Annotated in this window: 51 protein-coding genes and 1 tRNA gene (1 of these 52 cut by a window edge); 22 read left to right on the top strand and 30 right to left on the bottom strand. The window is 57.9% G+C overall.

All coding sequences use genetic code 11. From position 1 onward, the window contains the following. Positions 1-40 precede the first annotated feature (40 nt). The 7 genes from P0G09_RS08965 to P0G09_RS08995 all read right to left on the bottom strand — a co-directional run bounded on the left by P0G09_RS08965 (position 41) and on the right by P0G09_RS08995 (position 5,939). The gene (locus P0G09_RS08965) at positions 41-1,024 is read right to left on the bottom strand and encodes an SIS domain-containing protein (RefSeq protein WP_015565013.1); all 984 of its coding nucleotides are present in this window, start codon (positions 1,022-1,024) and stop codon (positions 41-43) included. Between the two features lie 87 nt (positions 1,025-1,111). Then, on the bottom strand, positions 1,112-1,948 hold the full coding sequence (locus tag P0G09_RS08970; RefSeq protein WP_154266010.1) for a PTS system mannose/fructose/sorbose family transporter subunit IID: 837 nt from the start codon (positions 1,946-1,948) through the stop codon (positions 1,112-1,114). A gap of 15 nt (positions 1,949-1,963) precedes the next feature. Further along, positions 1,964-2,773, bottom strand: coding sequence for a PTS sugar transporter subunit IIC (locus tag P0G09_RS08975; RefSeq protein WP_015565015.1), 810 nt, complete (start codon positions 2,771-2,773; stop codon positions 1,964-1,966). A 31-nt stretch (positions 2,774-2,804) separates the two neighbouring features. Beyond that, positions 2,805-3,272 carry a PTS sugar transporter subunit IIB gene (locus tag P0G09_RS08980; protein WP_097773854.1) on the bottom strand — a complete coding sequence of 156 codons (468 nt, stop codon included), beginning with the start codon at positions 3,270-3,272 and terminating at the stop codon, positions 2,805-2,807. Next, positions 3,269-3,697, bottom strand: a complete 429-nt coding sequence (locus tag P0G09_RS08985; protein ID WP_173014745.1) for a PTS fructose transporter subunit IIA — start codon at positions 3,695-3,697, stop codon at positions 3,269-3,271. Before P0G09_RS08985 ends, P0G09_RS08980 begins: the two co-directional genes overlap by 4 nt. Positions 3,698-3,957: 260 nt before the next feature. Further along, a complete protein-coding gene (locus P0G09_RS08990; RefSeq protein ID WP_015565018.1) occupies positions 3,958-4,686 on the bottom strand; it encodes a GntR family transcriptional regulator in 729 nt (242 codons plus the stop codon). Positions 4,687-5,123: 437 nt separating this feature from the next. Further along, entirely contained in the window at positions 5,124-5,939 is an 816-nt protein-coding gene (locus P0G09_RS08995) for a helix-turn-helix transcriptional regulator (RefSeq protein ID WP_117535565.1), read from the bottom strand. A 416-nt stretch (positions 5,940-6,355) separates the two neighbouring features. Between P0G09_RS08995 and P0G09_RS09000 the strand changes: the two genes are divergently transcribed. The 5 genes from P0G09_RS09000 (at position 6,356) to P0G09_RS09020 (ending at position 11,235) form a co-directional block, all read left to right on the top strand. Next, a complete protein-coding gene (locus tag P0G09_RS09000; RefSeq protein ID WP_254281896.1) occupies positions 6,356-6,958 on the top strand; it encodes a CHC2 zinc finger domain-containing protein in 603 nt (200 codons plus the stop codon). A gap of 73 nt (positions 6,959-7,031) precedes the next feature. Further along, entirely contained in the window at positions 7,032-8,348 is a 1,317-nt protein-coding gene (locus P0G09_RS09005) for a phage/plasmid primase, P4 family (protein ID WP_217210682.1), read from the top strand. Between the two features lie 190 nt (positions 8,349-8,538). Next, positions 8,539-9,513 (top strand): MobV family relaxase, encoded by a 975-nt coding sequence (gene mobV / locus P0G09_RS09010; protein WP_217210684.1) that lies wholly within the window; start codon positions 8,539-8,541, stop codon positions 9,511-9,513. Between the two features lie 24 nt (positions 9,514-9,537). Next, positions 9,538-9,831, top strand: a complete 294-nt coding sequence (locus P0G09_RS09015; protein ID WP_217210782.1) for a helix-turn-helix domain-containing protein — start codon at positions 9,538-9,540, stop codon at positions 9,829-9,831. 15 nt (positions 9,832-9,846) lie between these two features. Then, the gene (locus P0G09_RS09020; RefSeq protein ID WP_217210686.1) at positions 9,847-11,235 is read left to right on the top strand and encodes a site-specific integrase; all 1,389 of its coding nucleotides are present in this window, start codon (positions 9,847-9,849) and stop codon (positions 11,233-11,235) included. A gap of 150 nt (positions 11,236-11,385) precedes the next feature. On the opposite strand, the gene P0G09_RS09025 is transcribed toward P0G09_RS09020, so the two are convergent. From P0G09_RS09025 to sdaAB, 3 genes are all read right to left on the bottom strand, one after another. Next, positions 11,386-11,462, bottom strand: a tRNA-Arg gene (locus P0G09_RS09025). Positions 11,463-11,604: 142 nt separating this feature from the next. Continuing rightward, positions 11,605-12,480 carry an L-serine ammonia-lyase, iron-sulfur-dependent, subunit alpha gene (sdaAA, locus tag P0G09_RS09030; protein ID WP_117534311.1) on the bottom strand — a complete coding sequence of 292 codons (876 nt, stop codon included), beginning with the start codon at positions 12,478-12,480 and terminating at the stop codon, positions 11,605-11,607. Between the two features lie 2 nt (positions 12,481-12,482). Then, positions 12,483-13,166, bottom strand: coding sequence for an L-serine ammonia-lyase, iron-sulfur-dependent subunit beta (gene sdaAB, locus P0G09_RS09035; protein ID WP_097773071.1), 684 nt, complete (start codon positions 13,164-13,166; stop codon positions 12,483-12,485). Between the two features lie 155 nt (positions 13,167-13,321). Between sdaAB and tig the strand changes: the two genes are divergently transcribed. After that, complete coding sequence (tig, locus tag P0G09_RS09040; protein WP_275252494.1) at positions 13,322-14,617, top strand: trigger factor; 1,296 nt, start codon at positions 13,322-13,324, stop codon at positions 14,615-14,617. Positions 14,618-14,978: 361 nt separating this feature from the next. Here the strand turns inward: tig and P0G09_RS09045 are convergent, their stop codons facing one another. The 7 genes from P0G09_RS09045 to P0G09_RS09075 form a co-directional block, all read right to left on the bottom strand. Next, complete coding sequence (locus tag P0G09_RS09045) at positions 14,979-15,758, bottom strand: sulfite exporter TauE/SafE family protein (RefSeq protein WP_005929000.1); 780 nt, start codon at positions 15,756-15,758, stop codon at positions 14,979-14,981. Position 15,759: 1 nt separating this feature from the next. After that, positions 15,760-16,203, bottom strand: coding sequence for a MarR family transcriptional regulator (locus P0G09_RS09050; protein WP_342760527.1), 444 nt, complete (start codon positions 16,201-16,203; stop codon positions 15,760-15,762). 180 nt (positions 16,204-16,383) lie between these two features. Then, the gene (gene feoB, locus P0G09_RS09055; RefSeq protein WP_275252495.1) at positions 16,384-18,726 is read right to left on the bottom strand and encodes a ferrous iron transport protein B; all 2,343 of its coding nucleotides are present in this window, start codon (positions 18,724-18,726) and stop codon (positions 16,384-16,386) included. A gap of 216 nt (positions 18,727-18,942) precedes the next feature. After that, positions 18,943-19,968 carry a UDP-glucose 4-epimerase GalE gene (gene galE / locus P0G09_RS09060; RefSeq protein WP_035393228.1) on the bottom strand — a complete coding sequence of 342 codons (1,026 nt, stop codon included), beginning with the start codon at positions 19,966-19,968 and terminating at the stop codon, positions 18,943-18,945. Positions 19,969-20,228: 260 nt separating this feature from the next. Continuing rightward, on the bottom strand, positions 20,229-21,302 hold the full coding sequence (locus P0G09_RS09065) for an aldose epimerase family protein (RefSeq protein WP_097769869.1): 1,074 nt from the start codon (positions 21,300-21,302) through the stop codon (positions 20,229-20,231). Positions 21,303-21,520: 218 nt separating this feature from the next. Next, positions 21,521-22,078, bottom strand: coding sequence for a hypothetical protein (locus tag P0G09_RS09070; RefSeq protein ID WP_275252496.1), 558 nt, complete (start codon positions 22,076-22,078; stop codon positions 21,521-21,523). A gap of 222 nt (positions 22,079-22,300) precedes the next feature. Continuing rightward, the gene (locus P0G09_RS09075; RefSeq protein WP_275252497.1) at positions 22,301-26,227 is read right to left on the bottom strand and encodes an efflux RND transporter permease subunit; all 3,927 of its coding nucleotides are present in this window, start codon (positions 26,225-26,227) and stop codon (positions 22,301-22,303) included. A gap of 527 nt (positions 26,228-26,754) precedes the next feature. On the opposite strand from P0G09_RS09075, the gene P0G09_RS09080 reads away from it, so the two are divergent. The 6 genes from P0G09_RS09080 to P0G09_RS09105 all read left to right on the top strand — a co-directional run bounded on the left by P0G09_RS09080 (position 26,755) and on the right by P0G09_RS09105 (position 31,377). After that, positions 26,755-27,693, top strand: coding sequence for a stage 0 sporulation family protein (locus P0G09_RS09080; RefSeq protein ID WP_035393233.1), 939 nt, complete (start codon positions 26,755-26,757; stop codon positions 27,691-27,693). Positions 27,694-27,983: 290 nt separating this feature from the next. After that, a complete protein-coding gene (locus P0G09_RS09085; protein WP_005929040.1) occupies positions 27,984-28,154 on the top strand; it encodes a 4Fe-4S binding protein in 171 nt (56 codons plus the stop codon). Between the two features lie 134 nt (positions 28,155-28,288). After that, positions 28,289-28,963: a methyltransferase domain-containing protein gene (locus tag P0G09_RS09090; protein ID WP_275252498.1), complete on the top strand. Its 675-nt coding sequence runs from the start codon at positions 28,289-28,291 to the stop codon at positions 28,961-28,963. A gap of 70 nt (positions 28,964-29,033) precedes the next feature. Continuing rightward, entirely contained in the window at positions 29,034-29,873 is an 840-nt protein-coding gene (gene rsmI / locus P0G09_RS09095; RefSeq protein ID WP_156065764.1) for a 16S rRNA (cytidine(1402)-2'-O)-methyltransferase, read from the top strand. Between the two features lie 251 nt (positions 29,874-30,124). Continuing rightward, positions 30,125-30,613, top strand: coding sequence for a YfcE family phosphodiesterase (locus P0G09_RS09100; RefSeq protein ID WP_005929053.1), 489 nt, complete (start codon positions 30,125-30,127; stop codon positions 30,611-30,613). Then, positions 30,610-31,377 (top strand): biotin--[acetyl-CoA-carboxylase] ligase, encoded by a 768-nt coding sequence (locus P0G09_RS09105; RefSeq protein WP_005929057.1) that lies wholly within the window; start codon positions 30,610-30,612, stop codon positions 31,375-31,377. The genes P0G09_RS09100 and P0G09_RS09105 overlap by 4 nt, the downstream gene beginning before the upstream one ends. A 271-nt stretch (positions 31,378-31,648) precedes the next feature. On the opposite strand, the gene P0G09_RS09110 is transcribed toward P0G09_RS09105, so the two are convergent. Next, positions 31,649-32,185 (bottom strand): gamma carbonic anhydrase family protein, encoded by a 537-nt coding sequence (locus P0G09_RS09110; RefSeq protein WP_097773083.1) that lies wholly within the window; start codon positions 32,183-32,185, stop codon positions 31,649-31,651. Positions 32,186-32,290: 105 nt separating this feature from the next. Between P0G09_RS09110 and P0G09_RS09115 the strand changes: the two genes are divergently transcribed. Further along, positions 32,291-33,580, top strand: coding sequence for a D-alanyl-D-alanine carboxypeptidase (locus P0G09_RS09115; RefSeq protein WP_156066843.1), 1,290 nt, complete (start codon positions 32,291-32,293; stop codon positions 33,578-33,580). A 165-nt stretch (positions 33,581-33,745) separates the two neighbouring features. Here P0G09_RS09115 and P0G09_RS09120 read toward each other — a convergent pair whose 3' ends face one another. From P0G09_RS09120 to mgtE, 3 genes are all read right to left on the bottom strand, one after another. Beyond that, positions 33,746-34,711 (bottom strand): hypothetical protein, encoded by a 966-nt coding sequence (locus P0G09_RS09120; RefSeq protein ID WP_275252499.1) that lies wholly within the window; start codon positions 34,709-34,711, stop codon positions 33,746-33,748. After that, positions 34,708-35,346, bottom strand: a complete 639-nt coding sequence (locus tag P0G09_RS09125; RefSeq protein WP_097769884.1) for a rhomboid family intramembrane serine protease — start codon at positions 35,344-35,346, stop codon at positions 34,708-34,710. The genes P0G09_RS09120 and P0G09_RS09125 overlap by 4 nt, the downstream gene beginning before the upstream one ends. A 685-nt stretch (positions 35,347-36,031) precedes the next feature. After that, positions 36,032-37,603, bottom strand: a complete 1,572-nt coding sequence (gene mgtE, locus P0G09_RS09130) for a magnesium transporter (protein WP_275252500.1) — start codon at positions 37,601-37,603, stop codon at positions 36,032-36,034. Positions 37,604-38,215: 612 nt separating this feature from the next. Here mgtE and P0G09_RS09135 point away from each other — a divergent pair. Next, positions 38,216-38,575 (top strand): type II toxin-antitoxin system RelE/ParE family toxin, encoded by a 360-nt coding sequence (locus P0G09_RS09135; protein ID WP_035393236.1) that lies wholly within the window; start codon positions 38,216-38,218, stop codon positions 38,573-38,575. Then, complete coding sequence (locus tag P0G09_RS09140; protein WP_097769886.1) at positions 38,572-38,859, top strand: helix-turn-helix transcriptional regulator; 288 nt, start codon at positions 38,572-38,574, stop codon at positions 38,857-38,859. Before P0G09_RS09135 ends, P0G09_RS09140 begins: the two co-directional genes overlap by 4 nt. A 466-nt stretch (positions 38,860-39,325) precedes the next feature. Here the strand turns inward: P0G09_RS09140 and nifJ are convergent, their stop codons facing one another. After that, entirely contained in the window at positions 39,326-42,871 is a 3,546-nt protein-coding gene (gene nifJ, locus P0G09_RS09145) for a pyruvate:ferredoxin (flavodoxin) oxidoreductase (protein ID WP_156068953.1), read from the bottom strand. A 345-nt stretch (positions 42,872-43,216) separates the two neighbouring features. Here nifJ and P0G09_RS09150 point away from each other — a divergent pair, with 345 nt between their 5' ends. The 3 genes from P0G09_RS09150 to P0G09_RS09160 all read left to right on the top strand — a co-directional run bounded on the left by P0G09_RS09150 (position 43,217) and on the right by P0G09_RS09160 (position 45,347). Beyond that, the gene (locus tag P0G09_RS09150) at positions 43,217-43,768 is read left to right on the top strand and encodes an NUDIX hydrolase (RefSeq protein ID WP_097773087.1); all 552 of its coding nucleotides are present in this window, start codon (positions 43,217-43,219) and stop codon (positions 43,766-43,768) included. Continuing rightward, the gene (locus P0G09_RS09155) at positions 43,765-44,469 is read left to right on the top strand and encodes an RluA family pseudouridine synthase (protein WP_275252501.1); all 705 of its coding nucleotides are present in this window, start codon (positions 43,765-43,767) and stop codon (positions 44,467-44,469) included. The genes P0G09_RS09150 and P0G09_RS09155 overlap by 4 nt, the downstream gene beginning before the upstream one ends. Positions 44,470-44,666: 197 nt before the next feature. Continuing rightward, a complete protein-coding gene (locus tag P0G09_RS09160; RefSeq protein ID WP_275252502.1) occupies positions 44,667-45,347 on the top strand; it encodes a GntR family transcriptional regulator in 681 nt (226 codons plus the stop codon). A gap of 81 nt (positions 45,348-45,428) precedes the next feature. On the opposite strand, the gene P0G09_RS09165 is transcribed toward P0G09_RS09160, so the two are convergent. From P0G09_RS09165 to dnaA, 8 genes are all read right to left on the bottom strand, one after another. Continuing rightward, positions 45,429-46,013, bottom strand: coding sequence for a manganese efflux pump MntP family protein (locus tag P0G09_RS09165; protein ID WP_275252503.1), 585 nt, complete (start codon positions 46,011-46,013; stop codon positions 45,429-45,431). A gap of 431 nt (positions 46,014-46,444) precedes the next feature. Next, a complete protein-coding gene (gene gyrA / locus P0G09_RS09170; RefSeq protein ID WP_005929111.1) occupies positions 46,445-49,009 on the bottom strand; it encodes a DNA gyrase subunit A in 2,565 nt (854 codons plus the stop codon). A gap of 12 nt (positions 49,010-49,021) precedes the next feature. Continuing rightward, entirely contained in the window at positions 49,022-51,016 is a 1,995-nt protein-coding gene (gene gyrB, locus P0G09_RS09175) for a DNA topoisomerase (ATP-hydrolyzing) subunit B (protein WP_098924008.1), read from the bottom strand. A gap of 108 nt (positions 51,017-51,124) precedes the next feature. After that, on the bottom strand, positions 51,125-51,376 hold the full coding sequence (locus P0G09_RS09180) for a DUF370 domain-containing protein (protein ID WP_227611708.1): 252 nt from the start codon (positions 51,374-51,376) through the stop codon (positions 51,125-51,127). 87 nt (positions 51,377-51,463) lie between these two features. Then, positions 51,464-52,585, bottom strand: coding sequence for a DNA replication/repair protein RecF (locus tag P0G09_RS09185; protein WP_275252504.1), 1,122 nt, complete (start codon positions 52,583-52,585; stop codon positions 51,464-51,466). 3 nt (positions 52,586-52,588) lie between these two features. Continuing rightward, positions 52,589-52,804, bottom strand: a complete 216-nt coding sequence (locus tag P0G09_RS09190) for an RNA-binding S4 domain-containing protein (RefSeq protein ID WP_005929126.1) — start codon at positions 52,802-52,804, stop codon at positions 52,589-52,591. Between the two features lie 11 nt (positions 52,805-52,815). Continuing rightward, entirely contained in the window at positions 52,816-53,922 is a 1,107-nt protein-coding gene (gene dnaN, locus P0G09_RS09195) for a DNA polymerase III subunit beta (RefSeq protein ID WP_097773091.1), read from the bottom strand. A 400-nt stretch (positions 53,923-54,322) separates the two neighbouring features. Beyond that, positions 54,323-55,645 carry a chromosomal replication initiator protein DnaA gene (dnaA, locus tag P0G09_RS09200; RefSeq protein WP_005929139.1) on the bottom strand — a complete coding sequence of 441 codons (1,323 nt, stop codon included), beginning with the start codon at positions 55,643-55,645 and terminating at the stop codon, positions 54,323-54,325. A 386-nt stretch (positions 55,646-56,031) separates the two neighbouring features. On the opposite strand from dnaA, the gene rpmH reads away from it, so the two are divergent. The 4 genes from rpmH to P0G09_RS09220 form a co-directional block, all read left to right on the top strand. Next, positions 56,032-56,166, top strand: coding sequence for a 50S ribosomal protein L34 (gene rpmH, locus P0G09_RS09205; protein ID WP_005929142.1), 135 nt, complete (start codon positions 56,032-56,034; stop codon positions 56,164-56,166). Positions 56,167-56,413: 247 nt separating this feature from the next. Next, a complete protein-coding gene (gene rnpA, locus P0G09_RS09210) occupies positions 56,414-56,812 on the top strand; it encodes a ribonuclease P protein component (RefSeq protein ID WP_035393239.1) in 399 nt (132 codons plus the stop codon). Further along, entirely contained in the window at positions 56,809-57,108 is a 300-nt protein-coding gene (gene yidD, locus P0G09_RS09215; protein ID WP_005929149.1) for a membrane protein insertion efficiency factor YidD, read from the top strand. The genes rnpA and yidD overlap by 4 nt, the downstream gene beginning before the upstream one ends. A gap of 263 nt (positions 57,109-57,371) precedes the next feature. Next, on the top strand, positions 57,372-57,671 hold the start of the coding sequence (locus P0G09_RS09220; RefSeq protein WP_117505974.1) for a YidC/Oxa1 family membrane protein insertase. 783 nt of this gene lie beyond the right edge of the window; 300 of the gene's 1,083 nt are visible here — the first part of the coding sequence; its start codon is at positions 57,372-57,374; its stop codon lies beyond the right edge, outside the window.

Below are 57,671 nucleotides of genomic sequence, written 5' to 3' on the forward strand. Positions count from 1 at the left end.
CCCTCCCCCAAGCATGGGTCTATTGATCCCGGTCGATCGCTTAGTACTCCAGCTTCCACATATAGCGGCGCAGGGTCAGCGGATGCTGACGGACGTAGGACAGCTCCTCAGCATAGACGCGGAACACGGCGGTGTGCATCAGCGGGTTGAAGTAGGTGATGACGCTGCTGTCCACAGCATTGCCCAGACCGTAATCCTTTGCATCCACAACGGTGGTCAGAGCATCGAAGCGGTGCAGGAAGGTCAGTGCGCGGGCATCCACGGGACGGGTCTTGCCGTCGTTCATCAGCAGGATGAAGGGCACGTCCTTGTCCACGATCTCGAAGGGGCCGTGGAAGAACTCGCCGCTGTGGAAGGAGCCGGAGTTGACCCACTGCATCTCCATCATCAGGCAGATGGAGGTGGAGTAAGCGACCTCCATGGAAGCGCCGCTGGACATGACGTAGACGACGGGAGCGTCCTTGTACTTCTCAGCGAACTCCTTGGCAGACTTGCGGGCAGAGTTGGCAGCGTTCTCGGCAGCCTCGAACACGTTGGTCAGGCCCTCGATCATCTTGTCGTACTTGTCGAAACCTTCCACCTGCTGCAGGATCTCCACAGCCAGTGCCAGAACGTAGCCCATCTTTTCCAGCTTGGCGGCGTAGTTTGCCTCAAAGCCGTGAACGATGGTGTAGTCAGCTTCCTTGGTCAGGGCAGAACCGGCAGCGTGGGTAACGCTGACAACGGTTGCACCAGCGGCCTTTGCCACGCTGTTGGCCTTGACGGTCTCAGGGGTGCTGCCGCCCAGAGAAGCGGTGATGACCACAGTGGTGTCGCCCAGCCAATCGGGGGTATCGTAGTTGAACTCGTTGGCGGTGTAGTGTGCCACACGCAGCTTCTTGCTGCAGTTTGCCAGGAAGTACTTTGCGGGGTACAGCTCTGCCTTGGAAGCGCCGCAGCCAACAAAGGCCACGTTCTCCACGTTGTGCTTTGCCACGATGTCTGCCACGATGGACTTGACGTTTGCCAGATCAATGTTATACATAATGCAATCCTCCAAATTATTTTTCTTTTTGTTCTGATGAATCACAAATTACAGGCGTACGGATATCTATGTAAGCCGGAAACCCGGTTACACCAACAGACCAAGGGCGTTGATGGCAACACCGCCCACGATGCAGATGACCAGCAGCCAGCCGGTCTTGACCTTTTTGCGGATCAGGGTGTACATCAGCATCACGATGCCAAGGTTCAGAAGGTTCGGCAGAATGCTGTTCAGCACATCCTGCAGCACCAGACCGGTGCTTGCGAAGGTGATGGGAGTAGTCAGACCCACCATGCTTGCCACCATGGCACCGATGACCATCAGGCCTACGATGCCGCAGACGTACATCAGCTTGTCCATCATGCCGCCGTTGAGCTTGGTCAGGTACTTGCTGCCCATGGTATAGCCCAGCTTACCGGCAAACCATGTGACCAGCACAGCGGGGACAATGGAGAGGATCATGGCCAGAATGGGGCCCAGAACGTTACCCTGCTGTGCCAGAGAGATGCCCAGACCAAAAGCGATCAGACGGACAGTGCCCTGGAAGAAGGAGTCGCCCACGCCGGACAGGGGGCCCATCAGCGAGGTCTTGACGGCGTTGATGGTCTCCGGGTTGAAGTTTTCACGGTCGGCGGCGTACTGCTCCTCCATGGAAGCGGCCAGACCCAGCGTAAAGGCACTGGTCTGCGGGGTGCAGTTGTAGAACGCCATCTCGCGCTCGTAGGCTTCCTTTTTGTGCGCCAGCTGCTCGGGGTCGTTCTCGTCGGGGTACAGCTCGTCCAGCGTGGGAGCGATGCCGTACAAAAAGCCCATGTTCATCTGACGTTCGTAGTTCCAGGAGGCCTGAATGTTCAGGGAGCGCCACATGAACTGGAAGTATTTCTTGAAGTCGCTGCGCTTTGCAGTCTTGGTTGCGTTGCTCATTTCAGCTTCCTCCTATCAAAGATCGTCGTCATCTTCCAGCGGGTCGTAGTCCGGGTTGGCAGCAGCTGCACCGGCAGCGGCTGCGGCAGGTGCGCCCTTGCCATACTTCAGACCGGTCAGGATCACAGCCAGAATTGCGGCGAAGATCGCCACAGCGGTGATATCCAGACCCAGATAACCCACAAAGAAGAAGCCCAGCAGGAAGTAGACGGTCAGGTCGCGGTTGAGCATGGTGGACAGCAGCAGGGCAATACCGTAAGCGGTAAGGAACTTACTGCCGAGGTTCAGGCCATCGGTCAGCCATGCGGGGATGAAAGCCACGATCTTCTGCACCAGATCCGTGCCGAAGTAGACGGACAGGAAGATGGGGATAAAGTACATCAGGCTGTACAGCAGCGTGCCCCAGACGATGTGCATGCTCCATGCCTTGCGGAACTTGCCTTCTGCAATGGCGTGGTCGGCAACGTGGGTCAGGTTGGACAGGATGGTGCGCATCAGCACGCCCAGCATCTGGCCCAGAACAGCGATGGGAATGGCCAGCGCCAGTGCGGTCTCGGCAGAAGCATCGGTCAGGATGGCAAAAGCTGCGCAGATGATGGCAGCCATGTTCATGTCCGGGGGTGCTGCTGCGCCGATGTTCACGATGCCAAGGCTCATCAACTCGATGGATGCGCCAAGGGTCAGGCCGGTCTGCAGATCACCCAGCAGCGCACCGACGATGGTGCAGGTGATGAGCGGACGCTCGAAGTTCATGCGGCCCAGAATGCGCGAGTCCAGAATACAGAACACGCCAACCAGACCCAGAAGCAGTGCGGTAACAAACATGGGTCAATTCCTCCTTCTTATCTCCTTACGATCAGATGTGATCGATGGGTACTACCTTAAAGGTGGGGGTCTGCTGGCTGTAGATCTTAATGCCCATATCCAGCAGCTTCTGGGTGTCTGCCTGCTCCTCCGGGGTCAGGAATACCGACTGGTCAAAGGCCTTGGAGCCGGGCTTGTTTGCCACAGCGCCGTAGTTGATCTCTTTGATCTTGGGGTATGCCTGGCAGAACTTGAGCAGGGCAGCGGTGTTGCCGAAGATCATCATGATCTTCTCGTCCAGCTGCTCCACCTTGGGCATCTTGGCGATGGCTTTGTCCACCGTGAAGATGTTCACCCGGACACCGGCAGGCTTGCTCAGCAGCAGGGCGGACTTTTTCATCTCGTCGTTGGCGGCGTCATCGTCCACCACGATGATGCGCTGTGCGCCCACATGGCCGGTCCACGAGAATACCACCTGACCGTGCAGCAGGCGGTAGTCCAGACGTACTAATTTGATCATAGGTCATCCTCCTCATCTTGGGCTGCTTTTTTCAGCAGCAGGTTGCAATCAATGATCTGCGCCTTGGCATCTGCAATGCACTCGGCCAGTTCGTCCTGTGTCAGGGCTTCGTCGTTGGAAGCAAGGGTCAGCACCAGAGAAGCGTTCATGCCGCAGATCAGGTGCACCGCCGGATACTCCGGCAGCAGAGTCAGCATCTCGTTGTTCACGCTGCCGCCCATCACATCGGTCACGATGTACACAGCATCCTCTGCTGCAAAGCCATCCAGCAACCGACGTGCCGCCACCGTGATAGGCTCGGTCTCATCCCGCAGGGTAGCAAGGGCATAAAGGTTCGGCAACTCACCAAGGATCATCTGCACGGTGTCCTTCATTCCGGCGGACAGCCCTCCGTGCGAAGCAAGAATGATTCGGTTCATACGCATCCACGACCTTTCCTGTGTTTCCTTCATCTCTTCGGCGTCTGTATCATCTTATTCGTTATAGACGTCATAATCGTCATTTACATAGTACCACATTTTGCACAGACGTCAAGAGGTTTTTCTAAAAAAATCTTTACTTTGGTAAAGTGCACAAAGCATCTCCCCTATATTTTAGCAGTTTCACCAACAATTCTCCTTGGAACGACAAAAAGAGCGTCTTTTCCGGGTGGAAAAGACGCTCTTGGGGGGACAGAATGCTGCCCTCAAAACTCAAACATATACCGGCTTCCAATGTAATACTGCCGCCCGATGCACAGCGGGTGGTCATATTGGTCATGGAAGTAGGCGTTCAGATACAGCAGCGGCTCGCCCAGCGAAAGGTTGAGCAGCTGTGCCTGTTCTGCCGAAGCCCGTACCGCCTCGATACGCTGGCAGGAGGTCGTTGCAGGGCGCAGCCCGGAGATGCGCTCAATGGTGTCAAACATGGAAACATCATTGAGATTCTCGCTCATCAGGCTCTTATAAGGCTCGTAAGGCAGGAACAGATTTTCCAGAAACACCGGCTGACCATCGGCAGTGCGCAGACGCTGGATATAGATGAGCAAGGCTTCCGGGCCTACATGGAAGAAGGCTTCCTCATCCTTACGCACCGGCACGATCTGACGGTTCAGCAGCCGGGCGCCCGGCACCATGCCGTACTCCTTGCAGGTCTCCGTAAAGCTGGCAGTTCCTCTGCCGCTGGCAAACTTACGATGGATGCGGGGCTTGCTGACAAAGGTGCCCCGCCCCTGCATTTTGACCAGATACCCTTCGGCGCACAGCTCTTCCACGGCACGGCGCACCGTGATGCGGCTGACCGAGTACTCTGCACTCAGTTCCGGCTCCGGGGGAATCTTCTCGTTGGTTTTGTACTTGCCGCTCTCGATCGCGGCACGAATGTCATCCTTTACCTGCTGGTAAAGCGGGACGACAGCACTATCATTGATTGCCATGAAATACCTCACCCTCAAATTGAGTATATCGTTATAAACATTATATTCATCTTATGGCTATGATAGTGCATATTCCGCGAATTGTCAAGTAAAACTTGCAGTCAATTTTTTGTGCGAGGTGACGGATGCGCCCCGTGCTGCACAGGGCACCCCATTTTCCAGTGCCCTGCCGGGAAGAATCCAAAGAGCGGCGGAACGCTCGTTGGCACACGACTTTGCTTGCAAAGTCTAGTGTGTTACACCTTGGTTCCGGCTGATGCGGAAAAGGGACTGCGAGAGGCTCCGGCAAGCACCTGTTCTATGGCAGAAGGATGCGCGGATGGGCATGGCAGCTAATGGTTTCTGCCCACCCAGCGCAGGCTTTCAGAGGAACCAATGGTGTACGTTCTCCCGTCCTGCCGCAGCAGCGTTTCTCCTATAAGCCGCAAGGCAAATGATCAACGTCTGTGCTTTCCCCGGTTGCCTGCAAGTGTCCCCGGTTTTAGCATTGCCGTTTTATAAAGAATCTTCTTTATCAGCTTTCTTTCATCTTCTGTCAGCTTATCGTAGTTGATGCCGATTGCCTTCAATGCCGTTCGGATCTTCTTTTCATCCGCAGACCCTTCAAGTTTCTGTGCATCCTCCAGTTCCTTCATCAAGTTATCGACCATTGCACCATCCGAAGTGGTCTTGTCCTTGCGGTGTTCCGTCTTGATGTTCTTCAGGATGGCCACCAACTCATCGTACAAGACCCGGCCAAAGTACTCATCTTCATCGATCTGCCCCAGCTTCAAGGTGCTCATGTACAGATCGTTTTCATCTGCTGCATACTTCTTTTTCAGCATTTGCCGGGTCGCTTCCAGACCAGCATTGAGGTTTTGAATGTTTGCGCTGACATATCCATCCACATAGATTTCCAGATCGGTCATGAACCGCTGGAAATTCTCATGCACGATCAGCTCACACAGCAGCCGATGATTGAATTTTCCATTCCTTAATACGTCCACTGCGCCATCGCTCAGATGCAAGTCCGAAAGGACTGCATCTGGGCGTTTTTTGTTTTCCGTCACCCCCAGCAGGTAGTCCGTGGTCACGCCATAGAACTCAGCCAGCGTTGTCACCGCATAAATGCTGAGGTCGGTCACATCGTCGCTCTCATATTTCGACAGTGCCGATTTGGACAGACCCGTCTGCTCTGCCAGCGTTTCCAGCTTCAGATTCCGCTCCACACGCAGGTCTTTGAGCCGTTCTCCCAGTGTCAGCTTGATGTTCATGGTCGCACCTCCGATGTTTTTTGCACAGTATACCACTTCCAGCGGTTCCTGTCCATAAGCGTGGAATTTTGCAGTTTCTGCACCTGTTTTCCGACATTATGGATATACGGCACAGCGGCCATCGTGGTGCTATCCTATAGACAGAAAGAAAACATATTAACTCCCCAGCAGCGAACATATTAAGGGCTTCCCGCGAAAGCCCTCTGAAATATCTTTCATAACAGAACCTTGAGAACAGAATGACCGTCCGAACTGCCCAGACCGCCAAGACCTCCCATCGGGGGAGCGAGCGCCCTGCATGGGGCCGACACAGAGTCCAAAAAGATTTCCTGTCGGGAGGCAGCAAGGGAGACCGGCTTTGAACGTGGCAGGGATCAAATTGATTCGTACCAAAACCTTTGACCAAAGGAGAAATTTTGAGTTTATATCAAAAGATCAAGTCCGCCATCACCGTTCGGCAGGTGGGAGAGATGTACGGCATGGAGCCCGACCGCCATGGCATGGTGTGCTGTCCCTTCCATTCCGACAGCGACCCCAGCATGAAGCTGAACGACACCTATTATTACTGCTTTGGCTGCGGAGCCAACGGCGATGCCATCGACCTCACCGCCAAGCTGTTCGACCTGAACCCACGGCAAGCCGCCGAGAAGCTGATACACGACTTCGGGCTTGACCCGGACAAGCCGCCCGCCAATGCCATCGCCCTGCCGCCGCCCAAGCGTGGCCTGACAGACGAGCAGTGGGCAGACATCGCCTACTGTCTGCGGGTGCTGACTGATTATCTCGACCTGCTGCACGACTGGCAGGAGCGCTACAAGCCTGCCACCCCGGAAGAACCGCATGACCCACGGTTTGAAGAAGCCCTCCACACGACCGAGACCATCGAACACCTGACGGACTGCGTTGCATTTGGGACGCCCCAGCAGAAGGCCGCTGCCGCCGCACAGCTGCTGTCCGGGTCGTACCTGTTGATGCTGGAGGAGCGCACCGACCGCCTTGCTCTGGCAAAGTGCGCCTAATAGTTTATTCACCCGAAGTGGTGGGTCTCACCGTGAGACCCACCACTTCACTTTTCTAAAGGAGAATTACCCTATGAAGAAAAACATTTCCCGCAACCCCTTATGGCCGGACTGGTACAACGGCAAGAAGATCGATGAAGTCCAGTTTGGCCGTGCCTTTCTGGAACAGTGGCCGCTGAAATGCGTCAACGGTACACTGTACACGCTGGACGGCCCGGTAGAGGACGAAAGCGAGATCAAGCAGCGCATCTTGGAGAACATCGAGGAATATGTCACCTCCGGCCTGTCCAAAAAGGTCACCAACATTCTGGAAACCATCAAGCTGCTGGCCTTTTCCGACCCGTTTCCCATCGAACAGGACTGCATCCACTTCCAGAACGGCGTGTACCATCTGCCGGACGGCTCTTTTCAGGAGAGCCGCCTGTTCTGCCAGAACCGCCTACCTGTGAAGTACGACCCCAAAGCACCCAGCCCGGAACGCTGGCTGACCTTCCTGCATGAACTGCTGGACGATGCCGACATCCCCACCTTGCAGGAGTATCTGGGCTACTGCCTGATCCCCAGCACCAAGGGGCAGAAGATGATGCTCATTGTCGGCAAGGGCGGCGAGGGCAAGTCCCGCATCGGGCTGGTGCTGAAACGGCTCATGGGAGATGCCGCCAGCAATGGCAGCGTCCAGAAAGTCGAGAACAACCGTTTTGCCCGCGCCGATCTGGAACGCCGCCTGCTGATGATCGACGATGACATGGACATGAACGCCCTGCCCAAGACGAATTATATCAAGACCATCGTGACCGCCGAAGCCAAGCTGGACTTGGAGCGCAAGGGTGTCCAGAGCTACCAGCGGGACATTTACGCCCGGTTCCTCTGCTTCGGCAACGGTGCGTTGACCTCGCTGTATGACCATTCGGACGGTTTCTTTCGCCGCCAGCTTATCCTGACCACTAAGGACAAGCCTGCCGACCGCACGGATGACCCCTTCCTTGTGGAGAAGATGTGCGCCGAGTTGGAAGGCATCCTGCTCTGGTGTCTGGAAGGGCTGCACCGGCTGGTGCAGAACGATTTCCGCTTCACGGTCAGCGAACGAGCCGCCGCCAACGTGGACACCATCAAGCGCAGCAGCAACAATGTCATCGACTTCATGGAGTCCGAGGGCTACTTCCGCTTCAAGGCGGACTACTCCATCAGCTCCAAGGAGTTCTACGACATTTATAAGCAGTGGTGCGAGGACAACGCCTGCCACAGCGTATCGGCGATCCGTTTCAGCGCGGAACTGCGCCAGAATGACCGCCGCTATAACCTTGAAGCCACCAACAACATCTACCTGCCCGGTGGCCGCAGGGTGCGGGGTTTTGTAGGCATCGAACCGCTTGTCCACCCCTGCCCGTAAAAAGTGCATTTTTTACGGAAGAAGTTCGTACAACCTGTACGGTCTGTACTTGTACGCATCTGTACGGCAAGCAGAATCAAATTAAAACGTATCATCGTTTGTATTTCGCTTGTTCATACGTCGTACGAACCGTACAGGTTATTTGAAGTCCGTACATATTTTTTGTACACCCCAAGAAGGAGCGTGATCTATGAAAGCCCAATACGGCATTTTAAGGTTCAAAAAGTACAAGGGGCCTGCCATCAGCCCCATCGAAGCCCACAACGAGCGCACCAAGGAGCAGTACGCCAGCAACCCGGATATCGACACGAGCCGGAGCCGCTACAACCTTCATCTGGTGCAGCCGCAGGGCAGGTACCGGGAAGAAGCCGACCGCATGATAGCCGCCGCCCACTGCCGTGTCCGCAAGGACAGCGTGCGGGTGGTAGAGGCTCTTGTCACCGCCAGCCCGGAGTTTTTCAAAGGCAAGACGCACAGCGAAGTCAAGGCGTACTTTGCGTACGCCCTGAAATTTTTGGAGGGCAGACAGCACCCGGATACCTTTCTCTCTGCCGTTGTCCACATGGATGAGAAAACGCCCCACCTGCACCTCTGTTTTGTGCCCTTGACCGCTGACGGGCGGCTGAGCGCGAAAGAGATCATTGGCAACCGCAAGAACCTTGTGAAGTGGCAGGACGAGTTCTGGCAGCACATGGTCAAGCAGTACCCGGAGCTGGAACGGGGCGAAAGCGCCAGCCAGACCGGGCGGGAGCACATCCCGCCTCGCATCTTCAAGGAGATGACCCAGCTGACCAAGCAGAAGGAGCAGTTGGATGCCCTGCTGGTGGGTATCACCCCCTTCAACGGCAAGAGCCGTGCGGCGGAGATCAGCAAGGTGCTGGACAGCTATATCCCCAACGTAGCACGGATGAAGGACCAGCTGCGAAAGTACAACGTAGCCTTCACCAAGACCGCCGCCGAAAACGAAAAGCTGAAAGAGAAAAACAGGACGCTCTCTGCCTCGCTGGACAAAGCGAAGGAAGGGAGCGTCTTGAAGCGTCTGGAGGATGCCAAGCTGCGACAGGACTATGAAGCCGCCCTGAAAACGCTGGACAGCATCCCGCCGGAGGTCATTCGATTTTATGAGAACCGCACGCAGGAGCCTGCGATGCGCCACGATAAGTAAGGAGCAACGCCTATGTGTAATGAAATGTACGAGAATGTGAAATCTTTTGATTATACGAAAAAGTCCTTGCAGTCGGACTCTGATCCGGCTACAATGGAGGTGGTCACTCGAACCAATGCCGTCAAGTCTCCGACCAACAGCCCTGAGACCACTAAGCTGGTGTACACGGTGAAGGAGGTCGCGCAGATGCTGGCTATCAGCCAGCGTGCCGCCTACAATCTGTGCAACAGCACCACCGAGTTCCGTGTCCTGCGGGCAGGCGGAAGCATCCGCATCCCGAAAGACAGCTTCGATCTGTGGCTCTACCGGGCAGCTTGATAAGGAGGCAAATCTATGGCATATATCACGAAACGCGGCAGCTCTTACAGTGTCCGCTACACCTATCAGGACGAGCACGGCAAGAGCTGCGACAAATGGGAAAGCTTTCCCACCAAAGAGGAGGCGGTGAAACGCCAGAAGCAGATCGAACATGAACTGGCGACCGGCAATTTCCTGATCCCGTCCTCGGTGACGGTGGCAGAGTTCCTGATGGACTGGCTGCCCAAGCAGTGCAGCAAGCACAAGTGGGCACCCAAGACCTACCAGTCCAATCTGGCCCTCATCCAGAACCTCATCATCCCTTATATCGGGGAGATGCAGATGCAGAAGCTGCGTCCCTACCACATCGAAGCCCTGTACGACACCCTGAGCAAGACCCCCTGTGGGCAGTATGTGGGCGGCAAGCGGCGAGACCTCTCGCCCAAGCAGCAGAAGCGCACCCTCTCCGGCACCACCCTCCATGAAGTCCACCAGTTGCTGCACAATTCCTTTCTGTTGGCGGTGGAGTGGGGCATCCTTATTAAAAGCCCCGTCCCGGTGGAAGCGCCCAAAAAGACCACCCAAGAGCGCAGCATCTGGGAAGTGGAGGAGATGCGGGCAGCGCTGGACAGCATGGAGGACCCCATCCTGCATCTGGCAGTCCACCTGACGCTGGTGGGTGCGCTACGGGAAGGGGAGGTGGCAGGTCTGACCCCGGAGGACATCGACTTTGATGCCGCCAACGGCATGGGCACCTTCACCGTCAACCGTTCCATGCAGCGGGTGCAGAAGGACACGCTGGCACAGGTGGACAAGGGCTGCATCCTCCGCATCTTCCCGGACAAGCTGGAGGGCAGCAAGACCTCCCTCATCCTGAAGGACACCAAGACCGAGGCCTCCTGCCGCACCATCTTTATGACCGCCGCCCTGCGGGAGGAGCTGAAGCAGTGGCTGGAACGGCTGAAAAGGGAAGAAGCCCTTGACCCGGAGCGGTACCGTAACAGCGGGATGCTGCTGCGGCTGCCCAACGGTCTGGCGGTGGAGCCGGTGCTCATCCGTAAAAAGTTCCTGAAATGGCAGGATGCACACCCGGAGTTCCCCCGCATCGTCTTTCACGGTCTGCGGCATTCCAGTGCCACCTACCAGTTGATGATCTCCGGCGGTGACATCAAGGCGGTGCAGGGGACTACCGGTCACGCCAGTGCGGATATGCTGGTGAACACCTACGCCCATATCCAGCAGTCCTCCCGTGTGGAGCTGGGCAAGAAGTTTGAAAGCGGCTTCTATGCCAAGCCCGACACCTCCAGCCCGCAGGCTGTACCCGCCGCAGGCGAACCCACCATCTCCATGACGGCTCTTTTGGAATTGCTCAAGGATGCCGACCCGGAAATGAAGGCAAAGCTCCGCTTGGCACTGCTCACCTGATGCAAAAAAGGGCACTGATTGCAATGCAATACAGCGCCCTACATAATCGGACATGGATAACACCGACCGTGCAAAAACCGTGCAGAAACCGTGCACCCATGGCTTACAAAACAAAAAAGCCATGAAATCTTTCGATTTCACGGCATTTTCTGGTGCGATGGAAGGGACTCGAACCCCCGGCCTACTGATTCGTAGTCAGTCACTCTATCCAGCTGAGCTACCAACGCATACGTTCCGGTCGGAACAAGATGTATTTTATCACGCAGGGCGGGGTTTGTCAACAGTTTTTTGCAGATTTTTTGATTTTATTTTCGTTTTTTATTTTTCCACGCAGAAAAGTACGTCTTTTCAACATTTTCCGCGCGGACCTCAGGCTTCCTCTGCCAGACGCTCGGCGATGCGGACACCGGTCGGCGTTGCGGCAAGGCCGCCCTGGCCAGTCTCCCGCAGATCAGGGGAGAGCAGACTGCCCACGCGGCCCATGGCATCGATGACTTCATCGCAGGGGATGGCGTAATCTACCCCCGCAAGCGCCATATTGGCGCAGGAAACGGCGTTTACGGCACCCACAACATTGCGCTTGATGCAGGGCACCTCCACCAGACCGGCCACAGGGTCGCAGACCAGGCCCAGCAGGTTGCCCAGTGCCATAGCGGCAGCGGCGGCGCACTGCTCCGGGGTACCGCCCTTCAGGTGGCAGAGGGCAGCGGCGGCCATGGCGCTGGCGGCTCCCACCTCAGCCTGACAGCCACCCTCGGCACCGGCCAGAGTGGCCCGGGCGGCGATGACCTGCCCGAAGCCTGCGGCCACATAGAGGGCATCACAGATGGCTTCTTCATCGGCCTCGCCTGCACGGGCAAGGGGAAGCAGCACCGCCGGTAGCACACCGCAGCTGCCCGCTGTGGGGGCAGCAACGATCCGTTTCATGCAGGCGTTGCACTCGGCGGTCTTGAGGGCTTCGGCGGTCACCTCTGCAAGGTAATCCCCGCCGTAGCTTCTGCCCGCCTGATGGGCCTGTTCCACCTTGGCGGCATCGCCGCCGGACAGGCCGCTGCGGCTGCGCTGGGCAGGGTCATACTCCCGGCTGGTGGCCTCCATCACATGCCACAGGTGATGCATGGCATGGCGGCTGGCCTCTTCGGTCAGGCGGCTCTCGGCCAGATCACTGCGCAGGATGGCCTCGGCAAGGGAGAGGTTCTGGCTGCGGGCAGCGGCCAGCATTTCTTCACAGGATAAAAAGGACATGGTCATTCCTCCGCGTCTTCTTCGGGCTCGTCGATGTTCAGGCAGGTCACCTTCAGGATGCCGGGCAGGGTCGCCAGCTTCCGTTCCAGCGGGTGGGGGATGTGGGAATCGCACTCCAGTACCATAACGGCATAGCCGCCGGTCCCTGCGCGGAACACCTGCATCGATGCAACGTTGATCCTGCGCACGGCAAGGCAGGTGGTTACCTCGGCGATGCAGCCGGGGGTGTCCTCATTGTGAATGATCAGGGTGTTGCTGTCGCCGCCGAAATCGGCGGGCACGCCGTCGATCTCGGTCACGCGGATGCGTCCGCCGCCCACCGAAGCAGCTTTCATGGAAAGCACTCGCCCCTCCCGGCCCGTCAGGGTGAGAACAGCGGTATTGGGGTGCGCAGAGCGCAATTCCACAGGATGGATCCGGAATGCCATGCCCTGCTCTGCGGCCAGGGCAAAGCTGTCGGGCAGGCGGGGATCATCGGGCCGCAGGCCAAGCAGGCCGGCGACCAGGGCTTTATCCGTGCCATGTCCCTTTCCGGTGGTGGCAAAGCTGCCATACAGGCCGATATCCGCCTGCACCGGGATCTCGCCCAGAAGCTTCTGGGCCGTGTAGCCGATCCGGGCGGCACCCGCTGTATGGCTGGAAGAGGGGCCGATCATAACCGGCCCGAGAACGTCAAACAAGCGCATCCGATGCACATCCTTTCGTGCTCCGCCGGGCAAAAATCGCCCGCTTCGCACTTTTTTCTCTCTTTTATTATACCGCTTTTGCCCCACTTGTGCTATAATAACTTTATTAATGTTTGAAATCGCTCCTTTGGGGGCAACACGGAGGTTGGATTCCTATGAAACTGGTAAGCGTGGAAACTCCCGAAAAGAGTGTCTGCAAGATGACCTTCAGCGCAACAGCTGAGGAGCTGGAGGCCGCATCCAATGCGGTGTATGAGCGCACCCGCGCCAGCTACACCATCAAGGGCTTTGCCAAGGGCGAGGCTGACCGTGCTCAGATCGAGGCCGACCGCGGCGAGCACACATTCTGGTATGATGCCATCAACGACCTGATGGATCGCGATGTTCCTGCCCTGTACGAGGCCGCCATGGCCGAGCACGGCTTCAAGGCGGTGGATGAGCCCAGCTATGACCTGGTCAGCGTCAAAAAGGACGAGGGCTTTGTAGCCACCGCCACCACCCCGCTGCAGCCGGAGCTGAACCTGACCCAGACCACCGGCTTCCATGTGGAGTGCGTGACCCCCGCCGTCACCGACAAAGAGATCGATGCCGTGCTGGAGCGCCGCCGCAATGCTGCCGCCGAGCTGGTGCCCCACAAGGGCCCGGCCGTTAAGGGCAACATCGTTCACATCGATTACGAGGGCCTGCTGGACGGCAAGCCCTTCCAGGGCGGTTCCGCACAGAACCAGCCCCTGCAGCTGGGCAGCGGCCGGATGATCCCCGGCTTTGAGGACGGCATTCTGGGCCACAAGGGCGGCGAGGAATTCGAGATCAACGTCACCTTCCCGGTACGCTATCACGTCAAGGACCTGGCCGGAAAGCCCGTTGTCTTTAAGATCAAGCTGATCGATGTCTGCGTCCGCCAGCTGCCCGCCCTGAACAGTGATTTTGCCAAGAAAGTGGGCAAGGTGGACACCATGGAAGCGTTCCGGGAGCAGGTGCGCAAGCAGCTGCACGACGGCAAGCACGCCAGCGCCCTGAACCGCGCCAAGGATCAGGTGCTGACCCGGCTGGCCTCTGCCGCTGAGGGCGAGATCCCCAGCGTTCTGGTGGAGAGCACCTACCAGCAGGAGATGCAGAACATCCAGCAGCAGCTCCAGATGCAGCGCATGAGCCTGGACCGCTACCTGAGCCAGATCCACCAGACCCGCGAGAACTTCACGGCCAACGTTCACGCCGCCGCCGAGAAGAACACCCGCGCCCGGATGGCTCTGCTGCAGGTCGCCCAGAACGAGGGGCTGGTGCCCACCGATGAGGAGATCACCAAGAACCTGCAGGAGCGCGCCGACCGCACCAAGAAAACGCTGGAAGAGGTCAAGGCCAACGCCAACATCCCCGCCATGCAGCGCAGCGAGGCCATCCGCCGCGCCGCTGACTGGGTGATCGAGCACTCCACCATCGAAGAAAAGTAAACTTTTTGCGTACCACTTGACTTTTTTCAAAAATCGCATATACTAAGGTTGCAAGGAATTCATGAGGTTCTAAGCTATCCACGCAAAATGGCCCCCGAAGAGATGTCCGCTCTTCTGGGGCCTTGTGCTTACTCGCCCTTCTCATCGTCCGGGTCAAGCCACTTGCACAGGAAGTGTCCGATCACCTGTGCTCCGACCGAGACCAAAAAACTCATGAGGTATTCCATCGCTATCCACCTCCTCCCTGCTGCGGGAGTAACGGAAGGGCAGCACAGTAAGTATAACATAGCTTCTGACGCAATACAACAAAAAGAGCCTGTCTCCAAGGAATTTCGGGAGACAGGCTCTTTTCTTTTGCGGTTTATTTTGTCAGGAGATTGAAGCCCATGACCACGATGCCCAGCACGACCAGAACGATGCCGGTTGCACGGTTCAGGGTCTTGGCATCGGCCTTATTGGCAAAGACAGCGGCGATGCGGGCCCACAGCAGGGTGAACAGAACGCAGAGGATGAACACGGTCCAGTCCGGTGCGCCGCCGATGGTAAAGTGGGAGACCGCGCCGGTCAGGGCGGTGAAAGTCATAATGAACACGCTGGTGCCCACGGCAGTCTTGAGCTCGTAGCCCAGGACACTGGTCAGGATAAGCAGCATCATCATGCCGCCGCCGGCACCGATAAAGCCGCAGATCATCCCGATGACCACACCGCAGACGATAGACTGGAGGGCACGCTTCTTAGCAGAGACCCCCTGCATGGCTTCTTTGGTGGTCATAACGGGCTTGACGATGAATTTAATGCCCAGCAGGAATGTCATAAATACCGAAAAGCTGCCCATGGTGGTGGAAGGCACCAGGCTTGCCACCCAGCTGCCCACCACGGTGAACAGCAGCACACTGGCCATCATAATCAGGCCGTTCTTGATATCCAGGTTTTTGTTTTTGTGGTAGGTGTAGGCAGACACCGCACTGGCCAGCACATCCGAGGAAAGGGCAATGCCGACCGCCATGTAGGGGTCCATCCCCAGGAAGGTGATGAGCATCGGGCTGATGACCGCGGCGGCGCTCATGCCCGCAAAGCCGGTGCCCAGGCCCGCGCCCATTCCGGCAAAAAAGGTAACGATGATGGTAAACAGCAGGTTCATCTTATTCTTCTCCTTCTAGGATCGCATCCAGATTTTCGTTCATCGTATCGATGACTTCAAAAAATATCTCGAGTTTTTCTTCCTCCAGCCCTGCCATCAGGCGGCGGATGAAATCATCCTGCATCCTGCGGCCCTGTTCGATGATGGACTGCGCCTTTTCGGTACAGGCAAGCTCCGTTTTGCGGCGGTCGCCCAACACCGGACGGCGCTCCAGAAAGCCCTCCTGCACCAGCTTGTCCACATTCACCGAGACAAGGTTCGCCTTGATGTGGCGCACCTCCACGATATCGCGGGCGGTCGTGTAGTTGGGGTTGTTGGCAAGAAACATCAGGATATCAAACGCTGTCTGCGGCAGATGCAGCTTCTGGCACAGCGGCTTGCAGACGGCGCTGTACACAAGGCCCGTCTTGTTGGCAAATTCCACACTGGGGTTCAGCTCACGCATTGCGCGCCTCTCTTTCTCTCTTTTTGAATTGTTCACTTTTGAAGTATTTTAGCACAGGAAATCTCTGTTGTCAAGGGCAGGCGGCGTAAAATCAACTAATCCATATACTTTGTCCAACGCAAAAAGCCCGCACCATGAAGATTTTCACGGTACGGGCTTTTGATATGCTTCAGGACAGGGTCACAGCACTGCCACGGCAAGGAACCGCACAACGAGCGCGGCAAGCCATGCCACAACGCACTGGTTTACGACCATGACGGTGGCCCAGCGGCCACCCATCTCCCGCTTGACCGATGCCACAGCGGCGATGCAGGGGGTGTAGAGTAGGCAGAACACCAGCAGGGGAGCCGCAGCCGCCTGGCTGAGCGCCGCGCCCAGTGCGGCAGAGGAGCCATACAGGATGGTAAGGGTGGAGACGACGCTCTCCTTTGCCATAAAGCCGGTGATCAGCGCCGTGGACACCCGCCAGTCGCCAAAGCCCAGCGGTGCGAACAACGGCGCGATGCCGCTGGCGATCCAGGCCAGGATGCTCTCCTGCGGGTCTGCGGTCAGGCTGAGCTGGAAGTCAAAGTTCTGCAGGAACCAGATGATGATGGTTGCCAGGAAGATGACCGTAAAGGCACGCTCGAGGAAATCCCGGGCCTTTTCCCAGAGCAGCTGGGCCACATTTTTCAGGCCGGGCAGGCGGTAGTTGGGCAGCTCCATGACAAAGGGCACGGCCTCGCCCTTGAACAGCGTTCCCTTGAGCAGAAAGGCCATACCAATGCCCACAAGGATGCCCAGGAAATACAGGCCCACCATGACCAGTGCGGCGTACTCCGGGAAGAAGGTCACAGCAAACAGGCTGTAGATCGGGAGCTTGGCCGAGCAGCTCATAAAGGGCGTGAGCAGAATGGTCATTTTCCGGTCCCGCTCCGAGGGCAGCGTGCGGCTTGCCATCACGCCGGGGACCGTGCAGCCAAAGCCGATGAGCATGGGCACGATGCTGCGGCCCGAAAGACCGATGCGCCGCAGCAGCTTGTCCATCACAAAGGCCACGCGGGCCATATAGCCGGTATCCTCCAGCAGGGAAAGGAAGAAGAACAGGGTCACGATGATGGGCAGGAAGCTCAGCACACTGCCCACACCGGTAAAGATGCCGTCGATCACCAGCGAATGCACTGCATCGTTGACGTTCCACGCCGTCAGGGCATTGTCCACAAGGATTGTCAGGTTCTCAATGCCCAGTTCCAGCAGGCTTTGCAGCCCCGCGCCGATCACGCCGAAGGTCAGATAGAACACCAGCGCCATGATGCCCACGAATGCCGGGATCGCCGTATATTTTCCAGTGAGGAAGCGGTCGATCCTTGCGCTGCGCAGCTGCTCCTTGCTCTGGTGGGGCTTTACCACAGTCTGATTCACCAGCTGGTGGATAAAGTGGAACCGCATATCTGCAATGGCGGCGGCGCGGTCCAGGCCGCGTTCCTGCTCCATCTGCAGGATGATATGCTCGATCATCTCTTTTTCGTTCTGATCCAGCTTCAGGGCCTCCTCAATGCGGGGGTCGCCCTCCACCAGCTTTGTGGCGGCAAAGCGCACCGGGATCCCCGCCGCCCGGGCGTGGTCCTCGATGAGGTGGATGATGCCGTGGATGCAGCGGTGAACCGCACCACCGTGGTCATCCTCGCCGCAGAAGTCCATCCGGCCCGGACGCTCCTGATACTTTGCCACATGGATGGCGTGATCCACCAGCTCATCCACGCCCTCGTTCTTGGCGGCGGAAATGGGGACCACCGGGATGCCCAGCATCGCTTCCATCTCATTGATGTTGATGGTGCCGCCGTTGCCGCGCACCTCATCCATCATATTCAGTGCCAGCACCATGGGGGTGTCCAGCTCCATCAGCTGCATCGTTAAGTACAGGTTGCGCTCGATGTTGGTGGCATCCACGATGTTGATGATGCCCGTGGGCTTTTCGCCAATGATGAACTGCCGGGTCACGATCTCCTCGCTGGAATAGGGCGACATGGAGTAGATGCCGGGCAGGTCGGTGACTTCGGTATCGGGGTGCTCCCGGATGGCACCGCTCTTGCGGTCCACCGTCACGCCCGGAAAGTTGCCCACATGCTGGTTGGAGCCGGTGAGCTGGTTGAACAGGGTCGTTTTGCCGCAGTTCTGATTTCCGGCCAGCGCAAATGTCAGCACCGTTCCATCCGGCAGCGGGTGTTCGCCCTTTTTGGTGTGGTAGCGGCCGCCCTCGCCCAGGCCCGGGTGCTCCACCATCCGGCCGGCCTTCCGTGCCGGAGCTGCTGCGGGTGCTTCCGCCGGGGTGATCTCGATCCGTGCCGCATCGTCCAGCCGCAGGGTCAGCTCATAGCCGTGGATCTGCAGCTCCATGGGGTCCCCCATGGGCGCAAATTTCACCAGCGTGACCTTCTCGCCGGGAATCAGCCCCATATCCAGAAAATGCTGGCGGAGTTCTCCCGTTCCGCCCACTGTATCGATCACGGCACTTTCGCCGATCTTCAGTTCCTTTAATGTCATGGCAGATGCCTTTCCTTCGACAAAATGTTAGTGTATATGAACAGTCTTAATATATGCTAACTCAAAGGCATTGTCAAGGCAGGAAGCGGCAAAAATTCTCGCCTGTCCCCGCTGTTTTTTGTGGAAATCCTTCTCCTGTTCCGGCAGATTTCCGGGCAAAAGAAAACGCACCTCTGAATTTTCACGTTCAAAGGTGCGTTTTGAGAACAGTTCTGTTTACTTCACGGTGTGGTAGCCGTCGGGGTTGTTCTTCTGCCAGTTCCAGCTGTCGGCACACATCTCCTCGATGCCGTACTCAGCCACCCAGCCCAGCTCGTTCTTGGCCTTGGTGGGGTCGGCATAGCACTCGGCGATATCGCCGGGGCGGCGGGGATCGATCACATAGGGGAGCTTCTTGCCGCAGGCCTTCTCAAAGGCATGGATGACATCCAGCACGCTGTAGCCGTGGCCGGTGCCCAGGTTGCAGATGAACAGGCCGCAGTTGGTCTGCAGCTTCTTGATGGCGCAGACATGGCCCCGGGCCAGGTCAACCACATGGATGTAATCGCGCACGCCGGTGCCGTCGGGGGTGGGGTAGTCGTTGCCAAAGACGTGCACCTTTTCCAGCTTGCCCACGGCCACCTTGGCGATGTAGGGCATCAGGTTGTTGGGGATGCCGTTGGGGTCCTCGCCGATCAGGCCGGACTTGTGGGCACCGATGGGGTTGAAGTAACGGAGCAGGGCCACGTTCAGGGTGGGGTCAGCCTTGCAGACATCGGTCAGGATGCGCTCGGTAAAGGCCTTGGTGGTGCCGTAGGGGTTGGTGGTGGCACCCACGGGGAAGTCCTCGGTGATGGGCACGCTGGCGGGGTCGCCGTAGACAGTGGCGGAGGAGCTGAACACGAAGTTGCGGCAGTTGTGGCGGCGCATCACGTCCAGAATGACCAGCGTGCAGTTGAGGTTGTTATAGTAGTACTCGATGGGCTTGGAGACGCTCTCGCCCACGGCCTTATAGGCGGCAAACTGGATGACAGCATCGATATCAGGGCACTCGGTGAAGATCTTCTCCACGTCCTCGTGCTTTGTCATATCGGCCTGATAGAACCGGAAGTCCTTGCCGGTGATCTGTTTGACCCGATCCAGCACCACGGGGGAAGCGTTGTAATAGTTATCTGCCACCACGATGTCAAAGCCAGCGTTCAGCAGTTCGATACAGGTGTGGCTGCCGATATAACCGGCACCGCCGGAAACCAAAATTGCCATAAAAGTACCTCTCTTCTCGTCACCAAAGTTGCTTGCGCGGGGCAGGCCCGCCTTCTGCCACAAGGATACAACGTTTTGGCCGCAGAATCAAGTAACGGGAATTTTATAAGGATGGATTTTTGTTTCCATTTATTTTTCCGCGCATTGATTTACAAGCGTTTTTTGTTTTTTGCACATGGAGTGATAGAACACTTTGTGCAAATCAGAGAAAAAGGCCCTCTCAGGCAAAGCCGTCAGGCTTTGAATGAGAGGGCTGCATTTTACAGTTTCCCGCACTGTTTGCCGGTGAAGAACCGCAGGGTGGTGTTGGCACGGAACACTTTCCCGGCCCGCAGGGCGGTGGAGGGGAACTCCGGGTGGGAGGGGCTGCAGGGGAAATGCTGGGTCTCCAGCGCAAAGCCGCCGTATTTCTGCATCGGCACGCCGCCCTTGCCGGGGGCGGGGCAGTCCTGCAGGAAATTGCCGGTGTAGAGCTGCACGCCGGGCTGGGTGGTATAGACTTTCATGCTGATGCCGGTCTTATCGCTGGAAGCCCAGGCGCACAGGCTCTGGCTGGCCCCGCGGCCCCTGTCGATGACAAAGCAGTGGTCATAGCCGCCGCCAACCATGGTGGTCTGGGAAAAGCCGGTGTCGATGTCCCGGCCAATGGGCTTGCCCGCCCGGAAATCCATCGGCGTGCCCGCCACGGGCAGGATATTGCCGGTGGGACAGGTCTCGTTGTTGCCTTCCAGATAGCGGGACGCATAGATGCGCAGCTTCTGGCCCAGCACATCGCCGCCGCCATCCAGATTGAAGTAGGTGTGGTTGGTCAGGTTGATGATGGTGTCGGCATCAGAGGAGACACGGTAGTCCATCCGCAGGGCGTTGTCCTCGGTGAGGATATACCGCACCGAGATCTTCAGATTTCCCGGGAAACCATCCTCTCCATCGGGGCTTTCGGCCTCCAGAAGCAGGGTATCGCCAAAGGTCTTTACCTCATACAGCTTGCGCGGGAAGGTGCCGTGCAGGTGGTTTTTGCCGTTGTTGGCTTCCAGCTGATAGGTCTTGCCGCCCACGTTGAACACGGCATTCTCGATGCGGTTGGCGTACCGGCCCACGAACGCGCCGCAGCAGGTACTGCCGGACGATTCAAAGTCCTTGACGTAATCGGCGTAGGTGTCGTGGCCCAGCACCACATCCACCGGCCCACGCTTGGTGGGCACCCAGATATTCTTGATGATACAGCCGTAGTTCAGCACACTGACCGCCAGCCCGCCGGGGTTCGAGATGATGTATTCATTGATCTTTTCGCCGTTTGGGGTCATGCCAAAGGGCTTGGAGAGAAACTGTGCCATAGGGCTCGCCTCCTTTTGTATTTTTTGGGGACAGCACACTCTCTGTTTTATCCTTTATTGTTTTGATTATATCACAATTTTCTCCTTCTGTGTTGGCATTTTTTAAGGGATTCTATCCAATATTTCGAGAGTTTTTTTGTAAATTCTGCCCCATAGGCAGAAAAAAGCCCCGGAGGGCCAGGGGTAGGCGCTCCGGGGCTTGTATGTCAGATTAGATATTACTGCTGGGGCTTTGCAGTAACCTCATAAGTCATTGCAACTGCAGCGTAAGTCTTTCCATTTACAGTCTTAGCTGCAACACCAATTTTCGTAATTTTGACAGACACACCATATGCACTTGCCATTCCATCCAGCAAATCTTGCATAGTATCCGTACCCTGATTCAGACTTCCAATGTTATCTGCAGTAATTTCCATTACTTCATAGATGCCATTCTGCATTTTGCCATCCTTCATCAGAGGCAATGCCATCGTCATGGAACCCTTACCAGTCGATTTCAAATCTGCCAGGAACTTTTCGGAATCCTCAGTGGAGTAGGATTTCCGATAATCAAAAGTGCCCTTCTCGGTGTCGATCAGATCAATCTTGCTTTCAGCCAATTTCTTCAAATCTGCATCATTTACCTGAATACCTGTGGCCTGCTTCATAGCACCAAAAGCTGCATCTTCAGTCTTCTGTGCGAAAGAAGGTGCGCTGTCATCGCCGCAAGCGGTGAGCAGTGCCAGAGCCATTACGCCGACCAGCAGAAGGGCGGCCATTTTCTTGAGCATTTTCATTTGTAGAACCTCCAATGTAAAATGATATTTTACCACACAGAAAGCATACCCCTACACCTTCTGCATTGTGAACTCATTTTACATCTCCCCCCTCCCCCTGTCAATATTTTTTATTGAATCCCCCAATTTTTTGGAAACTATGCTAAAGCTGCGGCAAATTTTTTAGCAGATTGACAAAAAGCACCCCTCACATGGCTGTGAAGGGTGCTTCGGGGAAGTTTTTTACTCCGGCTGAGCGGTGTTCTGGGCGATATACTCGGCGGCATCATCGGGGATGTCGTCAAGGTTCTCATCGCCGATATCCACGTTCAGCGGCGGCTTCTTGAAGAGGATGTCGTACATCAGGGGCACAACGTACAGAGTCATCAGGGTGGCGTAAGTCAGGCCAAAGATGATGACGATGGCCATGCCGCTCATCAGCTGGCTGGCCATATCGCCGCTGAACACCAGCTGGAGCATGGCCAGAACGGTGGTCAGGGTGGTCATCAGGATGGGACGCATTCGTGTTTTGCCGGTGGCGATCAGGGCCGCACGGCGCTCCATGCCGCCGATGCGCAGCTGGTTGGCGTAATCCACGAACACGATGCCGTTGTTGACGACCGTGCCCATCAGGACGATGAAGCCCATCAGGGAGATCATAGTCAGCTGCTGGCCGGTGAGCAGCAGGCCCAGCAGGCCGCCGGTAAAGGCCAGCGGAATGGTGAACAGAACGATGAAGGGGGAGAGCAGGCTCTGGAACTGGGCCACCATAACAAGGTAGACGAAGGGCAGAGCCAGGAACATCCACTGGCCCATCTGATCCACCACCATGCCGTTGATCTCAGAGCCGCCGCCCATATAGAAGCTGCAGCCCTCGGGCATTTCATCGGATGCGGCAAACTCGTTCAGCTTCTTTTCCAGCGCGCGGGTCTCGGTGGTGGTATTGGTGCCCTCCACTGCGTCCGCCGTCACGCTGATATAGCGGGTCTGGTTCTTGCTGGTGATGGAGTCCGGGGTGGAGCCGGTGACCCAGGTAGCCATATCGCCCAGCGTGCAGGTGCCGGTCTCAGTGGTGCCGTCGGCGGCCATGACGGAGGTCGTAAAGGTCATATCCATCATGTTTTCCTTGGTCATGGGGTCCAGATTGTTGCTGATCTGGACATTCATGGTGGAGCCATCGATGGCAACGGGGGTCTGGGCCGTGGTGGTGGTGGTCAGCTTGGCGGCGATCTGCTGGTAGACCTGCGCCACGGTCAGGCCGTAGGAACGGACCTTATCCCGGTCGATCTGCAGGTTGATGGTGGCATCGCCGCTGCCCAGACCGTTGGTGGCATTGGTAAAGCCGTCCATCTCGTTGACCATATCCACCACCTTCTCGGAGAGGGCAGTCATGGTGTCGATGTCGTTGCCGGAGACCTGGACGGTCAGGCCCATATCCAGCTGGCTGGTCAGCTCCTGCATTCCGCTGATCTCAACGGTGGCGGTGCAGTTCTCCACGCCGTTCACAGCTTCCTCCAGCGCCTCGCGGGCCTGTTCGATCTGCCGGGAGGAGAGGCTCTCGTCCAGCATCACGTTGATCTGGTAGGTACCGTAGCTGTTGGCGGCTTTCAGCAGGTCGGTGATGGTCTGGGGCAGGCCCAGCTGGCCGACATCCATTCCGGCCACGCGGCTGTCGGTGGTAACGCCCACCTCTTCCACGTTGTCCACAGCCAGCAGGGCATCAATGACATTCTCGGCCACAGCATAGGATTCTTCCTTGGTCAGATCCTTCTCGGTGGAGAGGGTGACGATGGCCTCGTTGCTGGTGATGGTGGGCAGCATCTCAACGCCCATGGACATCACGCGCCAGCCGCAGAACACCAGCAGCACCACTGCCGCGCCCAGCGGTGCCCAGCGGTGCTGGAAGCACCATTCCAGGCTCTTGACGTACTTTTCCTGCACCTTATCGAACCACTTGAGCTCTTTGGGCTTGGAGTTTTTCAGCAGGGTAGAGGAGGCCGCCGGGGCAACCGTCAGGGCCACGATGAGGGAAGCAGCCAGACAGTAGCCGATGCACATGGACATGGGCTGCAGAAGGCTCTTGATGACACCGGAGGTGAAGATGACGGGCAGGAACACGCAGACAGAGGTGAGGGTGGAAGCCATGATGGCCATGCCCACCTGCTTGGTGCCCTGGACCGCCGCGCGGGCAGCGGGCACGCCGCGGCTGCGCAGACGGTAGATGTTCTCGATGACGACGATGGAGTTATCCACCAGCATACCAATGCCGAGGGACAGGCCCGCCAGCGTCATAATATTCATATCCAGGCCGGTGAAGTACATGAGCACCACGGCAAACAGCACCGACAGCGGGATACTGATGCCGACCACCAGCGTGGGCTTGATATCCTTGAGGAAGATGGCCAGCACGATGATGGCAAGGGCCGCACCGATGAGCATACTGCTCAGGATGCTGCTGACGATGATGCTGATGTAGTTGCCCTGGTTGGACAGCACGACCACATGCAGGCCATCGTATTTCTGTTCCAGCTCTTTGAAGGCGGCCTTGCAGTTGCCGGAGACTTCACCGGCGCTGGAAGAATTGCTCTTGAAGATCTTCAGCACCACGGAGCGCTCGCCGTTCAGGCGGGTAAAGCTGTCCTCCGCGTTGTCAATGATCTGCACATCGGCCACGTCAGACAGGCGGACATCGCCAAAGCCGTCCACATGGAGCAGCAGGGCACCGGAGATATCCTCGATGCTGTCGTACTCCTCGCCGACCTTCAGCAGCCAGGACTTGTTGCTGGAATCCTTGACATAACCGGCGGGCATGGAGAAGTTCTGGGCATAGATCAGCTGTGCCAGCGTGTCAATATCCAGCATCTTGGCCACGTCGGAGTTCTCCATGGCCATCTGCTTGGCATCCTCGTACTGCTGCTTGGCATCTTCCAGCTGCTTCTCGTAATCGTTCAGCATCTCGCGGGCCTCGGTGAACTTGATATAGGCCTGCAGCTGCTGCTGGGAATAGCTGCCCACGATCTGGGTGAACTGGTCCATCAGGCCGGGCACGTCGTCCATGGCCTTGATGGTGCTCTCCAGTGTGCTATAGATGTTGTTCAGGCTCTGCTGCACCTGCAGGTCATCGGCCAGCTCCCCGGCCGTTGTACCGGCGGTGTCGCCCTGCGCGTTCAGGCGCTGCTGCAGTTCCTGCAAAGCGGTGGTCAGCTTATCGGTGATATCGCGCAGCTCCGCCACGATCTCGATCAGAGAATCGATATCCTGCATTCCGGTCTCGTTGAACTTGTCCACGACCCGCTGCAGGCCGTCCCGCACATCGATCAGGGCCTGCTGGATCTCAGGCTCGTTGACCACGGCAATGAGCTGGTTGACACTGTCCAGAAGGGCCTGTGCCTGCTTTTTGACCAGCATGAAGGAATCCTGCAGTTCGCCGGAATACTGGCTGTTGATGGTATCGCTGACCAGCTTGTCGTAACTGGCCAGCTGGGTCTCGTACTGCTTTCTGCCCGCCTCGATCTGAGCTTCGGCAGAGTCCAGCTGGGCTTTTGCATCGGCCAGCTGCACATCAATGACTTCCAGCAGCTTTTCGTTGATGGCATCGATCTTTTCCTGATCGAGCTGCACCTGCACCATCCGGGTGACCAGGCCATTGGCGGAAATATTGGAAACGCCGCCCTGACGCTCGATATAGGGAACCATGGTGTCGTTGACGAAATCGGCCAGCTCATAGGAATCGCTGCCCTCGCGGCTGACGGCCACGGTCATAAAGGCGTTCATGTTCAGGGTATATTCAATGATGGAGGGGGTCATACAGGTGCTTGGCAGGCTGGAGGTGGTCTGATCCACCTTGTTGGACACCTTGACCACGGCACTGTTCATATCCGTATCATCCTCAAACTCCATCAGCAGCAGACTGTAGTTTTCTGCCGAGGTGGCGGTGACGTTTTTCACGCCTGAGATGGTGCCCAGCGCGCTCTCCATCACGTCGGAGACCTCGTTCTCCACACGCTCCGGGCTGGCACCGGGATAGACCGTGACCACCATCAGGTACGGTGTGTTCACGTTTGGCAGCAGATTGGTCTGCATGTTCTGCACGGACACAAGGCCCAGCATAATGACCATGATGACTGCAACCAGAACGGTGAACGGTTTTTTGACGCTGAATTTTTCCATTTCTTCCTACCGTTTCTGTGTTTTCCCACGCATTGCGCGGCTGCTCTTTTTTCTCAGAGCGGATCAAAGGCGATACCCCTATTATACACCCGGTTCCGGGGCTTGCAAGGCTTGCCCGGAGATTCTTTAGCAAATCTTGAGAATCTTTTGTGAAATCCGGATGATACCTCAGTTTTTTGACGTTTTGGAGATCAAATTTCAGACGGAGTTCAAGTGGGATACGAATGAGCGGGGCGGAATGTTGCAGAGGATGAAATTTTTTTATCGGCTCCCCCTTTGGGGGCAACGACGACGACCGCCGCCAGTGGCGGATTGAGGGAGGAGTTGTTGGGGCAGTGGCCAGCAAGGTGCGAGTGCAATTGCACGAAGCAGCTGCTGGGAGCCACAACCTGGGCTGGCGAACGAAGTGAGCCTGAGAGGGCTGTTCAATTTTCAACGTTTATGCTATAATAATCCTCAGAATGGATCTTCAGGCCCTTCTGCGGGCCTTTTTACGAGATAGGGGAGTTTCCCCTGTGAGGAACAGTATGAAAAAAGTCATCTCTGTCCGTTTCAAGGAAAACGGCAAAAGCTATTATTTCGACCCTGCCGGGGCCGACATCAAAACCGGCGAATACGTGATCGTGGAGACCGCCCGCGGCATTGAGTGCGGCGAGGTGGTGCAGGGCGTGAAAGAGATCGCCGACAGCGCCGTTTCCAAGGCGCTCAAGCCCATCACCCGGATGGCTGACAGCGTGGATGTGCGCCGGATGCGCCAGAACCGCGAGGATGAGAAGCGCGCCTACCACACCTGCCAGGAGTGCATTGCCCGCCACGGCCTGGAAATGAAGCTGGTGGAGGCCGAGTACACCCTTGACCGCTCCAAGATCATGTTCTACTTCACCGCCGACGGCCGGGTGGACTTCCGCGAACTGGTCAAGGATCTGGCCGGCATCTTCCACACCCGCATCGAGCTGCGCCAGATCGGCGTGCGCGACGAGAGCAAGATGATCGGCGGTCTGGGCATCTGCGGCCAGCCCTTCTGCTGCAGCCGCTTCCTCAAGGATTTCCAGCCTGTTTCCATCAAGATGGCCAAGGAGCAGGGCCTTTCCCTGAATCCCACCAAGATCAGCGGTGCCTGCGGCCGGTTGATGTGCTGCCTTTCCTACGAGGAAAACGCCTACGAGTACCTGAACAGCATCATGCCCATGGTGGGCAGCACCGTGCGCACCCCGGATGGTCTGGGCACCGTGCTGGAAGTAAACCCCATCTCCGGCTACCTGCGGGTGCGCTGCGGCACCGAAGCCCTGACCCCGCGCTACTATAAGGTGGGCGTGTGTGAGTATATCAGCGGCGGCAAACGGGCACCCCGCCGCCCCGACCCGGACGACGATTATTCCGGTGTGCGCAACCCCGCCCCGGTGGTGGCAGCCGCCGATGAAAAGGGCAATGTGGGCTGCGGCAAATGCCCCAAAAAAGAGAAATAATTCCCAGAAAAATAGTGGGATATCACGGCGGTTAGTATCGCAAAACTAACCATTCTTCGTGATTTTCGCCAAAAAACTCTCTTAATTTTCCCGCAAAGTTAGGCCTTGCTTTTGTGCAACCCCACAAAAATAAAACTTTGGGCTTTTATGGCACACGGTTAGTCTTGCCTTTTCTTTTCCACTTTGTTAGAATGCAGACAAGGATGAATTCCGGGGAAGCCTGCTGGCACCGTGCGAGGGCAGACTTCTTCTTAAAGCTAGTGCACGGGTGATAAAAGGAGAGTTTTATTATGGCACACAAGGTTTCTGACGCATGTGTTGGCTGCGGCGCTTGCGAGGGCGCTTGCCCCGTTGGTGCTGTCACCATTGAGAATGGTGTTGCAGTTGTGAATGCAGACGCTTGCATCGATTGCGGCGCTTGCGAGGGTGCTTGCCCCACCGGTGCTATCGCTGCTGAATAATTTCACGGCGAACACTGAAAAAACGCATCAAAAGCAGCAGACCTGTCAAAAGCGGGTCTGCTGCTTTTCTTTCATGCACAATTTTCCCCGATTTTTCCGCCCGATATTTTGGCAGTGGATTTTAGGTGCTGTATATGGAACATTCCACCGAGATTTTGTATAATAGAACAAGAGTCTATTGTTCAGCCGTGCACCGCTTTGGCTCGGACGCGCTGCTGCTGGCCCGGTTTTCGGAGCCAAAGCGGGCCTGGCGTGCCGCCGACCTGTGCTCCGGCTGCGGCATCGTGAGCCTGGAATGGCACGACCGGGGCCACCGCGGCCCCTGCCTGGGGCTGGAGCTGCAGCCCGAAGCCAGCGCGCTGCTGGCCGCCGCCTGCGCCGAACAGGGCATTGAGCACATCACGCCCGTCTGCGCCGACCTGCGCTCCTTCCGGGAAGGCGAGGGCAGCTACGACCTGTGCGCCTGCAACCCGCCCTATTTCACAGCAGGGGAGCAGGCCGCCGACAGGGCCCGGGCCACTGCCCGCCACGAGACGGACTGCGCGCTGGACGATGTCTGCAAGTGCGCGTTCCGGCTGCTGAAGGATGGCGGGCGGCTCTCGCTCTGCCACCGGCCCGAGCGGCTGGCCGAGGTGCTGGCGGTCCTGCGGGCCAACCGGATGGAGCCCAAGCGGCTGGCCTTTGTGAAGAACCGGCCGGATGCCGCCCCCTGGCTGTTTCTGGTGGAAGCACAGAAGAACCGAAAAACAGGGCTGCGGGTCGAGCCGGATGTACTCATCTCGGCAGGCGCGGCAATGTATGGACGCTGAACCTCTCAGGCGCTGCGCGCCAAGTACGGGATGACGGAGAGGTTTTGTACAAATCAAATGGGAGGATACTATGGCAGGTACTCTTTATATCGTTGCCACACCCATCGGCAACCTGGATGACATGCCGCCCCGTGTGGCAGCCACCTTTGGCGCGGCAGATTTTATTGCCGCGGAGGATACCCGCGTGACCATGAAGCTGCTCAACTTTCTGGGGCTGAAAAAGCCGATGGTGAGCTACTACGAGCACGCCCTGCAGAAGGGCGAGGGGATCCTGCGCCGCATTGAGGAAGGCGAGAACTGCGCCCTGTGCAGCGATGCCGGTATGCCCTGTGTGTCGGACCCGGGCGAGGTGATCGTGCGGGACGCGCTGGCCCGGGGCATCAAGGTGGTGCCCGTTCCGGCAGCCTCCGCCTGTGTGACGGCGCTGGCCGTCTCCGGTCAGGACACTTCCCGCTGGGTGTTCGAGGGTTTTCTGCCTGTAAACAAAAAGCAGAAGCGGGAGCGGCTGGCCGAGCTGCAGGGGGAAAAGCGGACAGTCATCTTCTACGAAGCGCCCCACAAACTGCGCACCACGCTGGACGACCTGACCGCCGCCTTCGGCCCCGAGCGGAGCATCACCCTCTGCCGGGAGCTGACCAAGCTCCACGAGGAGATCTGGAAAACAACGCTGGGCGAGGCCCAGACCCATTATGCCGAGAATGACCCCCGCGGCGAGTATGTTCTGGTGATGGCCGGTGCGCCCGCCGCCGAAGCCGAAGAAGAACTGACATTGGAGCAGGCCGCCCAGCGGGCGCTGGAACTGACCCGGAACGGCTATGCGGCCTCTGCCGCCGCCAAGGCCGCCGCGCAGGGCACGCCGTATTCCAAGAGTGAAGTGTACAAGCAGCTGCTTGCTTTGCAGGCAGATTGACCTCTCTGTCCATGCTTCGCATTGCCCCCTCTCCTGATAGGAGAGACAGGAACGTAAGCTTGGCTCCCCTACCAGGAGCAACAGCAACAACCGCCGCCAGTGGCGGATAAAGGGCGTTGCTGTTGGGGCCGCGGCCAGCAAGACATAAGTGTTGTTTACAACACGAATTGGATGCTGGGAGCCGCAACCCGAGCCTGTCGCCGAAGGCGACTGAGAGGTTTAATACGTATAAATAAGGAGGACGTAGTCCCGTGACGAAACTTTTGATCCTGAGCGACAGCCACAACAGCGCCAGTGCAGTAGAGCGCATCCTGCACGCAGAAAGCGATGCAAATGCCGTTGTCTTTTTGGGAGATGGCCTGCGCGACCTGGAAGAGGCGCTGACCCTGCACCCCAAAATGAAGGTCTACGCCGTGGCCGGCAACTGCGATTTTGGCGCGTTGGAGCCGCTGGACGGGCTGGCCGCCTTCGATCAGGTGGTCGTTTTCTATACCCACGGTCACATGTACGGTGTAAAATACGATCTGGACACGCTGGCGGATGCCGCCGCCGCCCGCGGCGCTGAGGTGGCATTGTTCGGCCACACCCACAAACCCATCGCCCTCCAGAAAAACGGCGTGTTCCTGTTCAACCCGGGTTCCTGCGGCCGCTGCTACACCGGCCCCAACACCTACGGTGTGATGCTGTTGGACAAGGGCAAGATCACCAGCTTTGCACACAAAGAGGTACCGCAGCAATGAGCATCAATGAGGTGCGTTATCTGCCCGAATGCGGCAGCACCAACGCGTATATGAAAGAGCATTTTGAAGAGTTCGGCCCGGTGGGCGCGGTATACACCACCAACCAGACCGCCGGGCGGGGCCGCCTGGGCCGCACCTGGGTCAACGCCGAGGGCAAGGCGCTGTACTACACGGTCGCCATCCGGGAGCCGCTGGCGCAGCCCGCCACCCTGCCCCTGCTGGCCAGCCTTGCCGTGCGCAGGCAGCTGGCCCTGCGCTACGGCGTGGACTGCCAGATCAAGTGGCCCAACGACCTGCTGCTGAACGGCAAAAAGATCGTGGGCATCCTGTGCGAAAGCGTCTGCTACGGCTACCAGCAGCAGGGCCGGGGCATCCTGTGCGGCATTGGCATCAACCTGGCCCAGCCGCAGAGTTATTTTGATGCCGCCGACCTGCCCCATGGCACCTCGCTGGCCCTGCAGGGTGCCGCGATCGATCTGGAGCAGGATCCCGGCTGGCTGGCCGAGGCTTTGACGGATTTCGGCTTTGATCGGCCCCTGTACACCTTTGCGCGGGATGGCTTTGCACCTTTCCGGGAGGAGTACAAGGCCGCCTGTGTCAACATCGGACGGCGGGTGACCTTTGACCTGCCGGACGGCGGGCAGGGAGCAGGCGAGGCCGTGGATGTAGACGAGGAGGGCCGTCTTGTTGTCCGCACCGACAGCGGCGAGGAGCATGTGTTCACCGGCGAGGTCTCCGTACGCGGCATCTACGGTTCCCTCTGAAACTTGATATAACACAGCGCCCCCGGCAGAGGATCGCTCCGCCGGGGGTGCTGTTTCAGACAAACAAAAGTCCCCTCCGGCGCTTGCGGTACACCGGAGGGGACTCTTGTTTTGGGGTATTGCTTTGGTGTGAGGAGGAATCATGTGCAAGGGAGACGGTTGCGGCCCCGCTCCCTTGTGCTCATAGTATACCCGATTTCGGCGCAAAAGTCATTACTTTCTTGTGAAATCTTGTGAAAATTCTGTTAAGCTTCGCACGAAATTATTTCGCTCACTCGTTTTCACCTTTTTCCTCTTTCCGCAGGGCTGCGGCGTGACGGCGGCCCTCCCCCACATAGTGGGCGGCATTGGCAAGGCTGGCGGCTGCCTGTTCGGGGCTGACCTGCTTGATGATCTTCCCCGGAACCCCCACCACAAGGGAATCGTCCGGAATGATCTTGCCTTCCGGCACCAGCGCACCGGCCCCGATGATGCAGTTTTTGCCCACAACACAGTGGTTGAGCAGGGTGGCGTGCATCCCGATCAGGGAACCGTCTCCCACGGTGCACCCGTGGACAAGGGCACAGTGGCCCACGGTCACGTTTTTGCCCAGCGTGACCGCCCCGCCCGGGTCACAGTGGAGCACCGCATTATCCTGCACATTGGTGTTCTCGCCCAGGGTCAGGGTGCCGTCGTCCCCGCGCAGAACCGCACCATACCAGACCGAGGAGCCCGGCCCCAGCACCACATCGCCCAGCACCGTGGCGTTGGGTGCCACAAACACCGCACCCTCGTCCCGGGGAACTTTTCCACCAAAAGGCAACAACATTGTGAAAAACCACCTTTCTCTTTTCCGTCATTTATGGTATTCTTTTATATAGTGTTTTAGTTTTTGATTCAGGGAAGCCGGGAGCTTCCGTTGGAGGATACGCTTATGCAGAACTCTACTCTCTTCCGCCGGGCGGCGGCCCTGCTGCTGACCGCAGCGCTGGCCCTGACCCTTGTCCTGCCTGGTCTGGCCGCATACGAAATGCCCATCCAGACCGTGAACGAGGGCGAGTCGGTCTATCTGTTCAACGCGGACATCGACAAGCCCATTCTGGAACAGAACGCGGACCAGCAGCGCTACATTGCCAGCCTGACCAAGATGATGACAGCCCTGCTGTTTCTGGAAAGCGGCAAGGACATGAACGCGGAGATCACCATCCCCGCCAGCCTGACCCAGGAGTTCAAGGACATCCAGAACGCCAACGGCAGCACCATCAACCTGCGCATCGGTGAAACGGTGCGCCGCATCGACCTGCTGTACGGCCTGCTGGTGGCCAGCGCCAACGACGCGGCCAGCGCGATCGCCAGTGATGTTTCGGACGGCGACCTGACCGCCTTTGTGGCCCGGATGAACCAGCGTGCCAAAGAGCTGGGCTGCACCAGCACCAGTTTTACCTGTGTGCACGGCCTGTATGATTACGGCAACGTCTCTTCGGCCCACGATCTGGCCCTGATCGCCAAGGCCTGCGCCGAGAATGAGACCTATATGCAGGTGGCAAACACCCTGAGTTATACTCTGCCTGCCACCAACCTGCACCAGAACGAGCGCACCATCACCTCCACCAACCTGATGCTCAACCCGGAGTACCCCTACTACCGGGATTACATCCGGGGCATGAAGACCGGTTTTACCACCTTGGCGGGCCGGTGCTATGTGACCTTTGCCCAGAAGGATGGCCATACCTACGGGCTGGTGGTGCTGGGCTCTGACCTTGACAACATTTACAGGGAGGCCTCCGAGATCCTGGACTGGGCCTTTGCAAGCTTTTCTGACCGGGAGCTGGTGGACACCGAGACCCCGCTGACCACCGCCCCCCTGAAGAAGTGCCGCTCTTATGAGGAAGTGGAGCTTTACGCTGCCGCGCCGGTCAGCGGCTACGGCCATGCGGACGACAAGGTGACCTTCACCTACGACCTTCAGGAGAACATCTCCGCCACCGTCAAGGATGGGGCTGTCCTTGGCACAGCCACCGTTTATCTGGACGGCTATGAGGTGGGCACGGTAGACCTTGTGACCCATCAGGAGTATGTCTCCGACTTTCGCACCGACCTTCAGTCCACACTTCTCCTGATGGCGGCTCTCATCGTTCTTCTGGCTGTTCTCAGCTTCTTCACCCTTGTTGCCGGGGGCGGCTCGCTGAATCTGGGCCGGCGCAGAAAAGCACGGAGAAGATGATCTCACCCTCTCAGTCTCGCTAACGCTCGACAGCTCCCCCGAAGAGGGAGCCAAGGGCTATTCCATATATAGCAGCATTTACCCTCTTTGATGTTTTGCCTCTCCCTTCGGGAGAGGTGGCATTGCGCAAGCAATGACGGAGAGGGTAAAGGCTGCTCTTTTTTATCAGAATGTCCGGAACTTCATTGCCAGCACGCTCAAGGTGATCTTGGGGTTCACCTGTGCGCCCAGCCGCTGGATCGCCGCATCGGCGGCTGCAAGGGCCTTGCGGGCGGCATCACCCTGCACCGGGGCACGGGGGCTGCCGCGCAGTCCGGCGGCCGCTACGGCCCGGAAATCAGCCAGCAGAGCGGCGGCCCCCACCTTATCCTTTTCGTAAGCTGACAGCAGAACGGCGGCGGCATAGCTGTCCTGCGCGGCCGCTGCTTTGGCAAGGGCAAGCGCCTTGTCCACCTGCGCCCGGCGGACCTCGTCCCGGGCCGCATCCAGCACCGTTCCAATGTGGCCATCGAACAGCTCACTGTACAGGGCGGCATCCTTGCTGTCCACCCCCTGTGCGGTGCAGTAGCGGGCACAATCGGTGGGGGAAACGGGAGCCACTGCAAAGCTGATGCAGCGGCTCCGGATGGTGGGCAGAACGCCCGCCAGCGAATCCGCTGTCAACAGAAAAAGCACACCTTCGGGCGGCTCCTCCATGACCTTCAGCAGGGCGTTGGCCGATTCCTCGTTCATCCGCTCCACATGGTAGAGCAGCACTGCGCGCCCCTCTGCCGAAAGGCTGGTATTGAAGATCTCGCTGCGCATGGCCGTGACCTGACCGACCAGATACCGCCCGCCGCTGCCCATACCGGTCACGGAGATGGCTTCCCGGACGATGCCTGTCTCGATCTGGCCGCTGTCGCGCTTACCGGCCTTTGCCACGGCACGGCAGCACTCGCCCCGGAGCAGGGCTTCGGCGGGCGCGCCGCCGTTGGGGTAAAGGTAATCCGCCGCCACACAGCGGGCCGCAAACCCGGTTCCCAGCCCCTCTTCGCCCACCAGCAGAACACTGTGGGTCATGCGGCGGCCCCCCAGCATCAGCCGGACGCTGGTCTTTAATTCCGAATTGCCTTCCAGACGATCAATCATCATCTCCGATTTTTCCTCTTCCACTGCTCCCGGCGCACCCAGGCGCGGATGTTATGCCAGGCCTGCGGCCCGAAGAACAGAAGGAAGCCCAGCATACAGAGCAGATAGTTCAGCTTGCCCAGCATCCCCATGCTCAGGAAGCTGAACACCCACAGGGCGGCGGCAAAGATGCCGAAATACTTCACCTTGAGGGGGATGACGAAGAAGAGCAGCACCTGCAGCTCCGGGTAAAGCATGGCAAAGGCCAGCAGAAGGGAGAGGGACAGGCAGTAGGTATCGGCAGAGCCTGTCAGCAGGCAGGCCAGCCACGCGCCTGCCATCCCCAGCAGGACGTAGAGGTTGAAGCGGAAATCGCCCCACTCCCGTTCCAGCGCACTGCCGACGAACCAGGTAAAATAGATGCCCAGCACCACGCTGAGCGGCCCGCCGCCCGAAAAAGGCACCAGCACAAAGGTGAACAGCCGCCAGATCTGCCCGGCGAACAGGGCACTGCGGCTCAGGGAGAGATAAAAGGAAATATACTGGTTGACGAACAGTTCAATGGCGTAGACCAGGATCTGGCCGCCGATGAGGATGTTGATGAGGTTGGGAATGCAGAACCGGCCGTATTTCCGTTCCAGCTTGGTGATCCAGTTCATGGGCAGAAGCCTCCGTTATTCGTAAATTTGCGCCCCGTTGGCCGGGAACGCTCTCTTTTTTCATTGTACCATGATTGGCAGGGCCATTCAAGGCGAAGGGTGTGAACAAAGGGATCTGGCTGTCTGTTCATCCGAGTGCTAAAACAGCAGGTTGTATCCATTTTTGGTGCATTCAGATGGACTTATCCACTCTTTCCACTGGGTTTTCCACTGGAATTGTGAAAAAAGTCCCGGTTTTCCCACGATGTTTTCCACTTTTTCCACTGAGTTTTCCACATTTTCCTGTGAAGCGGTTTATACATGGTGTATTGTACCGCGCGGATCTTTGCGAAAATCAGGGGAATTATGGGCCTTTGCACCTTTTTTCTGAAAGAAAGTCAAACCCGAAAATTTACTTTTTACAGCGGGCAGAAAATCCGCTCGTTGAATTTCTCCCCGTTGGAATGAAGGAACCGCTAGTTTTCCACACCCGCTTTCTACAAAAATCGACCTGTGGAAAACAGCGGGAAAACCTGAGTTTTCAACAAAAAGAAACAGCCCTCTCCGTCATCGCTGCGCGCTGCCACCTCTCCCAAAGGGCGAGGCTATGCTGCCTTTATCTCAGGCCAGCAATAGGCTCCCCCTTGGGGGAGCTGGCAAAGCCGTCAGGCTTTGACGGAGAGGGTTGCTCCTATAAAATCAAACGTTACATCATATTCCGGAACACGATCTGCGCGATCTGGAAGTACAGGATCAAGCTGCAGGCATCCACGATGGTGGTGATGAAGGGGGTCGCCATGATGGCCGGGTCCGCACCCAGCTTCTTGGCGGCAAGGGGCAGCATACCGCCCACCAGCTTTGCCAGGATGACGCTGAAGAACAGCGACACGCTGACAACGATAGCGTAACCTATCACATTGTCATACTGACCGGCAAAGATGAAGGTGTACATCAGGTAGATGCGCAGACCGTTCACCACGCCCAGCACCGCACCCACGATCGCGGAAACGCGGAGTTCCTTGGCCAGCACCTTGAGGAAATCGGCGGGTTCCACCTCGCCCAGTGCCAGACCGCGCACCATCAGGGTGCTGATCTGGTTACCGCAGTTGCCGGCAGTATCCATCAGCATGGGCATGAAGGAGACCAGCAGGGGCAGGCTCACAAAGGCTTCCTCGTAATGGGTGGTGACCATACCAGTAAAGGTGGCCGACAGCATCAGGATCAGCAGCCAGGGGATGCGCTGCTTGGCGTGGGTCCAGACACTGGTGCCAAAATAAGTCGTGGCCTCATCTGCAGGCAGAATAGCAGCCATCTTCTGCATATCTTCGGTGCTCTCATCGGTCAGAACATCGATTGCATCGTCGATGGTGATAATGCCTACAAACATGCCCTCGTTGTCCACAACGGGCATTGCGGTAAAGTCGTAGCGCTGCATCTCACGGGCCACGAACTCCTGGTCATCCGTGACTTTCACGGTGACCACGTTGTCGTCCATAATATCGACCAGCGGGGTATCAGGGTCTGCCAGCAGCAGGTCACGGGCAGAGACAACACCCTTCAGGCGGTTGCGCTCCACAACATAGTTGATATAGACGGTCTCGGCGTTCTCGCCCTGCCGCCGGATGGCATCCAGCGCCTGCCGGACATTCATCTCTTTTTTCAGCCGGACATATTCAGGGGTCATCAGGCTGCCGGCCGAGCTCTCGGGGTAGTTCAGCAGCTTGTTCAGGCTCTCGCGGGTCTGCTTGGAGGATTTTTCCAGCACCCGCTTGACCACGCCTGCGGGCATATCCTCCAGCAGGTCGGCAGCATCGTCCAGGCTCATCTCCTCAATGGCGCTGACCAGCTCCACGTCGGAGAAGGCGTTGACCAGGTCATCCCGGGCTTCATCGGACATATAGGCGAAAGCCTCAGTGGCCACTTCCTTTTTCAGCAGGCGGAACACCACCAGACGGTTGTTCTCGTCCAGCTCCTCCAGCAGCTCTGCCAGGTCGGCGGGCTGCTCCTCCTCGGTGACCTCACGCAGCTTGACGTACTGCTTTTTTACCAGCATCTTGAGCAGGCGGCTCTTGGTCAGCATCTCGGGGTCAGCCTTGACCTCCTCGTCCCGGGCCTCCTCTTTCTCGGCTTCCCGGATGTCCTGCTTCAGGTCCTCTGTAGCTTCCTCGTTCAGATCTTTGGCCAGCTTCTGGCGCACCTCGTCCGGGATATCAGCGGGCAGCTCCTGCACAGGCAGGGCGGCCTCGTTCAGTTCGTTTTTCTTTTCTTCCATTTCCATTTTGCGTACCTCCTACCGTATTCCGGCGGTTGGTACAGGGCAAAACAAAAAGCGCCGCCAACGGCCCGCATCCACCCCTTGCCAAGGCTTCCACGCGCACAAAGCCGCGCCCTTTCTCCCCGCTGAGAAGTGCCCGAACAGCACCTCTTACCGGGCAAAAAAGGCGAACGCAGCCTGCTCCATGTCCCGTCCTATCGCACCAAAACCGCATCTTCGACTATGATCCGGGTCCATTGTCCTGCGTTCACCTCCTAAAGATCTTTTCCACTTTTTATTATAGCGCCGCCCAAAAGGCCGGTCAACCCTAAATGCACCGAATCAGGCGGGAATTTCCACCAAAACACGCAGAAAGCCCCTTCCAGTGCTTGCGGACCACTGAAAGGGGCTTTCTGTTTGGATATTGCCTTGGTGTGAGGAGGAATCATGTACAAGGAATCGGTTGCGGCCCCGGTTCCTTATGTCAGTAGTATAGCACCAAAAGCACGGGTTTGCATGAAAATCCTATGAAGAAATTGTAAAATAGCGAGAAGATATTTTTATCGCACCCTTGACAAAATGGGACATATCATATATTATAGAAATGGGATATATCCCATAGAGGAGGGCTGCCGCTTGGAATGTTACGATGTAGACTTCTACCATAAGGAGAATGGCGACTGTCCGGTAGATGATTTTCTGGAATCCCTTGACACCAAAATGCGTGCAAAGGTATTGGGTGCTGTCGCACTGCTGGAAGCCAACGGACCACAGCTGCGAGAGCCCTACTCCAAGTTTATTGGGGACGGGATTTTTGAGATCCGTGCTAAGCAGAGCAGCAATATCACACGTGTTCTGTATTTCTTTTACATTGGAAAGCGCATTGTTCTGACCAACGGCTTTATCAAGAAAACGCAAAAAACGCCACCAGAGGAAATTGCCCTGGCCAAAAAATATCGTGCAGACTATCTTGAACGAAAGGAGAAGATATCGTGAGTGACTTTCGGAATTTTCTCAACAAACAACTGGAAGACCCTGAATTCAAAGCGGAGTGGGAGGCACTTCAGCCAGAGCTTTCGCTGGTACAGGCAATGATCGATGCCCGGAAGGTAAGCGGCCTGACCCAGAAGGAGCTCTCGGAGCGTACTGGCATTGCTCAGGCAGACATCAGCAAGCTGGAAAACGGCAACGCAAATCCTTCTCTGCGGACGCTGCAACGCCTTGCTGCCGGTATGGGAATGCAGGTCAAAATTGAATTCATTCCTGCTCCCGCAAAATAGTATATGGATGAGAGAACCGCTGTATGGAACATTCCGTACAGCGGTTTCTGTTTCCTTACACAAAAATACGCCCCGTTCACTATAAAGTGAGCGGGGCGCTAAAAACGGATTCGTTTTTGACTGCGGCAAGATCCCTGCAGGGCAGGTCTTATGCAGCAGGCGGAACAAGGTATCTGTTGCCAGACCTTATGCTCCTGACACACGCGGGGTGTGCTTTCAAGGACCCTCGCGGGCGCTTTGGTATTTCAAACACCCTGCCCGGCGCGGTTCGCGGGCCGCGGCGGGCGAGGGAATGAAATCAGAAGTTTGCGCAAATGCTCGTTTGCACGTTCATCATGCTCTGTTCAGGGCAGCAGGGCCGCAGTTTCGCACTGCTGCGTTGCGCAGTAATCGCCAGTGCGGAGCAGCCGCCTTGCGGACTAGGGTGCCGCTGCGGCCATTGCCAGCCATTGTTCAGAAAACAGGATTACTTGTACAGCTCGACCAGACGGGTCAGGTGCTCGTAACGATCGTTTGCAACCTGCTCGTTGCGTGCGAACAGAGCCTTTGCACGCTCGGGGAATGCACGGGTCAGGCGGCTGTAACGGGTCTCGTTTGCCAGCAGTGCCTGATACTTCTCGGCATCCACAGCCTTGGAGGTCAGGGTGAAGGGGTTCTTGCCCTGAGCCTTGTTGGCGGGGTTGAAGGTGAACAGGTTCCAGTAACCAGCCTCAACTGCCTTCTTCATCTCGTTCTGGCAGTTGGTCATGCCGCCCTTCACACCGTGCAGCTCACAGGGAGCGTAGCCGATGATCAGAGAGGGGCCGGGATAAGCCTCAGCCTCAGCGATTGCCTTGACAGCCTGGTTCATGTTAGCGCCCAGAGCGATCTGAGCAACATAGATGTAACCGTAGGTCATTGCAATCTCGGACAGGCTCTTCTTGCTGATCTCCTTACCAGCAGCAGCGAACTGGCAGACCTCACCAATGTTGGAAGCCTTGGATGCCTGTCCACCGGTGTTGGAGTACATCTCAGTATCGAAGACCATGACGTTGACATCCTCGCCGGAAGCCAGGACGTGATCCAGGCCGCCGAAGCCGATGTCGTATGCCCAGCCGTCACCACCGAAGATCCAGACGGACTTCTTGGCGATGAACTCCTTGCTCTTCAGGATCTCAGCGGACTCGGTGCAGCCAGCGGCAGCAGCCTTCTCCAGCTCAGCGATCAGAGCCTTGGCGGGTTCGTCGTTTGCCTTGGTGTTGTTCTTGGTCTCCATGAACTTGTCGAAGGCAGCCTTCAGCTCAGCGGAAGCCTTGTCAGAACCAGCAACCTCAGCAATGCGCTTGATCAGGTTCTCACGAACGGTCTTCTGGCCGAGGTACAGGCCCAGACCATGCTCAGCGTTATCCTCGAACAGGGAGTTGCACCATGCAGGACCATGGCCGCTGTCCTTGTTGACGGTGTACGGAGAGATGGAAGCGGTACCGCCCCAGATAGAGGAGCAGCCGGTAGCGTTGGAGATGTACATCTTCTCGCCGAACAGCTGAGTGATCAGGCGAGCGTAAGAGGTCTCGGCACAGCCTGCGCAGGAGCCAGAGAACTCCAGCAGGGGCTGGTTGAACTGAGAACCAATAACGGTGTCATCAGCAAACTTGCTGGGCTTCTTGGAGATGTTGGCGACGCAGTAGTCGAAGACTGCCTGCTGATCGGCCTGGCTCTCCTGAGGAACCATAGTAATTGCCTTGGTGGGGCAGACGGTGACGCACTCGCCGCAGCCCATGCAGTCCAGAGGAGAAACAGCCATCACAAACTTGTACTCGTTTGCGGGGCGGTTGTCACGGCTCTTGGTCTGAGCAGGAGCAGCTGCCAGCTCGTCAGCGGTCAGCTGGAAGGGACGGATGGTAGCATGAGAGCAGACGAATGCACACTGGTTGCAGCCGACGCACTTGGAAGCATCCCACTCGGGAACGTTCACAGCGGTGCCGCGCTTCTCGTATGCAGATGCGCCCTGCTCCCACTCGCCGTTTGCATTTGCAACGAAAGCGGAAACGGGCAGGCTGTCGCCGTCCATACGAGCGATGGGCTCCATGACATCACGGATCTGCTTGACCAGCTCCGGACGGCCGGTGAGAGCCTTGGGAGCGGGATCAGCCTCGGGGTTGGACCAGGAAGCGGGAACGTCGACCTTGTGGATCGCGTCAACACCAGCATCGATGGCCTTCCAGTTCATCTCAACAACGTCCTGGCCCTTCTTGCCGTAGCTCTTCTGAGCTGCCTGCTTCATGAAGTTGACAGCGTCCTCGATGGGCATAACGTCAGCCAGCTTGAAGAAAGCGGACTGCAGGATGGTATTGGTGCGCTTGCCCATACCGATCTCGATTGCCTTATCGATGGCGTTGATGGTGTACAGCTGAATGTTGTTGTCAGCAATGTACTTCTTGGCCTCAGCGTTCAGGTGCTGGCCCAGCTCCTCATCGGTCCACTGGCAGTTGATCATGAACACGCCGCCGGGCTTGACATCCTGGACCATCTTCATGCCCATGTGGATGTAAGCGGGGTTGTGGCAGGCCACGAAGTCAGCCTGGTTGATGTAGTAGGGGCTGCGGATGGGCTTGTCGCCGAAACGCAGGTGGCTGATGGTCACGCCGCCGGTCTTCTTGGAGTCATACTGGAAGTATGCCTGAACATACTTATCAGTGTGGTCGCCGATGATCTTGACGGAGTTCTTGTTTGCGCCGACAGTACCGTCGCCGCCCAGACCCCAGAACTTGCACTCCTTGGTGCCAGCAGCTGCGGTGATGGGAGCGGGCTTGACCTCGGGCAGGGACAGACCGGTGACATCATCGGTGATGCCCAGAGTGAAGCGCTCCTTGGGCTGATCCTTCTCCAGCTCCTTGAACAGAGCGAAGATGGAGGACGGGGGAGTGTCCTTGCTGCCCAGGCCGTAACGGCCGCCGGTCAGAACGACATCGTTCAGGCCAGCCTCACGCAGGGTAGCAGCAACATCCAGGTACAGGGGCTCGCCCAGGGAGCCGGGCTCCTTGGTACGATCCAGAACTGCAACCTTCTTGGCAGTCTTGGGCAGGACCTTCAGCAGAGCGGAGGACACCCAGGGACGGTACAGGCGGACCTTGACGATACCGACCTTCTCGCCCTTGGCGTTCAGGTAATCGATGACTTCGTCAGCAACGTCGCAGACAGAGCCCATAGCGATCATGACACGGTCAGCATCGGGTGCGCCGTAGTAGTTGAACAGATCGTAGTTGGTGCCCAGCTTCTCGTTGATCTTGGCCATGTACTTCTCGACCACTGCGGGCAGTGCGTCGTAAGCGGAGTTGCAGGCCTCACGGTGCTGGAAGAACACGTCGCCGTTCTCGTGGGAACCGCGCATCTTGGGGTGCTCGGGGTTCAGAGCCTTGGCACGGAACTCCTCAACAGCCTTCATGTTGCACATTTCCTTCAGATCAGCGTAGTCCCACTTCTCGATCTTCTGGTACTCGTGAGAAGTACGGAAGCCATCGAAGAAGTTCAGGAAGGGAACCCGGCCCTCGATTGCTGCCAGATGGGCAACAGGGGACAGATCCATAACTTCCTGCACGCTGCTCTCGACCAGCATTGCGAAGCCGGTCTGGCGGCATGCCATAACGTCGCTGTGATCACCGAAGATGTTCAGGGACTGGGTAGCAACGGTACGTGCAGAAACATCGAACACGCAGGGCAGCTGCTCAGCAGCGATCTTGTACATGTTGGGGATCATCAGCAGCAGGCCCTGAGAAGCGGTGAAGGTGGTGGTAACAGCACCTGCACCCAGAGAGCCGTGCACAGCGCCGGCAGCGCCGGCCTCAGACTCCATCTCGACGACCTTGACCTGGTTGCCGAAGATGTTCTTCTGACCGGCTGCGGACCACTGGTCCACAGAGTCAGCCATCGGAGAAGACGGGGTAATGGGGTAGATAGCAGCCACGTCCGTGTAGGCGTATGCTACATGAGCGGCAGCGGTATTGCCATCCATGGTTTGCTTTGCTCTAGGCATTTTTCTTCCTCCATTGTTCAGAATTTGGTACCTTTTGCGCGGGGCAATCGCGCCCCGCTGGGGCCGGAGAACCCCAAAAGGCACTATTGCTCATATATTATATTAGCAAATTCCGCCCTCAAAGTAAATGCAAACCCACTGGCAAAACGCAACAAAATTTCAAGAAATTTTTTGGTGCTTTTTTACGCTTGTGTTTTTTGTTGCATCTAACCTGACAGATTATTAAGAATCCGGCTTTTTTGCTGTATTTTTCTTCATTTATCCTCAATTTTGAATTGACAACCGGCGCTTTGTTGCCGTAAACTTGAACCAGCATCATTATCATCTGGAAAGGACGCAAATACGATGGACGCTGCACATTTTGAAAAGACGCTCACAAGTGAGGTGCTGTTCGAGGGCCGGGTGGTCACCCTGACCAAGGATACCGCCCTTTTGGAAAATGGAAAGACCGCCACCCGCGAGGTGGTCCACCACCACGGCGGGGCCTGCATCGTGCCATACTTTGAGGACGGCACCATCTGCATGGTGCGCCAGTTCCGCTACGCCATGCAGCAGGAGCTGTGGGAGCTGCCCGCCGGCAAGCTGGAAAAAGGGGAGGACCCCTTTGAAGCCGCCAAGCGGGAGCTGGAGGAGGAGTGCGGCCTGACCGCCGACAAGTACACCTCCCTGGGCGAGTTCTACCCCACTGTGGGCTATGATACCGAGATCATCTACACCTGGGTAGCCACCGGTCTGCATGAGACCCGGATGCATCTGGATGCGGACGAGTTCCTGACCCCTGACCGGGTACCGCTGACCCAGGCCTATGAGATGGTGATGCGCGGCGAGATCAAGGACGGCAAGACCATTGCAGGCGTGCTCAAGCTCAAGGCTCTGTTGGACGAGGGCAAGCTGTGAACATTCTCTACGAAGATACTGCCCTTGTGGTGCTGGACAAGCCCGCCGGGCTGACCAGCGAGGAGGGCGTGCCCGCTGCTCTGCGCCAGCGGTGGGGCAGGCCGGATGCATACGTTGGGGTCATCCACCGGCTGGACACCGGCGTTTCAGGGCTGATGGTCTATGCCAGAACACCCGGAGCCGCAGCGGCTCTGACAAAGCAGGTGACGGAGAGTCAGCAGGCTTATGCCATTCTGGACGGCAGAGCAGAGGCTGGCCCCGGTGCACCGGCACAGCCCTGCTTTCTTAAAACATACCGGGCCGTGATCGCAGGCGGGCCGGACGAACAGCTGCCACCCGAGGGCATCCTGCGGGACTATCTGTTCAAGGACAGCCGGAAGGGCCAGGTCTTTCCGGTAAAGCGCCCCCGCAAGGGGGTGCGGGAAGCCGTGCTGGAATACCGCATCGTGGAGACGGCACCGGACGGTTCCCTGAGCCTTGCGGAGATCACGCTCCACACCGGGCGGACGCATCAGATCCGGGTGCAGTTTGCCTCCCGGAAGCACCCGCTTTACGGAGACGGCAAATATGGCAGCCGGTTCAAGGGGGACATTGCCCTGCAGAGCGCAGGGCTGCGCTTTGTGCACCCGGATACCGGCAAGCCCATGGCCTTTTCTCTGCCCCTGCCCGCCGCCGCACCGTGGAAGGAGTTTTTGGAATAAGGCTGTTGCACATGGTCAGCATCCTCGCCCTCTCCGTCACCTGCGGTGACACCTCTCCCAAAGGGAGAGGCCTTGGCAAAAAGATGAAGTTTGCGTGGACTGCCAAGGGCTCCCACTTTGGGGGAGCTGGCATCGCGTAGCGATGACTGAGAGGGCGAGCCCGCTAAAGGAATAATCATTTCAACTAGGTGAGTGATATGGAACAGCAATACAAGACCGACGCTGAAATTTACGCTGTACTGGAGCGGGAGATCATCGACCTGACCCTGCGGCCGGGCAGTTCGTTGAGCGAAAACCCGCTCTGCGCCCGCTTTGGGGCACCGCGTTCCATGATCCGGGTGGTGCTGCAGCGGCTGCAGGAGAACGGGCTGGTAAAGATCGTGCCCTACAAGGGTACCACTGTGACCCGGCTGAACCGTGAGATCGTGGATGAGCTCATCTACGAGCGCACCGCCGTGGAAGCCCGCGTCCTGCGGGACTTCTCGCCCAAGTGCACGCCGGAGCAGCGGGCGCTCATCCGGCGGCGGACCGATGCCTACGCCGCGCTGGCCCGTGCCGAGGAGATCGACTACAACAAGCTCTATGAGGCAGACCGCCTGCTCCACGAGACATGGTTTGCCTCCATGGGAAAAATGTATCTCTGGCGCACCTTACAGAACGCCCACGCCGATTACAGCCGCTTCCGGATGCTGGACACCATGACCAGCGGCGGGCTGGACGAGGTGATTGCCGACCACCAGAACATCATTACCGCCATTGAGCGGTGTGATCTTGCCGCCTTTGAACCGCTGGTGGAGCGCCACCTCTACGGCGGCATCCGGCGGCTGGGCTCCAAGCTCACCGGGGAATATGCCGACTACTTTGAGCCGGAAAAATAATGCACCCTTAAAAATGTTCCACGGGGAACAAAACCGGCACAGCGCCTGCCTGACGCTGTGCCGGTTTTCTTTGTCCCTTTTTCAGAAGAACACGCCGGAGATGAAGATCTCCAGCCCAATGCCGATGAGGATGACACCGCCCAGCACAGAGGCCCTGCCGGAGAGCTTGGTGCCGAACTTTTTGCCGATGCGCAGGCCCGCCATGCAGAGGAAGAAGGTGACGACGGCAATGATGCCGGAAGCCGTCAGCGCCATCAGCCAGCCATACTCCGCAATGGTAAAGCCGACCGAGAGGGCATCAATGCTGGTGGCCACGCCCTGCATGAAGAGAGCACCGGCACTCAGCGCGGCGGCTTCCTCGGTTTCCTCGCCCCGGATGCCATCGATCAGCATCTTGCCGCCGATATAGCCCAGCAGGGCAAGAGCGATCCAGGGGATGAATGTTTCAAAGGAAGAGAACATCTCCACGATGGTATGGACGCAGACCCAGCCCGTCATGGGCATCACGGCCTGAAACACGCCAAAGGTACCCGCAATGATGCACATCCTTTTTCGGGACATGCCGGGGTCATGCAGACCGTTTGCCATCGAGACCGAAAACGCGTCCATGGCAAGGCCCACGCCCAGCAGTGCGCTGTTGAGAAAAAACAAAAAACTCCATTCCATAACTGAATGCCTCCTGAATCTGACCAAAATTACGGTGCGGCAAAAACAAAACCCGAGATCGGCGCGCGTGCACGTCCGGTCTCGGGTCATTTTTTACAAATGAACTCCATGTGTTGGGCGTAGTACTCCGCACCATAACACATGAGTCTCGCAAATGAAAGCAAGCCAGACAGCAGTGCTGTCATTATGTTGACTTGCTGCGCCGTCTGCAAACAGCGCCTGCTACTCCCCCATGGGATTTTGTGATCGTTTCGTTAGTCTATCATATTTTCTGATTGAAGTCCAGGCTAACTTTTTCGTCCTCGCTTTGCTTGGCTCCCCTGCTAGGGGAGCTGGCGCAAAGCGCCTGAGAGGTTTTGCTTTTGGGGAGAAGAACCTCTCCGTCACGGCTGTGCCGTGCCACCTCTCCTAGCAGGAGAGGCAAGACAGGCTCAATCCTCAGCCGGTGCCTCGGAGGCGGAGGCCTCATCGGCAGCTTCCATGGCGGCCAGCTGCTCTGCGGTGGGCTCATCGCCCTCCTCAGCCTCTACCGTCTCGGTCTGGGCTTCATCGTCGTGGTCGGTACGGGCCAGGACCATGACCTTATCATTCTCGCCCAGACGCATGACACGGACACCGGAGCCGTAACGGCTCTGCACCGGGATCTCATTGGCGTGCAGGCGGATGATGATGCCCTCCTGGCTGCTCAGCAGCACGTCATCCACATCGTCCACGATCTTGACCGCGGCGACCTTGTCCTTGGAGGCATCGTAGTTGCGGATGCCCTTGCCGCCGCGGGCGGTGATGCGGTAGGTGTCGATGTCGGACCGGCGGCCCTTGCCGTTCTCGGTCACGGTCAGGATGGTGGCGTTCTCACGGCAGATGCAGACACCCACGACCTCGTCGCCCTCGGCCAGCTTGATGGCGCGCACGCCGTGGCCGCTGCGGCCCATGGGACGGGCATCCTCCTCATTGAAGCGGATGGCCTGACCGTTGCGGGTGGCAACGATGAGCATATCGTGGCCGGAGGTCAGTCTTGTCCAGGCCAGTGCATCCCCCTCGTTCAGGGCAATGCCGATCAGGCCGCTCTTGCGGATGTTTGCATACTGCTCCAGCGGGGTGCGCTTGATGAGGCCCTGCTTTGTGACCATGGTCACGAAACCGCCCTCATTGGCCGTATCCTTGCTCTGGCAGAGCATGTTGGTGACCTTTTCGCCCTCGGCCAGCTGCAGCAGGTTGACAATGTTGGTGCCCTTGCTGGTGCGGCTGCCCTCGGCGATGGTGTAGCCCTTGATGCGGAACAGGCGGCCCTTATCGGTAACGAACAGGACATAATCATGGGTGGAGCCCACGAACATCTCCTGCACGATGTCCTCTTCCTTGCGGGTCATGCCGGAGATGCCGCGGCCGCCGCGCTTCTGGGCCTGATAGGTAGCCTTGAGCTGGCGCTTGATATAACCGGCCTCGGTCAGGGTATAGACGCACTGCTCCTCAGCGATCAGATCCTCGATATCCACCTCGCCGGTCACGGTCTCGATCTCGGTGCGGCGGTCATCGCCAAAGCGGCGCTTCATCTCCAGCAGCTCGCTCTTGACGATCTCGAGCACGCGGGCATCATCGGCCAGGATCTCTTCCCAATCCCGGATCTTGGCGTTCAGGGAGCCCAGCTCTTCCTCGATCTTCAGGATCTCCAGACCAGCCAGACGGCCCAGCTGCAGCTTGACGATGGCATCTGCCTGCGGGTCATCAAAGCCGAACTGCTCCATGATGGCAGCCTTGGCCTCGCTCATGCCGCCCTTGCAGGCACGGATGGTGGCGATCAGCTCATCCACGATGTCGGTGGCCTTCTTCAGGCCTTCCAGAATATGGGCGCGTTCCCGGGCCTTTTTCAGGTCATACTGGGTGCGGCGGCGCACCACCTCGTCCTGGAACTCCACATACTTCTGGATCATCTGCTTCAGGGTCATCACCTTGGGCACCTTGTGGTCGATGGCCAGCATGATGACACCCACGGTATCCTGCAGCTGGGTGTACTGGTACAGCTGATTCAGGACGACCTGGGGGTTGGCATCCTTGCGCACGTCAATGACGATGCGCATTCCCTTGCGGTTGGTCTCATCGTTCAGGTCACTGATGCCCTCGATCCGCTTTTCCTTGACCAGGTCGGCAATGTTCTCAATGAGGCGTGCCTTGTTGACCATGTAGGGGATCTCGGTCACGATGATCTGGGCGCGGCCATTCTTCTTTTCCTCAATGGTGGCGCGGCCGCGCAGGGTGATCTTGCCGCGGCCGGTGGCGTAGGCAGCACGGATGCCGCTGCGGCCCATGATGATGCCGGCGGTGGGGAAATCGGGGCCCTTGATGTGCTCCATCAGGCCGGGCAGGTCGATGTCCGGGTCCTCGATATAGGCCACACAGCCGTCAATGACCTCACTCAGGTTGTGGGGCGGGATGTTGGTGGCCATACCAACGGCGATGCCCTGACTGCCGTTGACCAGCAGATTCGGGAAACGGCAGGGCAGAACGCTGGGCTCCTTCTTGGTCTCATCAAAGTTGGGGTCCCAGTCGATGGTATCCTTGTCGATATCGGTCAGCATCTCCACGGCCATACGGCTCATGCGGGCCTCGGTGTAACGGTAAGCAGCCGGGGGGTCGCCGTCCACAGAACCAAAGTTACCCTGACCATCCACCAGCGGGTAGCGCAGGGAGAAATCCTGTGCCAGACGGACCATGGCATCGTAAACGGATGCGTCGCCGTGGGGGTGGTAGGAGCCCAGCACCGCACCAACGGTGTCGGCGGATTTGCGGTATGCATGGCTGGGGTCGTTGCCGCGCTCGTGCATGGTGTACAGGATGCGGCGGTGGACAGGCTTCAGTCCATCGCGCACATCGGGCAGGGCGCGGGACACGATGACTGACATGGAGTAGTCCAGGAACGCGGTCTCGATCTCCTTCTTGACATCGCGGATGATCTTTTTGGTACCGCTGCCCGGTATCATCACATAATCTTCTTCCATTGTTTCCTCCAATTACACATCCAGCTTCGCATACTGGGCGTTGGTCTCGATAAAGCGGCGGCGGGGCTCCACCTGGTCGCCCATCAGGATGGTAAAGGCTTCATCGGCCTTCTCGGCATCCTCAATGGTGATCTGGACGATGACGCGGTTATCGGGGTTCATGGTGGTCTCCCACAGCTGTTCGGGGTTCATCTCACCAAGACCCTTATAGCGGTTGACCTTTGCGCCGGGCATCTCCTGCGAGAGGATGGCCATTTCCGCATCGTTGTAGGCGTACTTGATGGTGTTGCCCTTCTGCACCTTGAACAGGGGCGGCTGAGCGACATAGACATGGCCCTGCTCGATGAGGGGGCGCATATAGCGGAAGAAGAAGGTCAGCATCAGGGTGCAGATGTGAGAACCATCAACATCGGCATCGGCCATGATGAACACTTTATCATACCGCAGCTTGGAGATATCGAATTCCTCGCCGATGCCGCAGCCCAGAGCCAGCACCACGGGCATCAGCTTATCGTTGCCGTAGATGCGGTCCGCGCGGGCCTTTTCCACGTTCAGCATCTTGCCCCACAGGGGGAGGATGGCCTGAATGGCGGAGTCACGGCCCATCTTGGCGGAGCCGCCTGCAGAGTCACCCTCGACGATGAAGATCTCGGTGCGGGTGGGGTCTTTTTCACGGCAGTCGGCCAGCTTGCCGGGCATCCGGCTGGTCTCCAGCGCGCTCTTGCGGCGCACCAGCTCCCGGGCCTTTTTGGCAGCGGCGCGGGCGCGGGCTGCCTGGGTGGCCTTTTCAAAAATGGCCTTTGCCACGCCGGGGTTCTCCTCAAAGAACTCCATCAGCTTAGTGTACACCATGTTGGAAACAAGGGTACGGATCTCGGTATTACCCAGCTTTGCCTTGGTCTGACCCTCGAACTCTGCCTCCTGCAGCTTGACGGAGATGACGCAGATGAGGCCCTCGCGGACATCGGAGCCGGAAAGGTTCTCGTCCTTATCCTTCAGCAGGCCGTGGCTGCGGCCGTAATCATTGAACACACGGGTCAGGCTGGTGCGGAAGCCCTCTTCATGGGTGCCGCCGTCCGGGGTGTTGACGTTGTTGGCAAAGCTCAGCAGCAGTTCGTTATAGCTGGAATTATACTGCAGCGCGATCTCGGCCATGCCCCGCTCGGTCTGGCCCTTGAGGTAGATGACATTGGGGTGGAGCACCTCCAGATTACGCTTTTCGCCCAGATAGGTAACAAAGCTCTTGATGCCGCCCTCATAGCACATGACCTCGGTGCGGTAGCAGGGGTCGCCCTCCTGGCCGTCCTCCAGAACGGGGGTATAGAGCTCCCGCTCATCGGTCAGGGTGATCTTGACACCGGCGTTCAGGAAGCTCTCCTCGCGCAGACGCTTTTCCAGCGTCTCGAAGTTATAGACGGTGGTGTCCTTGAACATCTCGGGGTCGGGCTTGAAGGTAACGCGGGTGCCGGTGACCCCCTCGGCCACCGTACCCAGACACTTCAGGGGGCCGTCCGGGTCGCCGCGGCGGAAGGTCTGCTCGTATTCATGGCCGTCGCGGCGGACATTGACCGTCAGCCACTCAGAGCAGGCGTTGACCACGGACGCGCCGACACCGTGCAGACCACCGGCCACCTTGTAGCCGGAGTTCTCGCCGCCGAACTTACCGCCTGCGTGCAGGATGGTATAGACGACGGTGACGGCGGGCAGACCGGTATCGGCCTGGATATCCACGGGGATGCCGCGGCCGTTGTCGGTGACCTGAATGATGTTATCCTTTAAGATCTTGACCTCAATGTGGTTGCAGTAGCCTGCCAGCGCTTCATCAATGGCGTTGTCCACGATCTCGTAGACCAGATGATGCAGGCCCCGCTCACCGGTGGAGCCGATATACATGCCGGGACGCTTGCGCACGGCCTCCAGACCCTTCAGGACCTGGATCTCGCTGGCATTATACTCATGGTCGGTCGCGGTTTCCACATTGGTGCTGGTGATGATTTCCTCTGCCATATCCTTTCTCCCTTTACTTGATAAATTTTAACGGGCTCACCCTCTCAGGCGCTTCGCGCCAGCTCCCCCAAAGTGGGAGCCCTTGGCAAGCCGGATAAGTTTTTCTGATCAAAACGGCGTTTCGGTGCGCCGCTTCATGGCCGCGCTGGACAGCTCCGAAAGATAAACGGTGTCCACGGGGGCATCGGCCAGAACATAACACTGGGGCAGGTCATCCGAAAGGCTGACCACGGCCCCATTCTTCTGGGCATAGTTGAGAAATTCCCGCCCCCGGGGGGAGACGGTGGTGGTCTCCAGATTGAAGATGCCGATGATATCACGGTCATTCAGGACATAGTCCCGGCCTAGATGGATATACATTGTGTATATTCTCCCGCAGATGCAAGCTGCATATTCTGTCGCATTTTTCGCATTCTATGCAATACAGTGGTGCAACATTTCTCCATTTCAGATTTTGCTCAAGACACCGCCGTTCATGCGGTAGACCTCGCCATCCGTTTTCAGGAAGGCCGTATCGTCACAGCTGGTAACGAAGGTCTGTTTTTCCCGCATCCGGGTCAGCAGATACTGCTTGCGGCCATCATCCAGCTCACTGAGCACGTCGTCCAGCAAGAGGACGGGGTGCTCCCCGGTGATGGCAGCAGCAGCGGAGGCTTCGGCCATTTTCAGGCTGAGCACCACACTGCGCTGCTGCCCCTGGCTGGCAAACACTCTGGCGGGCTGGCCGTCCAGCAGCAGCTCCAGATCTTCCCGGTGGGGGCCGCACAGGCTCTGCCCGGCCCGTACTTCCTCATTCTGGCGGGCTTTGAGCAGGGCTGCCAGACCACCCTGCTCAAACTGGGCGGCATACCGCAGCTCCATCCGCTCCGCCCCATGGGAAAGCTCCTCGTAATTGGCACAGGCTAGCGGAGCCAGCCGTTCCAGGTAGGCCCGCCGCCGCTGCTGGATGGCTTCCCCCTGCGCGGCAAGCTCGGTGTTCAGCACCTCGAGCAGGGCCATTTTTTCGGCGCAGGGACGTTCCTGCCCGGCAGGGGAGCGGCGCAGCAGAGCGTTTTTCTGCTGCAGGGCCCGCAGATAGCGGCGGTACACGGTCAGGTAGCCGGGGTAGAGCTGACAGAGGGCGGCATCCAGAAATTTGCGCCGCCCCTCGGGTGCTCCCTTGACCAGACTCAGGTGGCCGGGGTCGAACACGACAGCCGGAAAACTGCCGGCAAGCCCTGCTGCCCGCCTGGGGGCTGCCCCGTTCACCGAGGCGTACCGTCCGGGCCGCTGGGAATCCGGAGTGCCCACCGTCAGCCGGACACGGTTCGGCTCGTCAGGCTCCTGTTCCTCCTGCTGTGCCCGGAGCGTGGAGGCTTCCAGCACGGCAAAGGGTTCGCCCCGCCGCACCAGCTCTGCATCCTTGCCGCCCCGGAAGCTCTTGCCGCCGGTCAGCAGCCAGATGGCCTCCAGCAGGTTGGTCTTGCCCTGGCCGTTGTTGCCGCAGATCACGGTCAGCTCCCGGCCCGGGGTCAGGCTTGCCGATGCGATATTGCGGTAATTCGTTACTTCTAAGGAAAGCAGGCGCATGGTTTACTGGCCCTGTCCCACTTCCACGGTCTGGCCGTCCAGCTCGACGACATCCCCGGCGCGGCACTTTTTGCCCCGCATGGTGCAGACCTCACCGTTCACCTTGACAGCACCGCCCTGCACCAGCTCCTTGGCTTCGCCGCCGGTCTCACACAGGCCTGCATATTTCAGCAGGGCATCCAGCTTGATAAACTCCGTATGGATGAGAATTTTTTGCATTTTTATGCCTCTCAATCATTCTTGAAGCGGACAGGCAGGACCAGATACAAAAAGTCGCTGCCCTCGGTAGGCAGAACCTTGACTGGGCTCAGCGGGCCGCTGATCTCCAGCTTGACCTGCTCGGTGCGGGCGTTGCGCAGAGCATCCAGCAGATAGCGGTTGTTGAAACCGATCTCCACCTCATCGCCCTCGCACTGCGCGTTGAATTCATCCACCACGCGGCCCAGATTGGTCTGGCAGCGGACCACCACTTTACCCTCTGTAAAACTGATGCGGAGGGGATTTTTTAAACGCTCTGTAATGATCAGGGAGGCGCGCTCGATGGTCTCGATGAACTCCTTGGTGTCCAGAACCACGCTGGTGCGGCTGCCATTGGGGATCACGTTGTGGTAGTTGAGGAACTCGCCCTCGATCAGGCGGCTCATGATGGTGTAACCGGCAGTAGTGAACACCACGTAGCGGCGGTTTGCGGAGATGTGCACGGTCTCCTCATCGTCGTTGGCCAGCAGATGGGAGACCTCGTTCATGGTCTTGCTGGGTACGATGATGCGGATCTCCTTTATGGCTTCCACCGGCCGCTCCACAATGGCCAGACGGTAGCCGTCCAGCGCAACAACGGTCAGCTTATCCGGCGAGATCTCAAATAATTCACCGGTATGCGCAGGTTTTTTCTCATCCTGACTGACGGCGTACAGGGTGCGCTCGATCATATCACGGAGCACGCCGGTCTTGATGTTCAGGGTCTCTTCGGCCCCGGTGTTGGGCAGCTCGGGGAAATCGGTGGGGTTCATGGATTGGATCTCGAACTGTGCCACACCGCTCTGGATGGTGGTTTTTCCGTTTTCGGCAGATTGGATGTTGATCTGGCCGGAAGGCATCCGGCTGACCATGCTGCTGAGCAGCTTGGCGTTCAGCACCACCTCGCCGGGCTCTTTGACATTGGCATCAATGGTGGTCACGATGCCCATTTCCAGGTCGTAGCCGGTCAGGGTGAGCTGGAAGCCTTCGGCTTTCAGCAGGATACCCTCCAGTACCGGGATGGTGGAGCGCAGGGTAACAGCTTTGGAAACGCCGTCAATGGCTGCACTCAACAGGGTTTTATCACAGATGATGTTCAATTGCGCGTCTCTCCTTATTTTGGATTCAAGTTTTGAGGTTCTTTCTCCCATACAACAGGGACAAAACCTCCAAATCTATATTGAACTTGTTGTAGTATTCGTAGTAGGGGCTGGGGAAGATGTGGAAAAGTCGGAAAATGTGTGGAATGGTGCGGCTCCGTGGTTTTCCACCGGATTGTGAATGCAGTGTGAAAGGCTTGTGGAAAGGGCTGAAGCTGCTTTTCTTTCCACGGCGGGTGTGCAAAACAGAAGTTGAATGTTGAAAACTCGGTGGAAAGAGTGGAGAACTTTGTCGTCTGACCACAATATCTTGTTCTGTTTTCCCGGATTCCCCTGCATTTCTCCCCATATTTGGGGTTTCATCCCCTGTAAGAGTATGACTTTTGCCCCTGTTTTCCCGTCAGGCCTTGACGTTCTTGATGATGTCGCTGACGGTTTCGCGCAGGTGCTGGTCGTTCTTCATGTCCCGTTCCATGGTCTTGAGGGAGTAGACGATGGTGGAGTGGTCACGGCCCGAGAACTCCCGGCCGATCTCCTCCATGCTCATGCCGGTGACTTCACGCAGGATATAGATCGCCACGCGGCGGGCGGATGCAACGTTGGCGTTCCGCTTGGTGCCCCGGATGTCAGCAGGGGAGACGTTGAAGGTGCGGGAGACCTCGCCCACGATCTTCTCGATGGTCACGGGCACGGGCTGGGTCTCGTTGAGGATGTCCTTGATGGCGTTCTGTGCCACGCTGATGACAGGCTGGATGCCCTCCAGCATGTAGTAGGCGTTCAGCTTTTTCACTGCGCCCTCCAGCTGGCGGATGTTGTTCTTCAGGTGGTTGGCGATGAATTCCGCCACATCCTCGGGCAGATCCAGGTGGAGCAGCTCGGCCTTGCGCTTGACGATGGCCACGCGGGTCTCGAAATCAGGCGGCTGGACATCGGCGGTCAGGCCCCACTCAAAGCGGGTGCGCAGGCGCTCTTCCAGGCTCTTGATCTCCTTGGCCGGGCGATCAGAGGCGATCACGATCTGCTTGTGGGCATCGTGCAGGGAGTTGAAGGTGTGGAAAAACTCCTCCTGGGTGGATTCCTTGCCGGCGATGAACTGGATATCGTCCACCAGCAGCAGGTCGGCCACGCGGTACTTCATCCGGAAGTCCTCGGTGCTGCCGGCGCGGATGGCGGCGATCAGCTCGTTGGTGAACTGCTCGCAGGTAACGTACATGATAACGAAATCGGGGTGGGTGCGCTTGATCTCGGTCTGGATGGCCGTGAGCAGATGGGTCTTGCCCAGACCGGAGCCGCCGTAGATGAACAGCGGGTTATAGGCTCCGGAGGGGTTGGCCGCAACCGCCTGCGCCGCAGCAAACGCAAACTGGTTGGAGGGACCCTTGATGAAGTTCTCGAAGGTGAACTCGTAATTGCCCTGGGGCGAGGCGGGGTTTGCCTCGTACTGCTGGGCCAGCACCACCTCATGGGGCGGGGTGCTGGGCACCACCAGCGTGATGTCCACGTCAAAGCCCAGCACGGTTTTAAAGGCCTCTTTCAGCAGGCCGAGGTAGCGGTCGGTGACGATCTTGCAGATAAAATCGTTGCGCACCGACAGGGTGATATGGCTCGAGTCCTCAAAGCTGATGGGCTCAAGTCCGTCGATGTAGAGATTATAGGTCGGCTCGGCCATCTGCGTTTTGCAGTATGCCTGGGCGGCCTCTAAAACGTCCTTGAAAGAATCCATAAAACATCCACTCCATTGAATTGGTCGAAGTTTTCAACAATGCTGCTGATACCCCGTTAGTATACCACAAAAATCTCCCTGCGTCTATATTCTATAATGTAATTTATAATACATAAGAAAAGACGCTCCATCGTGCCCTCGCGGCTCTTGTGTCCAAGGCGGTTTTTGGCCACAAGATATGGTGGAAGAAAAGTTTTCCACGGAGAACCGGTGAAAAAGTTGAAAGCTTTTTCACAAAGAAATTTGAAAAAAGTTTGCTGGAAAGTGAAAAAAATGCTTGACAGAAGGGGATAGTGTGCGATATACTGTTGAATTGCAAGCCTGTCCCCAATTTGGGACCAGAAATACCCCATTACCGGGGACGAGTTTTTACGGAGGATACAACCATGAAGAGAACTTTTCAGCCCAAGAAGCGTCATCGCAAGGAAGTTCATGGCTTTCTGACCCGCATGAGCACCAAGAACGGCCGCAAGGTCATCAATGCTCGCCGTGCTAAGGGCCGCAAGAGCCTGACCGTCTGATCCCGCTTTGCCAGGGATCCGGCGCAGAATTGAACATGCGCACAAAAGACTGCTGATCCTGAATTGGCGGTCTTTTTCTTATTTTGGACGTTCTGCGCGCGGAATGACTAAAAATTTGGCAAAAGATTTGGCACAAAAAACGCCCGGACAGCCTTTTCATGTCGGCGTTTTTTTGCTATACTGAATTTTGAACTTTGCCTTTAGGGAAGTTCTGCGATTTTTTAACCGAAAAGGAGGCGACGGAGCAGTGCGCTATCGTCCCATCCGCCGCAACAGCGAGTTTGGCCGCGTGTATGCCCGCGGCAAGTCCTATGTGAACCCGGCGCTGGTGCTGTATGTGCTCAAGACCCGCGGCAAAAAGACCCGCGTGGGCCTGACAGCCACCAAAAAGATCGGCCATGCCGTCCAACGCAACCGCGCCCGCCGCGTGATGAAGGCTGCCATTGATGAGCATCTGGATCAGAACATCGGCGGCTATGATCTGGTGTTCGTGGCCCGGGGCATGACCCCCCGCCTGAAGAGCTGGCAGCTCAGCGAAGTGGTGGCCAGGCTCTTTGCCCAGGCTGGCCTGCCCGACAAGGCAAAGCAGCCGGGCGCAAAGCCCCCTGCCACGGTTCCGCCCGCAGACCGGGCCGCAAAACAGTGAATCCCGTCTCCCGTGTCTGCCGGAACGCGCTCTGTGCGCCCATCCGGTTCTACCAGCGCTTTATCAGCCCGGGGCTGGGCCGCAACTGCCGCTTTACCCCCACCTGCAGCCAGTATGGCATAGAAGCCATCCAGACCCATGGCTGCATCAAGGGCTTGCTGCTCACCGCCTGGCGCATCGCCCGGTGCAACCCGCTTGGCCGGTGGGGCTTTGACCCGGTGCCGCCCAAAGGCCGCTGGGTGAGCCCGGAGCGGAGACTGTCCCCGGCAAAGCTGTTCCGGGGGCGGCACGGTTAAGCAGCGTGCTTATGATACACGGCTCCTTTGTACAACCTCTCCGTCATTGTTTCGCAATGCAACCTCCCCTGGTAGGGGGAGGCTTTGGCAGCCCGATCCAGTTGACGGTTTTGCCAAGGGCTCCCCTATTAGGGGAGCTGGCAACGCCGCAGGCGTTGACTGAGAGGTTTAATCCGTTCTTATGCTTCTTGTGACGCTCCGCACTGTGGGCGGGGTGTCCTTCTCATAAAAATCTAAACGTCCCGCACCACAGGCGGGGCAGAATGGACGAAACTATGAATCCTTTGTACATCCTGGGCTGGCCCTTGGGCTATGTAATGGAGTGGATCTACAAGCTGATCCCCAACTACGGCTGGGACATCATCCTGTTCACCCTGCTCATCACCGTGATCAAGATCCCCCTCCAGCTCAACCAGCAGAAGAGTATGGCCCGCATGAGCGCTTTCCAGCCCATGGTGGCCGAGATCCAGAAAAAGTACCGCGACAAGCCCGAAAAGCAGCAGGAAGAGCTGATGAAGCTGCAGGAGCAGGGCTACAAGCCCACCGCAGGCTGTATGCCCATG

It is taken from the genome of Faecalibacterium sp. DFI.5.82, assembly GCF_029076575.1.
GTDB lineage: Bacteria > Bacillota > Clostridia > Oscillospirales > Ruminococcaceae > Faecalibacterium > Faecalibacterium duncaniae.

What these genes read in the sequence shown, in the direction of transcription:
- P0G09_RS08965 (WP_015565013.1), bottom strand. Translation starts at nt 1,024, where the DNA reads ATGTATAACATTGATCTGGCAAACGTCAAGTCCATCGTGGCAGACATC.
- P0G09_RS08970 (WP_154266010.1), bottom strand. Translation starts at nt 1,948, where the DNA reads ATGAGCAACGCAACCAAGACTGCAAAGCGCAGCGACTTCAAGAAATAC.
- P0G09_RS08975 (WP_015565015.1), bottom strand. Translation starts at nt 2,773, where the DNA reads ATGTTTGTTACCGCACTGCTTCTGGGTCTGGTTGGCGTGTTCTGTATT.
- P0G09_RS08980 (WP_097773854.1), bottom strand. Translation starts at nt 3,272, where the DNA reads ATGATCAAATTAGTACGTCTGGACTACCGCCTGCTGCACGGTCAGGTG.
- P0G09_RS08985 (WP_173014745.1), bottom strand. Translation starts at nt 3,697, where the DNA reads ATGCGTATGAACCGAATCATTCTTGCTTCGCACGGAGGGCTGTCCGCC.
- P0G09_RS08990 (WP_015565018.1), bottom strand. Translation starts at nt 4,686, where the DNA reads ATGGCAATCAATGATAGTGCTGTCGTCCCGCTTTACCAGCAGGTAAAG.
- P0G09_RS08995 (WP_117535565.1), bottom strand. Translation starts at nt 5,939, where the DNA reads ATGAACATCAAGCTGACACTGGGAGAACGGCTCAAAGACCTGCGTGTG.
- P0G09_RS09005 (WP_217210682.1), top strand. Translation starts at nt 7,032, where the DNA reads ATGAAGAAAAACATTTCCCGCAACCCCTTATGGCCGGACTGGTACAAC.
- mobV (WP_217210684.1), top strand. Translation starts at nt 8,539, where the DNA reads ATGAAAGCCCAATACGGCATTTTAAGGTTCAAAAAGTACAAGGGGCCT.
- P0G09_RS09015 (WP_217210782.1), top strand. Translation starts at nt 9,538, where the DNA reads ATGTACGAGAATGTGAAATCTTTTGATTATACGAAAAAGTCCTTGCAG.
- P0G09_RS09020 (WP_217210686.1), top strand. Translation starts at nt 9,847, where the DNA reads ATGGCATATATCACGAAACGCGGCAGCTCTTACAGTGTCCGCTACACC.
- sdaAA (WP_117534311.1), bottom strand. Translation starts at nt 12,480, where the DNA reads ATGTCCTTTTTATCCTGTGAAGAAATGCTGGCCGCTGCCCGCAGCCAG.
- sdaAB (WP_097773071.1), bottom strand. Translation starts at nt 13,166, where the DNA reads ATGCGCTTGTTTGACGTTCTCGGGCCGGTTATGATCGGCCCCTCTTCC.
- tig (WP_275252494.1), top strand. Translation starts at nt 13,322, where the DNA reads ATGAAACTGGTAAGCGTGGAAACTCCCGAAAAGAGTGTCTGCAAGATG.
- P0G09_RS09045 (WP_005929000.1), bottom strand. Translation starts at nt 15,758, where the DNA reads ATGAACCTGCTGTTTACCATCATCGTTACCTTTTTTGCCGGAATGGGC.
- P0G09_RS09050 (WP_342760527.1), bottom strand. Translation starts at nt 16,203, where the DNA reads ATGCGTGAGCTGAACCCCAGTGTGGAATTTGCCAACAAGACGGGCCTT.
- feoB (WP_275252495.1), bottom strand. Translation starts at nt 18,726, where the DNA reads ATGACATTAAAGGAACTGAAGATCGGCGAAAGTGCCGTGATCGATACA.
- galE (WP_035393228.1), bottom strand. Translation starts at nt 19,968, where the DNA reads ATGGCAATTTTGGTTTCCGGCGGTGCCGGTTATATCGGCAGCCACACC.
- P0G09_RS09065 (WP_097769869.1), bottom strand. Translation starts at nt 21,302, where the DNA reads ATGGCACAGTTTCTCTCCAAGCCCTTTGGCATGACCCCAAACGGCGAA.
- P0G09_RS09070 (WP_275252496.1), bottom strand. Translation starts at nt 22,078, where the DNA reads ATGAAAATGCTCAAGAAAATGGCCGCCCTTCTGCTGGTCGGCGTAATG.
- P0G09_RS09075 (WP_275252497.1), bottom strand. Translation starts at nt 26,227, where the DNA reads ATGGAAAAATTCAGCGTCAAAAAACCGTTCACCGTTCTGGTTGCAGTC.
- P0G09_RS09080 (WP_035393233.1), top strand. Translation starts at nt 26,755, where the DNA reads ATGAAAAAAGTCATCTCTGTCCGTTTCAAGGAAAACGGCAAAAGCTAT.
- P0G09_RS09085 (WP_005929040.1), top strand. Translation starts at nt 27,984, where the DNA reads ATGGCACACAAGGTTTCTGACGCATGTGTTGGCTGCGGCGCTTGCGAG.
- P0G09_RS09090 (WP_275252498.1), top strand. Translation starts at nt 28,289, where the DNA reads ATGGAACATTCCACCGAGATTTTGTATAATAGAACAAGAGTCTATTGT.
- rsmI (WP_156065764.1), top strand. Translation starts at nt 29,034, where the DNA reads ATGGCAGGTACTCTTTATATCGTTGCCACACCCATCGGCAACCTGGAT.
- P0G09_RS09105 (WP_005929057.1), top strand. Translation starts at nt 30,610, where the DNA reads ATGAGCATCAATGAGGTGCGTTATCTGCCCGAATGCGGCAGCACCAAC.
- P0G09_RS09110 (WP_097773083.1), bottom strand. Translation starts at nt 32,185, where the DNA reads ATGTTGTTGCCTTTTGGTGGAAAAGTTCCCCGGGACGAGGGTGCGGTG.
- P0G09_RS09115 (WP_156066843.1), top strand. Translation starts at nt 32,291, where the DNA reads ATGCAGAACTCTACTCTCTTCCGCCGGGCGGCGGCCCTGCTGCTGACC.
- P0G09_RS09120 (WP_275252499.1), bottom strand. Translation starts at nt 34,711, where the DNA reads ATGATGATTGATCGTCTGGAAGGCAATTCGGAATTAAAGACCAGCGTC.
- P0G09_RS09125 (WP_097769884.1), bottom strand. Translation starts at nt 35,346, where the DNA reads ATGAACTGGATCACCAAGCTGGAACGGAAATACGGCCGGTTCTGCATT.
- mgtE (WP_275252500.1), bottom strand. Translation starts at nt 37,603, where the DNA reads ATGGAAATGGAAGAAAAGAAAAACGAACTGAACGAGGCCGCCCTGCCT.
- nifJ (WP_156068953.1), bottom strand. Translation starts at nt 42,871, where the DNA reads ATGCCTAGAGCAAAGCAAACCATGGATGGCAATACCGCTGCCGCTCAT.
- P0G09_RS09150 (WP_097773087.1), top strand. Translation starts at nt 43,217, where the DNA reads ATGGACGCTGCACATTTTGAAAAGACGCTCACAAGTGAGGTGCTGTTC.
- P0G09_RS09160 (WP_275252502.1), top strand. Translation starts at nt 44,667, where the DNA reads ATGGAACAGCAATACAAGACCGACGCTGAAATTTACGCTGTACTGGAG.
- P0G09_RS09165 (WP_275252503.1), bottom strand. Translation starts at nt 46,013, where the DNA reads ATGGAATGGAGTTTTTTGTTTTTTCTCAACAGCGCACTGCTGGGCGTG.
- gyrA (WP_005929111.1), bottom strand. Translation starts at nt 49,009, where the DNA reads ATGGAAGAAGATTATGTGATGATACCGGGCAGCGGTACCAAAAAGATC.
- gyrB (WP_098924008.1), bottom strand. Translation starts at nt 51,016, where the DNA reads ATGGCAGAGGAAATCATCACCAGCACCAATGTGGAAACCGCGACCGAC.
- P0G09_RS09180 (WP_227611708.1), bottom strand. Translation starts at nt 51,376, where the DNA reads ATGTATATCCATCTAGGCCGGGACTATGTCCTGAATGACCGTGATATC.
- P0G09_RS09185 (WP_275252504.1), bottom strand. Translation starts at nt 52,585, where the DNA reads ATGCGCCTGCTTTCCTTAGAAGTAACGAATTACCGCAATATCGCATCG.
- P0G09_RS09190 (WP_005929126.1), bottom strand. Translation starts at nt 52,804, where the DNA reads ATGCAAAAAATTCTCATCCATACGGAGTTTATCAAGCTGGATGCCCTG.
- dnaA (WP_005929139.1), bottom strand. Translation starts at nt 55,645, where the DNA reads ATGGATTCTTTCAAGGACGTTTTAGAGGCCGCCCAGGCATACTGCAAA.
- rpmH (WP_005929142.1), top strand. Translation starts at nt 56,032, where the DNA reads ATGAAGAGAACTTTTCAGCCCAAGAAGCGTCATCGCAAGGAAGTTCAT.